Raw genomic sequence first — 47,113 nt, forward strand, 5'->3', positions numbered from 1 at the left:
CATGGCTTCGATAGTTTGTTAATCGAAGCCTGTTTATCACATGCAGATCAAAATGAAGTAAGAGCCAGTTACAATCGTTCTGATTATTTAGAACAGAGAAAAGATATTATGTGCTGGTGGGGAGAATATATCGAGCAAGCTGGTTCCGGAATAGAGCAAAGGCTTTAATTGCACAAGCTGTCGAAGCTGAGTTGCAAGAGATGCTGGCCAAACATAAAGAATTCATGGTTGATGGCAAGAAAGCCAATGATAACCTTCTTGGGGCTTACAAACACCGCCGGTGATAGGAACAAAACATGAAACAACTCAACACCTACGATACAAAAGAAGAAGGCGAAGCAGCACTTGCCAAAATAGATGAGCCCAAACGCCTTGCCAGTGAGCGTGACAGTACAGAAACAATATATAACTTATTTGGCACACCAAGCTGGGGGAACTTTTACAAGCTGGGCATGTTTAACCTCGTAGAGCTCAAAGTCATTGTTCAGCAAAAGCAAAACGCTCAGCGCTATGATGCAAAAAAGCACCGTGAGATAATCACGATGCTTGAGTATGCAGCGAAGAGCTTCGAGTTAGAAATCCCGAAACACTGGTTGTAGTTATTGAGGCTAAAGAAAAACAACCGTGTCCGACGATTGAAGATGTGCTTCTAGTTCTTTGTTAGTTTGCACATCTGATAAATCAAAAAACAGCTTAAATGGAAACCAAACCGTATCGTCATTTATACTTGATAGACTCCGACTAGAGCTTTGGTTTGAACGCATTATTGCTTCCACGAGCCAACCTTTTACCTCTGGTTGTTCAATAGATACTACCGTATTTAGCTCATAAACACCCTGCTTTGGATTTTTGAGCACTCCAAGGTTCATAAGAGTTCTTACAACAAATTGCATGCTACGTTTTATTGTAGATGTATCGCCATATTGTTCCGTTACACGATCTTCAAGCTGAGAGTATATAAAGGTATCGTTAAGTTTAGTCAACTTACCAATCTGACCTACAACAAAGGCAAAAAACGGGTACTTCGACAGCATCATGCCCCAATGAAACACCAAGTGTTGCTCACTATGCTCCATTAACAAGTTAGCCCCTCTCGATTGGAATCTTTCTGAGATATGCTTAGGTAGCTTGTTCCAAATTCCAAATAACAAATTCCGAGTTTTATCTTTTGCTACTTTACTGGTAAATGCAGGCTCAAGCATGGAATCAATCCGGCCTTTCAACGCCTGCCCTTCTATACCATTAGCGACCCAAGATGCCGTCTGTGCTAGCCAATCAGGCTCTAAGTGACGATTAAAACCAATTGAAACTTTCAATGCAACTCTCTCTATTTCTTAAATAAAACAAGGTCGTTTCCTTGTTGGTGAAGATCAAACCAAGTTGTCTCAAGCTCATTGACTGATACTGAGAATACAAATGGAAACCAAACTAGATCATCAAGCATATCTGCAAGAGAACGACTTCGATACCTTTGGTTATACATCAGAGATTGCAGAAGCCAGCTCTTATACTTACTTTCTACCTTATGTTCGAGCTTATACGCTTTATACGTCCTATTCATTTGACGCTCAAGAACTCTAAAATCGACCAGTGTTTTTAACACCGAACGAAGACTACGTTTAACCGTCTCGGTATCCCCGTACAGTTCAACAATGTTCTTTTGAACTTGAGCATAGGTGAACACCTCTGCGTGTTTTTTACGTCGCCCAATGAATCTTACTACATCAGCAAAAAAAATTGTTTTTAGCAACTAACATTCCCCAGTGCAATACAAAGTCTGGACGTTCACTACCAAGCACGGCTTCAATAGCAAACCGAGTAAAGCTTTCTGTGACATCATCAGAGTTAGGGGACCACAACTTGGTCAACTGATTTCGAGTTTTCCCTCTATTTACTTTACACGTGACCGAAGGCTCGAGCATCAAATCAATCTGTTCGTCGAGTTCTTTTTTTTGTTTTCCCTCGGCGACCCAGACCGCAACGGAATCTAACCATTGAATCTCGATATGACGACTAAAGTTGACTCTCTTTGACATGTTGCTCTCTCGTAACAATAGCTAATGGGACAACCACCTCATGTAAGCTAATCCCGCCATGCCCGACAATCTGTTTGCCTTTCTGGATGAACGCATGACGACCTCTACTCACAAGCGGATACAAATCCGATGGTAGTCCAAATTTCTTAGCTGGCCATTCTAGCACGTCTGCCTTATCATTCGAATATTCAACTGTATGTTTATACAGCCTAACTCTTTCACCTTTTGTCTCTGCTTTAACACCTTCATTTGGCCAACTTTGACCTATTGCTTCTTGGTTACCGTGATCAGCCGTAATCACCACTTCAAAACCAGAATCCAGTAAAGCCTCTATCTTTGAAGAAAACTGCCACAGCTCGAGCCATTTACTCACTGCAACATTTAGTAATGGCATCCCACCCTCAATTCCGTGCATCTGCTTATCTATATAATTGATAACGAAACCTGCAACCTTTAGCTTGGGCGAATGAAAGCGGTCTTTGAAGGATTCTAGATCTTTATGCTTCTCAAGAGTAACTTCATATGCTACTTCGGTCTTGCTTAAACCTTTATCTTCCCAAAACGCATGCCAGAGCGCTTTTTCTTTTGCGGTCGTATGCCATGAATCAGGAAATGAACGTGGCTGTTTGCCTGAGAATAAGGCCTGCCTCGCTATGGAGGTAATAGTTGGAACCCATGAAAAAACACCTCTCTCCTCAACTCGAACATGAGGTATATCAATAATGTGCTCTTTAACGTAATTCCACTGTTGAAACCCCATACCATCCATCACTAGTAGACACACCTTTTGACCTTTGCAGACTTTAAGGTTCAACCAATCCGGTATTTTATGCAGCATCTTAGGGAAGCGGGTTGTCGGCGTGTTTATCAGCTTGCCAAAGTTCGTTTGCAACCACGTTTCAAAGTATTCATCTACTTTAGAGTTTAAATTAGCAATCTCAGCGCTCAGAGCATAGATATCTGAACCTTTCAAAGAGTGGGATAACGAATTCAGTACACCAAGTTCGCGTGCGATCTCTTCCCACTTTTCTGAATCTTCAGGTAGCGGCAAGTCCTGCACGATGAATTGATCCGAAAGCTTATTAAATAGCTGCCTTACTCGCAATAAATCCCTAGACTCATCATCCGCGATAACTCCAACCCATTCCCAATCATCTTTTCCTAAGCCGTCAAAATCTACAGCTTGGAGAATCCCGTCAGCAAATAAATTATCAACAAATACTTTAATATCTTGGTCGTCAAATGGAACAACAAGCTCATCGTCAGGCCATGATGATTCCTTAATCTCATGCCTCTGGGCTTTTCGCTGCAAGTGAAGCAACCACTGCTGTTGAAGAAACGCGAAGAACTCTGTTCTATCAGGCACAACCCTTGAGAAATCCCAACGACTAAACTGCTCACGAACTTGGAGAGTTTCAATTAACCTCTCTTCAAAAACCAACGGCATCTCGATACCAAGGTAATGCTTTCGAATGAGCAAACGAACTAAATCTGTCTCAGATTGAACGATCTCCGGAGCAATTTTGTAGATATGTCGTAAGACAAAATCCAAACTAGCATTTCGGTTTAGCTTATCCGCACCATAGCTCTTCACTGCAGACTGCAGCTGCTCATAATCTTTAGGTAATAAAGCTCTCAGTACTGATGCATCCAACTCTGGTATCACTTCACTAATATCAAAATCAACACGCTTAGCTGAAAATTCAATATCATAAGGAATACTAGGCTGTTCATCGACAACCCTAATTAATAGAGCTCTGCACTCATCACTACCAAGCCATTCTTCAAAACATAACCTTAGTGCGAGAGGATCAGCATCCGCGAAAAGTACAGCTCCTGCCTGTTCGATTAGATCAGCTATTGCGGGTTCAAAACATAAATTATCAGGGTCGTTAACAATATAGTGAACAGGCTCTGTCAAAGCCATCTGACTAGTAAGCTTCTCTTGCCAGTTCATATCTATCCTTTAATTTCAAACACTAGATGAAGGTTTAACTCAGGGTATATCTCACGCTTTGCATCAATATCAACCTTCCATTGACTGTATTCAATATCCAACTGACGCATTCTATAGCTCTTAACTTCTGGCAGACCTATTCGTTCAATTGCATTTCTTCTGGCTTTGAAGGAATACTCTCCTTTCTCAACGCTAAGTTCTAGTTCGTTCAAATGCTCAGCTAGCATAGAATCAAACAAAATTTTTCCTTGGACCTCTGCAGACTCTCTAAGCAATTGATATGCTTTTTTAGACTCTGGATTTGAGCTTAAGTCGGACTCGATAATATCTGAACATATTGCATCCCACACTCGATTAGATGCGGTAGAGAAATACTGGCCTGCTGTATTTATATAGATTGGCAAATACTGCAATTGACGCTCATCCTGACCAGAAAATCGAACGCTCCAGAGGGACCAATACCCGGTCACACCGGAAGGCAGGGAAGGAACTCGAACAAGAGGTATGTTTTGGACTTCGCTCCAAATTGGTAAGTGTGTGCTCAAGCCTCTCACCTTTGGGTTTTCAAGAGTAATGTGCTTTAATCCTGGTGTTTTCTGCGCTTCCTTACCAATAAAGGTAATGTCTTCCCAGTTAGCGCCATCTGGCCATTTAACACATATCGCTCCATTCTCAGCACGAGTAAATGACGCATCCGCACCTTGAGAGCTCTTAAAACTTAGGTACTGATTCACCATCCGCTCAACCCAATAAGGCAAAGGGTGATCAATAACTTTCTGGTAATCACTTGGATTTAACGACTTACCATCTGAAAACAAACCGTCTTGAGAACGTTTATCTCGAGCTCCACCCTGAATCACTTTCAAGGCTTTCGCTAATTCCTGATCCATCGTTGCCGGGTTCGATATGGATTCCATAAAGAGCTCATCAAAGAGATGATTTGCCTCGGCTGAGTCAAGTACGTCACTAGTTTTATCTACTCCGAATTCATCTAAGATGACTTGAAGCTTCGATTCCAATACATCTCGCACTCTATGCTCCACAGAGTCTTCCAGTACAAAGTTTAGAGCTCGTACTACATGGGGCTGACCGATACGATCAACACGCCCAATGCGCTGCTCCATTCTCATTGGATTCCAAGGCATATCGTAGTTTACTATGACGTGACAAAATTGAAGGTTTAAACCTTCACCACCAGCATCAGTAGAGATCAAAAGTCGCGTATCACCAGCAAACGAAGCCTGTGCCCTTTTTCGCTCATGCATATCCATAGAGCCATTAAGCGTGACAACACTGATCCCCCTATCGGTAAAGAACTTCGTGAGCATCTGTTGGGTTGGTACAAATTCGGTAAAGACCAACATTTTTAGTTCAGGATCTTGTTCTGCTTGTTGAAGTTGATAGAGCCAATCAATCAGTGCTTCTGCTTTAGTATCACTTTCTTTGGCAACGCATTCGCTAGCAATATTTAACAAACGCTGTACATTAGCCTTCTCGTTTGCCAACGCTTGCTTGCTAGTTGCAATCAACTCATCTAATTGCGCTTGGCCATCTAGGTCCGCCCAGTCATCGGCAAAAGCTAGCGGAAGCTCATCTTCAATAACAGTATTCTCGAGTGACTGTAATCGCCTAGACAATGTCATTGCAATTGCTGCACTACTCGAGCTAACAAGGCGCTGCATCAAGATCATTAAAAAGCCAATAGCATTTTGTTTTTGAGCTTTTGCTTGGTTATAACCTTCTTTTACATACTCAGTGACTTCTTCGTACAAGTGCCTCTGTAAAGCGTGTCTACTCTTCCAGGCCACAGGAATTAGCTCTGTCTTTCTAGGCTTAAATAATGGCTTACCTGTGCCGTCTATTGATATTCGCTTTTCAGTTCTTACGACATAGGGCTGAACACGTTCTTTCGTAACACTCGAAACATCAGGAAAAGCCTCTTTATCAAGTAAGGCCATAAGTCTGTGAAAAGCGTCACTCTTGCCCTGGTGAGGTGTTGCCGACAGCAGCAATAAGTAGGGTGATGCTTCCGCCAGACCTTGCCCTAACTTATAACGTGCAACGAGCTCGGTACTGCCACCTAATCGATGCGCTTCATCGACGACAATGAGATCCCATCCGGCAGACAGCAAATCATCAAATCTATGCTTGTTGTACTCATGAACTTGTTTAACCGACCAGCCTTTTCTGCTCTCAATTGGCTTTATACTATCAACGGGACAAACAACCAAATCATGTCGAAGCCAAACATTGTCGTTCTCATCTACAGGTTTATTCTCCCCAGGGATGAGCAGATGAAATGATTCCCCAAAGTGAGTGCTCATCTCACTTACCCATTGGCTTACCAAGCCTTTAGGTGCACACACTAAGATTCGTTTAGCCATACCTCTTAGCTTAAGCTCTCGCATAACCAAGCCAGCCTCGATGGTTTTACCAAGCCCTACTTCGTCAGCAAATAGATAACGGACTTGCTTGCGCGACATAACCTTGTCAAGCGCTTTCAATTGGTGAGGCAATGGAATGATATTTGATTCTACAGGAGCAAGTAGAATGTCCTCTTTTTGGGCATTCGCTATTTTGGCTGCGATACCAATATAAGAGAAAAAATGTGTGCTAGGCGATTTATCCATAGAAGTTTTAGACAAATCATCCGAAGAAACTTTTACAACGCTATCTTGTTGTTGGAGCCAAACACGATAAAAGCTCTGGCCCCAAAGGCCAGAGCTTTCTATCACTTTCACGTATTGTTGATGGGCTTGACTCCAAGCCCAATCACCGACATTTAAAAGTGTTGCCATTACCACTCATCATCCTCGGTAGAGGTTAGCGTTAATGCATTATCGTAGAACATCAACAACTTCTCATCTTCCTGAAGAACCGCTGGTGGAATTTTCGCTGAGATATCCAAAATGGTTTGGAAGTCTTGAGCTTCCCAAGCTGTATTAAAACCAGCTCGCAGGGCTTCAGCTCGCGGTTGCTTGATTTTTTTCTTTTCCACTTTGTACGTTTCGAACTCTTTGAGCAATGCACGTAAACGCACCTTCTCTAAATCCGCTGCTTTGTTTGGATCTGGCACATACCAACGGTCCTTAGCTTTCGCAACAAGTTTAGGATCGCTCTTATCTAAACCACGCATATCTTTGAAGTTGGTAGATAAATAGGTGTGAATTTGAGCAGGAACTTCATCTTTACCATCATACTTAATGAAATTTTGCTCGAGCAATGTTGACAACTCCAGCTCTAACTCGTTTTTCTTCCAACCTGAAAGTTCATTCAAGAATAATGGATGAATCTCTGAGTAGGTTTTAGGTTTTTCTTTCAGTTCTTGACGCATCCATTCGATTGCAGACGCCTCATCATCCACAAAAATTGAAAGCTGCATTACTTCGTTAGATAGTGCTCTTTTTCTATCATACTCAGCAACTTGCTCTGGCAAAAATACCATCCCTTCTCGTTCTACGAATCTTTTTAATAAGCCTTTAAGGAAATCTTGGCTCGATAGTGGGACTTGAATACCTTTTCTAATACAAGTTGTAATAAGCTGATCAAATAATATCCTAGGGTCTCGTTCTGGAATCTTAACCAAGTCACTCCCTTGATATTTAGTTATCGGTAAAAAGCTTAAATGAGAACTTATAAACTCCCATACTCCTTTAAAATCATCAGTTTTTGAATTAAATACAATTTCTATATCATCTTTTGGCTTATATGCAGATATAACTAAATCTTGTTTCACAGCCGTTGTTGTTGTGACAGCTTTAAAGCTGCCTTGTTTTTTATCTAATGCGGAAACGTTAGCTACAATTAATCCAGACTCTCGAATTGCTGTCTGAATACTATTCCATACAGATGCCTTTGTATTTGAGAACTCTATTGTTATCCAATGCCCTGGTTTTAACACTCTTGCTGCTTCTTTGAAGCATTCACTCATAAGAGCGCGATAACAATCAAGGCTTTTAGATTGTGCTGAACTTTCAATTGCTTCTTTTTCAATTGCAGTTCTAACTTCAAGCCAAGACTCCCAAAGAAAACTCAATTCAGAATAACTAATATTTGAGCCGAATGGAGGATCTAAAAAAATGTAATCAACAGAATTATCTGGAATATTTAACTTTCCAGCATTTCCTGTTGAAATAGCACTAGTATTAGGATGTGTATCAACACGACTGAGAGTTTTAGGAATTCTGTTCAACCAGGTTTCAAAAGGTTGCACTTCTACAGAAAAAGAAGGAATATATAATGTTCCAGAAAGAGGGGTCCCGACCCATCCGCCGCCGCCATGGAAAAAGTATGATACTAAAAATCTAGTTAACTTAGATTGCCTAATTACTAAGCTATCCAACTGAAACTGTAGTTCTTTATAGTATCTTGATGATTTAATTCGTTCTTTTAAAGCAGAAAGAACGATCATATTTCTCTTCGTGTAGAAGTGATGTAAATGGGTTATTCCAGATGGATCATTTCTTCTTGTTTCCTTCCCTTCTATCATTCGATGATTAGGAAATGGGAATGTAATTTCACACTCATCAATAACTTTTAATAATTTTATATCATCAGAATCTGGGGATTTTTTATATCTTTTACCGTTATGTTTATATACGATTAACACAGGCACGGATTCAGCTTGAACTATTGTTTTTTTCAAAGCTGGATCAAATACAGTGGCATCCTTTCTTATCAACTGCTTTTTTACTAAAGATGCTGTGCAACATGAACATTCAATTGTGTTCTTTACCTTCCCTACTTCCTTATCAATTCCCTCATTCCAGAGCACTATCTCACCAGAGCACTCCGGACACAAAAACACATCTGACCAAACAACGCAATTAATGTCGCATTCAGAACCATCCGAATGTTTAGTTTTGTATAGCCAAGAATACTCTTTGAATATCTCATTAATTATATTTTCTGCCTCTAAAACAAATGATTCATTATCAATTGCTTGATTGTAATTACTAGATATCAGGGTCGCAATCGGAGCGATATCGTTTAACAAAATATTTCTTTTGCCTAGCTTAGAAAATGTTTCCCTCTTTGTCTCATTACTTTCAATATCAAAAAATTCTTGTTGAATGTCATCGTTATCTAGAACCCTATAACCCAAAGATTCTACGACACTTCGGTCTCCACACAACTGACCTGCTACACCAGTCATTCCTGAGCCACAGAAACTATCAAGAACTACATCTCCGGGTTTAGTGTAGTGAAGAATATAACGCATGACCGCTTTATGAGGTACTTTTGTATGATATGAGTGCGCATTATAGATAGGGTCGTTTTTACCTTCACTAACATCTGCAGCAAAAGGTTCCCTAAAGTACTCTTCCTCACTTAATTGTTTTTGGGATTCCCATAAATTTGCAAAGTCACTTAACCATGGATTTGGACATGCAGTGTAGAAAGGAGGATCAGAAAGCCCCAAAATGGCTTCATCCGTGCCGATAGGAAAGCCTTCAATGGCTCTAAACTCTGGATCTTTTAATTTTTCACGTAGTAATTCTGTAAAGTGATTTCTACGAGCTTCGTCACTCTCAAAAGTCATCCCCAGGCAATCTACTGGCCCAGGTGCTTTATTTTCGCCTTCAATATCAAACAGGTTATCTTGTTTCATTGTTCATTCTCTACAGAAGCCAGTCACTCGTACTGGCTTCTGGTAATTAGGTTAGAATTGGATTAATCAATAATGATTCGCACTTTGCTGCTGTCTTTACCTTTGCAATGAGTATTAAGCAGTTCTTCAAAGCGAGCTTTAACATCATCCAATGTTTGCGGCGTTCCTTTACCTAAACTTGCAACTAGATCCATTGTTGAGATTTTCACTTCTTCTAAGCCAGCTAAGGCCTCGTTTACGCCTGCAATAAACTCTTTACTCACAGGAGTTGATAAACTTCCTGAACTAATGAAAGCATTAATTTCACCGCGTTGGACTTCTGACAATAAATCCAGCTGTAAGAACGGGTCGGCTAACGTCGATTTAAGACTTTGGGTCCACTCTGACAACATCTCGGTTAGCTGCGTATCTAGCTCAACAAGACGTTCACTTGCTGAAGCTTTACTTCCCTCACTGCGTGGTGAGAAGTTAACAGGGTTTGGCGTCAATTCAATTGTTTTAGGGTCTATCGACTCAGCAACTTGCAAAGAGGCCCAATCTGACCTCCACTGCTTAACCTGCTCTGCAGGAAGTAATGAGATCCCAGAGAATGCTTCTAACGTTTGCAGACGTTCGTCGCCAATCAGTGCCGCTTTCTCTTTATCCTGCTCCATTGTTAAACGAGCCGATTGGTACAAAGAAACATAGCGCTGTGTATACGCTTTTTTAAGCTGTTGAAGATTTGCTAGATGCTCTTGCTTAAAGCTTAACTCTAAGCGTGTAGTTTTATCTTCAATACCATTTCTAAGTGCTAGCGCTGCATCTCGCACATCAGATTGCCACTCATCATTATCCTCAAGAATGAGCTGAGCTTCTTTAAGATATTGAGCGTATTCAGCAAAGCTATCCACCACTTCCGAAAGTTGTTTAAAGCTATTCCACTCTTTCAAAGTTTCTGCGTGCTCTACAATTGACTCCGCCGAGTCTTTGAAATTCTTGAGTTTACCTGGCGTATTGAAACGCTGCAGAGACTCAAGGAATGTTTTCGTTTTACCCAAACGATCTGCTAACAGTGTCGCTTCATTCTCAGCAAGGACATGATTACCCCACAACATAAGTCGATGTTTTACAAGTTGCTGATCATGTACGAGATATTTAACTAATTTTTCAATCTCTTGTCCCATAGTACGAACGACATTTTCATCACCTTGCTGAATAGACGTCGCTAAGCCTTCATTCATCCCAAGTAATTCAAGAACAGCTTTAATTGCACTGACATTAAAGTCTTTTGGTGCTTGAATGTGTTTAAAGTCAAGTAGTGTATTAAAATCAAGCCCTTTCAAAGCATCGACATCACTTGCCGTGATGACTTTACCTACAACTGATAGCTCTAATTCCCCGGCATGAACTAGCGTTGCTAAAATCACTAGTAACCATTCTGGCTCTAATCGGTAAGTGCCAGGTTTGAAGTATAGACGCGCATAAACTGCCTCTAACAATTCACTTTGGTTAACAACTTGACCATGGCCTTTTGCTGCTAGCACTTCTAGTACTGCTTGAGCATAGCGAGAACGTCTTGGTTTTAGCTTATCACCATCAAGTAATTCAAGTGCATCAAGTACAGCGGTAGCACGTTTAGTTGCAGCACCACCAGCTAAATAGCTCAATACATCTTTACTTGCGACACTAATGGTATCTTCAGTAATACGCTGTGAGAACTTAGGGTATTCTGGAGCAAGAGACTGGAAGTAGCCTTCCAGAATAAAGCTCGCTACCGCTTCAAAGATGTCTTTAACACTGCCATGGTCACTGTCTGCAATACCGGTGATATCGCGAACAGATGCTCCCTTCAACCAGTCCATAATTGGCTTCGACTTACCATTATATTGAACTTCAAACGCGTCTTTGATGTTGGCGCGAATCCATTTAATCATCTCACCAAGATAACCGTCCGCTTTGATTTTGTATGTATGCTGTGCACTGCCTGTTGCTAGTGCACGCAGCGCTACAGATGCCGCATAGTTCTTTAGAGATTGATTAAACTCTTCATCACGGTTCTTGAGAACGAACTGCACTTCGTCTTCACGGATAAACTCTTTCTTTTGCTTGGGCGGGTTCTCAGGCTGAATGAAATACATGTAGTAATCTAGCTGAGGTTTCGCGGTTTCACGCTCGTTAGGAGAACCAAGGAATAGCCAACCAGGACGACTAACGTTTCGGTCTAACCACTTCAGTTCATGCTGCCACATTGCTGTTTTTGATTGTTGAGAGTCTGTTTGCTCTAAGATCTCTAACATTGCCGCTCTGTAAGCAGAGTTGATGCTATCTGGGGACAATCCTGCGGCTTTCGCTTCAATATGTGCATCAAAGTCTTCGGTCTTTTTCAGATCCAGATAAAACTGATCGTTGGTTTTGTTCTTAGAGAAAAACTGACCATTAACAGTACGACGAACCTTAGTAAGAACAGTGACGATGTGATTTTCCAAGTTCTTGCTCTTATCGCCAGGCATGATCTCGATGTTCTTCAAATACAAACATAAAGAGTCACGTAGTTCAGCTGCTGTTGCGCCCATCTCTGCATAAATATCGCCTACCGCCATACGGTGGATTGCTAGACCTGCAACCAAACGTTTGGCAAACTCTTTCTCACCTGGAGTTGGGTACGCTTGATCAATACGATCTACTAGAAGCTCACCTGTTTCAATGACTTGACCAACCTCTGGGTTAGTCTTCATGCTTGGCTCACTGCTTAGCTCGTTCCAGTAGGTATCGTAAGAAAAGATCCCCGGCACATCTTGAGGCACTTCGTCTTCCATCAATTCTTTCATCTGACGGGAAAGACTTTTCAGTACTTGACGATTTTCAAGACCAGCCATTCGCACTCGTTCGAACGTATTGATGTAATCTGGGTGCACAGGGAACATACGAACAAACTCGTCTAAACGCTCGTTCATTTTGTCGTAATAAGGCGTAAACTTTTGCAGATACTCGCGGATCCATTCCTGCTGTTGGGCATCTTTCTTTAACAAGCGCTCAGCAACAACATACTTAATATCCTCACGAGCAATAAGTACTTGTTCTGCACGGTCGCGAATTCGTTTTACTTCCTTAGATAGAAACTCTAGCTGCGTGCTATCAAAAATCGCTTCCTGAACACCGGCCATAAAGCGGAAACGTGTACCATCAATAACCTCACCGATAACTCGTAGAATCGCAATGTCTAACGGTAGCTCCTGTTCATTACGTGAGCGGAAATAATCTAGCATCTCATCACAAACCAGAAGCAAACCATGATCTGGATATTTTTCATGGAATGTGGCCATCATCTCTTCAAAATAAGGTTTGTGGTTTGAAGAGATTTCGGTCATTGGAGGGAATTCATAGTCCACTCCCATATCGGCTAAGCCGTCAGTCAAATTTTGCGTAACGATATCAGTCAGTGCCATTTTTGATGCACCGATTTCAAATCGAATAACTTTAAACTTACCCGCAATCTTGTCTGATGCACTACGAACAACATCATTTGAAATATGGCTTGCTAAGTCAGGGAATTCTGCGACAGCGGAGATAACGGACATCAAGTGGGACTTACCTGAACCGTAGTTACCAACGATCCAAAGCGCTTTGTTATCAACAGACTCTTCATACTGAAGTTGTTCGATAATGACATTGCTCAGCTTCTGAGACATCTTATCTGAGATTACATATGACGAAACCAAGCCTGTCGCTTTATCATGATCACTTGAGTTTTTAAGCTGAATGTTCGCTGTTACTGATTCAAATTGAATCAAGTCGCCGTACTTCTTCATTTCACTACTCCGTTGCAGGCATCTATCACCTGAATATCGTTTAATTCTTTTAATAAATAGGTTTTGTAATCTGATTTACCTGGTTTGGAGTAAACCACTGACGTTTCTGTTATCTCTCCAGGCCATATAGCTACTACAGCGTGAGACTTAGTTACCATTTTTAATAGCATCATCGGATCGTTTTCTAAACTTGGCTCAAACAACACATCAAGCTTTGTTAGCCATACAGAACTTCCGCAATCATTGGCAATTTTATCCACTTCAACTTCAAGTAGCTTCACTCTATCCATAATCGACAGGCTAATTAGTTTACGTGCAAGCTCTTTCGATAGGTTAACCAAACGAATTGAGTTGTTTAGAACTTCTACCTCAATCTCGCGATGTAATTCCTTAGGGATAATCACTAATATCAATTTGAAGGAGCGATACTCTGCTTCTAAACATGCATTTTGAACATGTTGTAACAATTGATCTGTCAGGCGAAAACTAGTAATAGATGTGCTCATGAGCAGTCCTTACCATCTAGACCATATTTATCAGCCTGATAACCGGGTACCAACTGAATGTTTTCGACACCAAAAATCGATTCTACTTCCTTAAGCACCAAATGATATTGGTTTGAATCAAGACTGCGCGTTCTAGAGCAATCTACCGACCAATCGCGAAGAAAATAACCAGCGAGAGCTGCTCGTATTTCAACTTTAAGCTCACCACCAGTCATTGCGTAATCAAGTTCTATCGCTTCTTTAAAAGAAGCATTTGGGTGTGGTATCAGTGTCAAATCGACAATCCTGTTCCACTGCTTATCTGATGCTCGGGATTGAGTTTCACCTATTGAAGTACTTACGATGGATAGCTGCTTGAAACGAGTTGCAACAAAGTCTCTAAAGCTTGATGAATCACGATCATACGCACGGACATGCCATCGCTTACCATTATTGACTAATGCATGAGGAACTATAATTCTCTTCTTACATCCTGACGACAAAGACATGTATTCACATTCAACAGCTGACTTTTGAGTGATCGCGCGCATCAGTGTCGAAATCACATCCGCATTTGGATGGACAAGACTCAGATTGTCAATACAAGATGAGCTGTGCACTACAGGCGATGACATTCCGTCACCAAAACCTTTAGCTAAACCGTACAGGATTGATTCTGGTTCATGTTCAAACAGCGCTTGAAAACTCTCTAACCGATGATAAGACTTTGTCTGGTGGATCAGCTCCATATTCGCCGGAGCCAAATCCTTATACGTCGCGAAGTCCCTAGTTGCTGCTGCTAAACCAGTCTGAAACTTATCTATAAGATCCGCTCTACTAACTTCACCAAAATAATTCAAACTAAAGTCTATAAAAGCCAACCTTTCGCGCTGAGCATGAGACAGCTCTTCAAGTTTTTTCATATGAAACTTATTTTGTTTTTAACTGCTTGCAATGTACAACACCACACACAATGATACAATCAAAATGATTACATCATTAGCCAGGTATTGATTAGATCAGTTTCCCTAAGCTTTTCTTATTAGCTAATCAATAAATGTGATCCTCAGCTCGATTAACACTCAACAGCATGCCTCTCAGGTAGAAGTCAGTTATCGCTATCAAAGAAAGCATATGTCTAATTACAAAGAGCTAAAACGTCGCCAACGAACTGAACGTGACATGTATTCTCAGAACCTTAGCCTACGTGTCCATCGAGCCTTGATCTGGCTGAATAAGTCAAAACTTTGTGATGATGAACTGTATAAATCACAACAAGCTGAGACGTCAATTAAGGACATTGAGAATCATCGTCACTAACAAACAGTTCGTTAATAATCGCTATATAACGCTCAGCCACTGCGCCCACTTCCCTATACGCCATCTCTAGGATCATTTGAATTTGTTCATTATCTTTTAGAGACACATAGTTCTTTTCATCCATATATGATTCAATAAACGCGATTCGCTGTTCATCATCACCCAAAAACTCTCGAAAATCTTTGCTTGCTTTGGCGCTGTTACACTCTTTACAGCTTGGAACTAAGTTGCCAAGCTTGTGTTCTCCTAAATAGACCTTATTAATAGGAATAGCATGTTCAATCACAAGATCCTTTGCCTCGCTACAATACGCGCACTGGTGATTAAAATAGGCTTTGGTCGCTTGCCAATCTTCTTCAGAAAACTGTTCTGCACCTATGTTACTAAGAATATTTCTTACTAATAAATTCTGAGCGTTACCTATCGCATTGCCACGATATCGGCTGTCTATTTTTGAACTTCGGGCTGACACCTTTTGTCTAGATGACACTTTAGCGCATAATCGCAGCTCATTAAGCTGAGACTCATCATAATCAATACCAATTCGTTTTAGATAATTAACAAAATAAACCGCATCTTTCTTATACCACTGGCTACAAACGCGTACTGTTTTCCCGCGTACCAAGTAGATATTTGTCCAGTAACGTTTTGATATTTCGGAAGAAAGAGAATTCTTTTCAACCAGAAATGAAAAGTTGATATTAAATGTTCGCTTAGAATAATCAGAATCACAAAGTCGCTCGAACTCTTTCTGGTCATTTTTCTCACAATACTCTATAACTTGAGGTAAAAATGACTTTACTAATTTACCGACTTTCATGTACTAGCCTCAATCAGAGTGAACTCGCTGTGCTGTTAAGTGTATAGCCACAGTTCTTATCTGCTTTTTTCGATATATTGTACAGCCTCAGAATGCCCCGTTATGCCCTTTCCTCAGCTTCATTTCACTGCCAAATTTTTACACACCGGACGAATATCACCACATTCCTCATTAATACATATCTGATAGCCTGGCTTAATCATGCTGCTCATGGGGTTTCCGCACTGATCGCAAGGGTTACCTTGTTCTTGCAAGGAGGGTAGAAAGAGCAAGATAAAAACTTACCATACCGGCTCACTCGTTCTTTTAAAATTCCTGTTTTACAACTGCTACACGAAATCTGCTCAAACAACTTTTGTACAAATGACGCATCAAATTCGTCAGTATCTAACAAGTATCGATGCTTTATCAGCTCAACAACAAAGTCACTCACATCGGTCATATCAGCCAGCAGATAAACCTAGTATTCCGCCCTTATTAAAGCAACAAGCAAGGACAGAATCGCATGGTGTTCACATCAGAATGTGAAGGTCACTGACTTACATTTGAACAAAACCTTGCTACGAATCCCATAAGACTGAAACTTTTTGAATAGCACCTCCTAAGAGAAAGCATCGTAATTGCCTCCAAATTGATGGTCAGTTTCACTCATCTATTAGATACAAACCAATAACAAGAATTCTTAAAACTTAGTGTCTCTATGTACTAATGGTCTATGGGTGGCCTAGCTTAAACTTTGCTTTTTAAACTCATTTAGGGTTGCAGAATGCTTATCCCTTTCTCTTTCAATTCATTGCCAACTGCGGGGGAAAGATTCTCATCAGTCACTACAACGTTAAACTCTTCAATATCTAAAGCGTGGAAAACTCCGATTTTTCCATACTTTGATGAATCAGAAACAAGCACAACGGTTTGAGCCGATTTTGCGATCGCTTTTTTAACAATAACTTTGGGCTCGCTAGGGGTTGAGATACCCTTTAGATTCCATGAAGACGTCGAAACAAAAGCGATATCAATATTCATACCCTCTAGAAAATCCGCTACCTTGCTGCCAATGCTCGATTGATTTTCGCGATCGATACGTCCACCTGTATGGTAAATCTCGGTTGCGCTATGTTGCATCAAGTAGTTTGCTATCACAAAATCATTAGTGACAACCAATAGATCAGAACGTGATGCCAATTCTCGTGCGATTTCAAGCGTGGTCGTACCTGCATCTAGATAAACAGTGCTGTTTTCTTTGATCAAAGTGCTCGCTAGCTTTCCAATCCCCTCTTTCTCTCCGGAATGTTGAGCAGCTTTCGCCTCATGTGAGGCTTCATGATGTATCAGTTGGGTTAACTGCACACCACCAGAGACAGAAAGTACCTTACCTTTTTTCTCTAAAATGGCGATATCACGGCGAATTGTCATATGTGACACACTAAGCTGTTCAACCAACTCATTAATACTGATCACTTCTTGCTTAGAAAGTAATGCCAATATAGTTTTTTGTCGTTCTGCAGGGATCATTGGTTCTATTTTCACATCATTCAAACTTGTTGCTTATCATACCAGCCCCATCCAACTCTGTGAATATGTGTGAATTAATGTGAGTGGCAAGTCACTTTTAGCTCTCATTCCTTCTCTACATCGACAGAATTCATTTAAAAAATCCATTTTTGATAATTTTTGTGAATTTCGTGAGCTAAAACGCATCATTTAAAAACAATGTTCCCATATAATCACAACAAGAAACATAAATTAACATAACTTTGTGAGAAAAATATGAATGAACAAACCGTTAATTCAGTCGCTGTCATTGGCTTAGGTTCCATGGGGATGGGGGCTGCAAAGTCTTGTATTCGAGCTGGCCTTGATGTGTATGGGGTCGATCTCAATCCGACTGCACTTGAAGAGTTAGGTAATGCAGGTGCAAAAGCTGTCTCTACTGATGCAAATCAATTTGCACAAAAACTCGATGCTGTGCTGTTACTCGTCATTAATGCCAAGCAAGTAAAGTCTATTCTTTTTGATTCCGGACTTGCCAATAATCTAAAGCCTTACACCCCGGTGATGGTATCTGCCACCATCTCTGCCCAAGATGCCAAAGAGATAGAAGCGGGCCTTAAAGACCATAACCTCATTATGCTAGATGCTCCTGTATCCGGCGGTGCTCTGAAAGCCGAAGCAGGTGAAATGACAATCATGGCATCTGGTAGCATTCAAGCATTTGAAAAACTTGATCCAGTATTAAAAGCGACCGCAGGTAAAGTCTATAACATCGGCACTGAAATTGGTTTAGGTGCAACGGTGAAAATCATTCACCAACTTTTAGCGGGTGTTCATATTGCAGCAGGCGCTGAAGCAATGGCACTGGCGGCTCGCGCTAATATTCCATTAGATCTTATGTACGACGTAGTCACTAATGCCGCGGGCAATTCATGGATGTTCGAAAACCGCATGAAGCATGTTGTAGACGGTGATTATTCACCAAAATCCATGGTCGATATTTTCGTTAAAGACCTCAACCTCGTCACAGATACAGCGCAAGACCTTAAGTTTCCTCTTCCCTTAGCAAGCACTGCTCTCAACATGTTTACTTCTGCTAGTAATGCAGGCTTTGGTAAAGAAGATGATAGTGCTGTCATCAAAATCTTTAACGGTATTGAACTACCAGGCGTGGAGAAGTAACTATGTTATTAGGTGTTATTGCAGATGATTTTACTGGCGCTACCGATATAGCCGGTTTTCTCGTCGAAAATGGTATGCGAACGGTTCAGCTAAATGGTATTCCGGAAAACAATACATCCGTTGAAGCCGATGCAGTTGTGATCAGTTTGAAATCTCGTTCATGCCCTGTTGATGAAGCTGTTTCAGACTCATTAGCCGCACTGAACTGGTTACAATCACAAGGCTGTCAGCAGTTTTATTTTAAGTACTGCTCTACATTTGATAGCACAGCAAAAGGTAATATCGGACCGGTTACGGATGCATTACTTAAGACCCTTGATGAAGACTTTACGATAGTTTGTCCTGCATTACCTGTTAATGGCCGTACCGTGTTCAATGGTCATTTATTTGTATTGGGCGAGCCACTCAATGAGTCAGGTATGCGCAATCATCCCGTCACCCCGATGACCGATTCCAGTTTACTACGCTTAATGAATGCACAAGCCCAAGGCAAAACGGGGTTAGTGAATTATCAAGTAGTTGAAAATGGGGCTGATGCAACAACTACGCATTTTCAAGAGTTACGCCATCAAGGCTACCGATACGCTGTTGTTGATGCGTTTAACACTGAGCATTTAGTTACGTTAGGTCAAGCTGCCAAATCATTAAAACTGGTGACTGGCGGTTCAGGTTTAGCTACCGGCATTGCTAAAAACTGGGCGAACCATTTAGCGGATCAAAGCAAAGCTAAATCTACAGGTCTTCCTACTCAAGCGAAAAGCGTCATTCTATCAGGCTCATGCTCATTGATGACGAATAAACAAGTTGCAGAATATAAGACCAAAGCTCCTCACTTTTCTGTTGATGTAGAAGCGTGTTTGAGTAACGAACATTACGCACAACAAGTCAGTGAATGGGTCCTAACTCAGCTAGACACGCCTCTTGCACCGATGGTTTATGCAACAGCCGACTCAGACAAGCTGCATGAAATTCAACAACAATATGGCGCGCAAGTTTCCAGCCAGGCGGTCGAAAAATTCTTTAGCCAATTAGCTCACCAACTTCAAGAAGCCGGTGTACGTAACTTTATCGTCGCTGGTGGCGAAACATCAGGCACAGTAACCCAAAGTTTAGGCGTACAAGGGTTTCATATCGGCCCACAGATAGCTCCTGGCGTGCCGTGGGTCAAATCGTTAGATGGTTCTTTATCTCTGGCACTGAAGTCAGGCAACTTTGGCGATGAGCATTTCTTTGTTAAAGCGCAGGAGTTTTTTCTATGAATGAAGAACAAATTCGCCAGCAAGTCGTGGAGTTAGCCCGTTCGATGTTCGAACGTGGCTATGCCACAGGGGGATCCGGTAACCTTTCTGTCAAGTTGCCAAATGGCCATTTTCTTGCAACACCCACAGGCTCATCATTTGGGCGTTTAGTGGCAGAAGAGCTGAGTGTCGTAGACATTGACGGTAATCTTATTTCCGGCAAGAAAGCCTCAAAAGAAGTGGCGTTTCACTTAGCCTTATATCGCAATAATCCAAAATGTAATGCTGTCGTTCACTTACATTCGACTTATCTAACGGCATTGTCGTGTTTAAACAATCTCGACCATGATAATGCCATTAAACCCTTCACTCCTTACTACGTGATGCGCATTGGACAAATGCCCGTTATCCCATACCTAAAGCCTGGGCATCCTCAAATTGCCCAAGAACTAGGTAAACGAGCTGCTGACTATCGTGCGTTTTTACTCGCAAACCATGGCCCAGTGATCACCGGTGTGGATTTAGAAGATGCCATTGATAACGCTGAAGAGTTGGAGGAAACCGCTAAATTAATGTTTTTATTAAAAAATAATTCAATCAGGTACTTAACTAAAGATGAAGTTGCTGAATTATCAGGGAGTGGCAAATAATGGCTAAATTCGCAGCAAACTTAACCATGCTTTTTAACGAAGTGGATTTTCTCGAGCGCTTTGAGCAAGCACATCAATGTGGATTTAAAGCCGTAGAATACCTCTTCCCTTACGCGTATGAGCCGAAAGTGTTAGCGGATAAGCTCTCTCAATACGGGTTTGAACAAGCACTATTTAACATGCCTCCCGGTGATTGGGATGCAGGAGAACGAGGCTTTGCCGCTATCCCAGGACGTGAAGAAGAGTTCAAACAAAGCGTAGAAACTGCATTGTTATATGCCCAAGCGCTTAATTGTAAAAAAGTCCATGCGATGTCTGGCATTGTGGATGCAAAGTTCACTCGCCAACAACACGTTGAAACCTTCATCAATAATATCCGTTATGCGGCAGATAAATTCGCCAAGTATGACATTGAGCTGTTGATAGAACCGTTAAACAACCGCGATGTACCAGACTATTTCATCGCACATCAACGCGAAGCTGTTGAATTAATCAAACAAGTTGAACGACCAAATGTAAGGCTGCAGTTTGATCTTTATCACGCGCAAATTATGGACGGGGATTTAACCGTAATGATCCGCGATCTGGCTGATTACATTGGTCACGTTCAAATAGCCTCAGTACCCCTGCGCCATGAACCATCTGAAGGCGAAATCAACTATCCATATATCTTTGAACAACTCGACCTGGCGGGCTACCAAGGTTGGATGGGTTGTGAATACAAACCAAAACAAAGCACAAAAGAAGGCCTTGTTTGGGCTAAAAACTATTTATAAATGGACCTTGCAAGAGCGGTCAATTCATTGACCGCTTCTATAAACACAGTGTTATAAAAAAGGATTATATAATGAACATCATTATTACTGGCGGTGCTGGTTTCCTTGGCAGCATGCTAACTCACGCCCTACTGCGCGACTATCCACAAATTAAATCACTAAAAGTTGTTGATCAAATTGCCCTAGCAAGTTCAGCAATACATGATCCCCGAGTCGAATCTATCGTTGCGGATATTACAGATCCAAATGAAGTTAAGACATTGATCAATGCAAATACAACGCATGTTTTCCATTTGGCAGCGATAGTCTCAAGTCATGCTGAAGAAGACTTTGATCTTGGGATTAAAGTGAACCTAACAGCAACACAATTGCTCTTAGAACAATGCCGACAAGTAAATCCATCTATCCGTTTTGTCTTCTCTAGCTCCCTAGCGGTTTTTGGCGGAACTCTTCCATCTCGCATAGAGCCAATGACTGCAACTCAACCTAGCTCGTCATATGGCACTCAAAAAGCTATCTGTGAGTTATTGGTCAATGATTTTGGTCGAAAAGGACTAGTCGATGCTATCACTGTGCGTTTACCAACAATATGTATCCGTCCAGGCTCTCCAAATAAAGCGGCCTCATCATTTGTGAGTGGAATCATCCGCGAGCCATTGAAAGGCGAAAAGTCAAATTGTCCTGTAAATATAGATCTACCTTTATGGATATCGAGCCCTAAAACGGTCATTGATAACATCATTCATGCAAGCCAATTAAAAGCGGGATCTATAAAAGGTTTTCGTACTTTTAACCTTCCAGGGATACAAGTGACTCCTGAACTAATGCTAAATGTTATGGCTAAAACAGCAGGAGAGAATCGAGCTAAGTTAGTAACGTTCGAACCAGATTCAGCCATCGCTCGAATAGTGGCTAGTTGGCCTCAATCATTCAACAATAATGCAGAACTTGCTTTAGGTTTTAAAGTTGACGATAACTTTGAATCTATTATTCAGGCTTATTTAAGCCAATACCCAATTCTTGAAATGGAGGCTGTCTAATGTTACCAACTTCTGTTATTGGCTTAATTGTCGCAGTTTTTGTTTTGATTTTCCTAGTTCTAAGAACTCGAGTACACGTCCTTATCGCAATGCTAATCGCGGCGTGTATTGCAGGCTTGATTGGAGGACTTAGCGTTGACGACACCATGTCGGCTATAAGTAGTGGATTTGGAGGTACCTTAGGTGGCATAGGTATAGTTATCGGACTAGGTGTCATGATGGGCGCAATTCTAGAAACATCTGGAGCTGGTGAATCAATCGCTTATCATTTCATCAAATGGCTAGGTAAGAAAAAGGAAGAAACAGCTCTTGCAATCACTGGTTATATTGTCAGCATTCCGGTATTTGTTGATAGCGCACTGATTATTCTATTCCCAATTGCTAAATCTCTGGCTAAAACATCCAATCGTTCCATTCTAACTTTAACTGTGGCATTGGCCGGGGGCTTAGTTGTAGCCCATCACTGTATTCCCCCGACACCCGGTCCATTAGGCGTTGCAAGTATTTTTGGTGTCGATATAGCTTCGATGCTAGGTCTTGGCCTTCTTGTCGCTTTACCATCGGTATTTGGCATTGTGCTTTATGCTCGCTGGCTTGAAAATCATTTCCCTGAATATATGACGCCTCCTAGTCTGACAAATGAAACTAACGATCTAAGAAAAGTTCACGATGATTATATGGCATCTAAAGAATCAAAAAATTTACCATCATTAACTTATTCTATTATGCCAATCGTCGTACCTATCCTGCTAATTTTGATAAATTCTTTAGTCGGTCTTGCTGAAACACAATTTGGTTTAGAAGGATTATCTCAAAGCGCTTTGGGCGCAACCATAAAGTTTTTAGGGAATCCGATGGTCGCCTTATCAATCAGTACATTATTGGCGATATATACACTGACACCTTATTTAGATAAAGAGACGACAACCAACAAACTAGAAGAAGGCATTTCCACGGCTGGTATCATTTTGTTGGTAACTGGAGCTGGTGGTGCTCTTGGTGGAGTCTTACGCGAATCTGGTGCTGGTGCTGAAATAGCAAACCAGATAGCCGCAATGTCGATATCACCGATAATGATCCCATTTATAATTGCGACTCTGGTTCGAGTGATTCAAGGTAGCGGAACCGTATCAATGATCACCGCGGCCTCGATCTCTGCCCCTGTACTAGCTGAAATACAAGGCGTAAACATGTTGTTCGCCGCTTCAGCAGCAACTATGGGTAGCCTGTTTGCTGGCTATTTCAACGACAGCTTATTCCATATTGTAAATCGATTAATGGGTGTAACAGAAGTACGTAAGCAATTGGTAATTTGGACCATTCCAACAACGATCGCTTGGTCAATTGGCGGAGCATTGATCATGACCCTAAATTTACTTATAGGCACTCATGGAAGTTGGTTTGATCCTGTGATTCCTTTGTTATTTTTAGCAGGATGCTGTTACTTTGTTAAATCACAAAATCGCCTTCGAGCACAAGAAGTACTTCTACATAAATCTGTTTAAAACAGTATTACTTTTAAACGCTATATTCTGTGACTCATAAAATGCTAATACTTAGGGCTTTATGACTTCGCATTTAGCTTATATTAATGCCTATACTAGTCATTTTCGACAACTAAGGAACTAATGCCTATAGTAAGACTAGTACCCGGCAATTACTACCTTAGCTATGCCAGCAAAAAATAAAACAGCCTCGTCATTCAATTATGAAGAGGCTGTTTTATTAAATCTTCGAAAAGTAAGTTTACTTAAACGCTACACTTTCCTAATTTTGGCTGGAATTGATTGGCGTACCGCAGCACCAACTACCCAATCGAGCACTACACCATTGCCATCTCGAGTTGGATCTATCAAACCAATATCGTTAATGTTTACCCCATCTTGACCGTTTATTTTCACTGGTTGCTGCATGTCGCCAATCCAGTGTGCGCGTTCACCAAGTTCAGTGTGGCCAAAGCCATGTTCAAAACCAAGCGTGCCTCGTCTGATCCCAGAGACCACCATCGCCAACGCTGTGGTACTTGCAGTTGGCGTTTCAATAACAAACTGATCACCGGTTCGAATACCAGCATCCTTAGCGTCATTTGGATGAATGTAAACTGGGTTCACCCCTTTAATCGAATTTAGACGAGGCGATAAATTGGATACCGCGCTATGAATATTCGATTTGAAGTTAGTCAAACTAAACGGCCAATCTGCTTTGGGATATTGAGTATCCAATGGTGTACCGTCTGAGAGCTTTTGTGGATACCACGTTGGGCAACCGCTGTAAAACTCGCCTGTCATAGTATTTTTTGCACTACCTACACGTTCGTTCCAAATCGCAACAGGCCGAGTCCATTTATACTTCATCTGCTCACCTTGGTAAGCCTCAGTTGCATTCTCAAAGCGGCCACCACGAGCAAAAATGTACGCCACACGCTTCATCTCATCGGGTGTCAGTACTTTTTGCATACTTGGCATGAGGCGCTCTAGACCAGACCACGCGATATCTTCTGCACTCACTTCTGGAACACCACCTTTGATGTAAGCCAAGTTGGCCGCAGAACGAAGATAGAAATCTTCCGCGCTATGAATGCCATGCCACTGCCCTTGAGCATCTTTAATGGCTTGGTCGCCAAAGCCGCCAAGTTGCATCTTCTTCGCGACATCAATTAAGAAGTTTTCTAAGCAAACACTGCGACCATCAGCGGTCTTATCAGTGCGTGCTTCTACAATCGGCCAGCGAGCCGTCACAGTTTTCACCGGAACATCATGCCAAGGTGTTGCCATCCCCCAGCTCTCATAGGTCACCGTATCCGGCACGATGTAATCCGATAGCGCTGTGGTTTCATTGATGAATGCGTCAATCGAAACGATCAAACCAAGCTGTTTCGGGTCTTTCAGCTTGTCTTCCAACAACGTTTTTAAGCCTGGAACCCCATAGATTGGGTTCGCCATATGGTTAACCCACACCTTCACACGGTATGGATAACCATCAATGGCCGCAGATAGATGTTCCGTTAATAACGGCGCCGCAAACGGATACCAAGGCGCGCGAGTTGGATAAGGTGATTCACCCACAGCCACTCGACGTTTATATTCACTGGTCTTTTGATACGGGAATTTACTGCGGGAAAGGAATACGCCTTTTGGTGCAACTTTCCCTGCAAATTTGGTGAAGTCATAACGCGGGCCCGCAGCTGAGGTTGGGTATCCACCTGCTTTCGCCATCGCGCCACCTTTCATGTTGATGTTACCAATTAAGGCATTGAGCATCATGATGGTAAAGGCATTGTAGAAACCGTTAGTGTGCATATTGCCACCGTGGGTATCAACGACCGCTTTGGTGCCATGACTGGTGAAACGTTTTGCCAGCGCAATGATTTGATCAACAGGAACTTCACATTGCTCACTGTAGAAGTTCAAATCGTACTTAAACGCTTCTTCTTTTAAACACAGCAGCGACGACTTCACTCGAACAGAACCAGACGCAAGTTGCACGTATCGGTCTACGAACAATTCGGCGGCGCCCATTTGGCTATGCACACCGAACTCACCACTTTGCGCATCAACAATCACGTACGGATCGCTTTCCGATAGCACTTCGCCGTCAAAAGGCATTCCCATCTCCGACGCACGTAAGAAAGCGCCATGGCGAGGATGCGTCTCATCGCTGATCACCAGATGCGTCGCGTTACACCAATGTGCCGTGCCCGCTTGTTGCATCGCATTGACACCTGGTTGAGCTAGGAATGTTTTGTTGTAGCGCTCGTTTTCAAGGATCCATTGGATCATGCCCAACACCAAAGCTGAATCGCTGCCCGGTTTGATTGGCATCCAATGGTTGGTATCACCGGCGGCAAGGCTGGATGAACCAGCCGGCAGGCTTGGCGTAATGATTGTGTATTCTAACTTGCCTTCCGTACGCGCCTTTGCAAGCTGACGTGATTGACGCTTAAATGGATTACCCGCTTGCGCTGGCGACATACCGATAAAGATAATGTATTCCGCGTTATCAAAATCTGGCTTTAAGTGCGCGTTCTTATCCAAATCATTCATGAACGCGCCGCTACCCGCACGGAATGCATAACCACAATAAGAACCATGGTGGCCAAAGTTGCGAGTACCAAAGCTATTGAACGCGAAACGTTTAAAGATATCGTCACGTCCTTCGTTGCCGGCATTTGTCATCAGCAGTTGGTTCGCTTTTGGGCCATATTCTGGGTTTTGTGGATCGACTGGAGTAGTCAAATCACGAATGTCTTTGAGGCCTTCAACATAGCCTTCGCCAAATAAATCGCCGCCATTCACCACTTCATCAACCAGCTGTTCGTAGCTGATCGGCACCCATCTTCCTTCACCACGCTTGCCGACACGCTTAAGCGGCTGAGTGATCCGATAAGGGCTATTGCGAATTTCCAGCATGCCATTACCACGAGCACAGGCGGTAGAACGCCCTTCTAACCCTGCTTCCCCAGCCATGCCCAAATATGCCTTTTTAACGGGAGTTTCGAACGGAATGTGCTGATGATGGGAAAGAGGATGGTAAGGGTTACCGACAATACGTAAAATCTCATCGTTACGATTATCAATACGCACACGCAAGCCACACAGACTCCAACAACCAAAACACATCGATGGAGCAACACGTTGATTCGTGTTTGGAATAAGGTTGCCTTGTTGATTCACTTTGTATTCTGGTTCTAACGAGTTGCCATGGTGAATGTCACGTGTCTTTACGCCTGCGGTGCCGTGAACAGCCCCATCAACCATGTGTTTGGTGGTGGTTGCATACCCAGCAGCAAAGGCGCCAAGCCCTCCAACTGCAAGCCCTGATTTCAATAACTGACGGCGTTTATTATCCATAATGAAATCCTCTTAAATCAGTGTTGAGTGGTTGCAGAAGATGCAGTTTCACGTTTTGGTTGAATAAGCTCAGAAGCCAGTAACGCCAGCGCTATCCAAAGTCCAAACATACCGACAATGCCCAGTAAACCATTGCTGCCGAGTGGTAATTCATAAGGGTAAGGCCCCATGTCATAACGAGCGATAGTTTGCACCTCCATCATGGTGATCCAGCGAACCGCCCACGTCGCCGCAAGGGCAACAGCAGAAAAAAGCAATGTGCGCAGCAAACTATCGCTTACATCACGAAACGCAAATCGTGCCAATAACCCACTCATCAACAACAACGTTGCTATGAGCGCTATATACTTTAGCCACTCTGGTTGTGTGAAAAGTGAAAATGAAGTGTTGTTTGATGCCCAAATCAGCAGTAGCAATAGCCCCAATATCCCGCTCATCATGGTGGTTTGTTTTAGCAAACGGGTGTCGCCCATTGTCAACGTTTTGGTTTTTGATGGGATCAGAAGCCAAATCACTAGAGCAAAACCCACCGCGCCAATAAAAGCGGTCACAAACCAAAGCAAAGGCGACGCGGGTTGGTGCCACAGTGAGCGTGATTTCACCACCGCGATCTCAGCTCCGGTGTACAGCGCAATACTCAAACCGGAGATCACGGTAATGACGGCCATCGACACCATCAATTGGCGACTGGTTTGCCATTGACCAAGTGACAATTTAGACAGTAGTGGGAGCACTTTACCCGATTGATTGGCGAGGTTGATTAAGTCGTTACGCAGATACAACCACGCTGTCGCCACAGCTAAAGCGGAAAAGATCGGAAGGAAGATAGCGCCTAAAGACATCCACGACCAAGAAGAGAGATACGGGTAAAAATGCCAAGCACGCCCCGGTTGATGCAGATCCCCCGTTAACGCAAGTGGCCCAACAATCGCACCAATGGCTAGGGTTAACACCAACGCTGCGCGCAGTCGATGGCTGGTATGAGATTCAAACAATAAGGCGATTAAAAATAGAATGGCCGCAGCATAAGCCGAACCGATGTAGAAAAAATACTGTACCGCCCACGGTAGCCAAGCAATGGCCTGAGGTTGAACTAAGACTTCGGTAATGTTCATGCGCGCGCTCCTTGCGGATCATAAATCGCAGGCTGACCTTCGATGTGTTGGGTAAAACGTTCATTCATACCAATGTAGAACACATGGGGTTTGGTCTCTTCATTGGGCTTAAGCACTTTGAGATCGTCACGATGCTCATTCATCAAACGACTCACTGTACTACGAGGATCATTGATGTCGCCAATCACGCGCGCGCCACCTACGCAGGTTTCCACACAAGCAGGCAACAAGCCATTTTCAAGACGGTGAGCACAGAAAGTGCATTTGTCGGCGGTCAACGTTTCTTCATTAATAAACCGTACATCGTATGGACAAGCTTGTACGCAGTAAGCACAAGCCACACAGCGGCTGTTATCCACCATTACAATACCATCTTCACGTTGGTAAGTGGCTTGCACCGGACAGACAGCAACACAAGGCGGATTGTCACAATGGTTACATAGACGCGGCAGCATAAAAGACTTCACGTCCTCAGTGATAGATGAGCCATCATCGAGCGTGACTTCATACTGTTTCACTGTGGTACGGAACTGACCAATCGGCGCTTGGTTTTCAATACTGCAACCCACAGTACATGCCTGGCAGCCAACACATTTACGTAGATCCACCACCATCGCATAGCGCTTACCCACGTGACCTTTTCTGTCTGGCTCATTGTTATTTCTGATCACCGTACCTGCGGTTGCGGTACCTATCCCTGCGATTGGAATAAGTGCCGCGCCTGCCGTTACCGCACTGAGAAAACGACGTTTACTGGAATCCATACCTCACCTGCTAAGACTGAATAAAGCTTGCTGGTATTTTCTTCTCTTCCTTCTATTTGCTGATATTGTGGATTTCCACATACCGACATCAATGTTGATCTAAAACAAATATAGAATCCCTAATGTTGCTGTTATTCTGCTATTCCAAATAACAGGATAAAGAAGCTATTCATGAAGACAAAAATCGTAAACTTCGTTCGGTTGTGGATTGCGTTTGTCTTTCTTACCTCTGGCATTGCTTACGCACAGACGCAAAAGAATGCATTAGATTCACACACGGAACTCAAACCACAAATCGATGTGGGTGTGTTGGCGACGCGTGGCCATTTGTATGCTTATCAACGTTGGCAACCCACCATCGACTGGCTGAATCAACAAATCCCTCAAGTGAACTTAGTTCTCCACCCTCTTGATTTAGATGGCATGACGCAAGCGGTTGAACAGAAAAGCATGGATTTTGTTCTGACTAACCCCGGGCAGGCTGTGCGTTTAGGCCGTCAATACGCCCTTTCTTGGGTGGCAACACTCACCAGTCAAGCACCTGAATATTCTAATTATGGGATTGGTTCCTCTTTAATCGTTCGTGCCGACTCTCCCTACTTAACACTTGACGATGTGGCAGGCTTACCCATTGCCGCGGTATCTGAGAACGCTTTTGGTGGCTACCTCACGTTGCGCTACCAAGTAATAGAGCAAGGGCTTAATCCTAACGATTTCTTTTCTGATGTGCGTTATCTCGGTTTTCCTATCGACGCCAGTCTCTATCAACTGCGTGACCACAATATCGAGGCGGCAGTGGTACCTGCATGCCTTAAAGAGCACATGGAAAATGAAGGCTTGTTAGACAAAGGGCAATTACGTGTTCTCAGCCCTATCCATTTACCTCAAACAGAGTGCGTGGTGTCCACCCCGCTCTACCCCAATTGGTCATTGGCAAAAACTGAACGGGGCTCTTCTCAACTGGCCAAGCAAATTAGCCGCGCACTGCTGGCGATGCCCGAGAGTAGCCCGGCAGCGATTGCCGCTAGAGCATCGGGATGGACATCCCCTGTTAGCTTGCTGTCGATTGATAAGCTCTATCAAGCCATGGATTTGCATCCACTCCAACAACCATGGTGGAAAGAAGCACTGCGTTGGCTGCGAACTCATCAGGAGTGGGCATGGGCACTGTTCTTATTTGTCATAGTATTGAATATTTACCATTTCTGGTTGGAATATCGATTCAGTAAAAGCAAACACGCTTTAGAGAAAACCTTGCAGCGACTAAAAGAAAAAAGCGAGATGCTAGAGCACTCGCAACGCGTCGCGATTGTGGGAGAGTTGGGCAGCAGTTTGGCTCACGAGCTCAACCAACCACTGGCAGCGATTCGCAACTACAGTGAAGGTGGACTTTTACGTATGGCGAAAAATCGCCCCTATGAAGACATCGTACCGGTATTGGAAAAAATACAGCAGCAAGTTGAGCGCGCTGATGCGATTGTGTCTCGCCTACGCACCTTGATTAAAAAACGCAGTGTCGCAATAACAAACTTTAACTTAGAAGCGCTGATTTCAGATACTCTGGAGTTAATGCACTTCCGCCTGCAAAAACAAACGATTGAAGTTGTGCGCAGCACCGAAGGCCGTAGCCGACCTATCGAAGCGGATATTGTTGGCTTACAACAAGCCTTGGTTAATGTTATGAGCAACGCCATTGATGCCTGCGTGACACAGGCAGAACAGCATCCCGCACCTTATTCAGGTAAGATTGCGATACATACAGATTTTCAAGCGCAGAACGTATTTATTCGCATCATCGATAATGGCACAGGTTTACAACAACCCAACCCAACCGAAGCCTTTGTTAGCTCAAAACAGGAAGGACTGGGGTTAGGTTTATCGATTTGCCGAGATGTATTGGAAATGCATGGCGGAGAATTCGAAATACAATCTGTTGAACCACATGGTTGTATCGTTGAGCTGACCTTGCCCTATCAGGCAGTCAAATCGTTAGCCAAAAGCGCCGCTGCGCCAAAAGAAAGCATCAAGGACAGATAGATGAGTGACAAGCAATTACCGGTGTACGTCGTTGACGACGACGAATCAGTACGAGATTCATTGGCATTTATGCTGGAGGAATATGATTTTTGCGTCACTGCATTTTCTGATGGTCAGGCGTTTCTCGATGGTGTCGAGATTGAGCAAGCGGGTTGTGTGATCCTCGATAGCAGAATGCCCAATTTACGAGGCCAACAAGTGCATCAAATTCTTAATGAAGCTTGTAGCCCACTGGCGGTCATTTACCTCACTGGACATGGTGATGTGCCAATGGCTGTTGATGCAATGCAAGCTGGCGCGGTTAACTTTTTCCAAAAACCAGTAAAAGGGGGCGAGTTAGCACAAGCTATCTTGAAAGGACAAAGAGAGTCTGCCGCCAACTTAGACATCGCATTAGCGAAGAAAGCATATGAGTCACTCACCACCAGAGAAAAAGATATTCTGCACTTGATCATTGTAGGAAAACGCAATATTCGCATCGCCGATGAACTGTGTATCGCCATGCGCACCGTAGAGGTTCACCGAGCGAATTTACTGAAAAAATTCTCTGCCAAAACTGTAGCTGAACTCGCTTACACCTATGGGAAGATTGTACAGTCTAAATGAGGCGCTAGTGCTTTGTTGACTTTAGACATAAAAGCCCTTCCAAACTAGTGCCCATAACAATATATCACCATTAAATTCAACACATTATCATAAGCGTATGAATTAAGGTTACGCATAAATATGCTACTTGAAATTGGCTAAAGTCACACACCATAGATTTTCATTAGAGGCCAAAACATTACTAGTATGGTGAAGCTAACAACGACTAATTTTTTTCTTTTTTATAACCAAATGGATCTTTACTCAAACAGAAGTTGCATGTGCATAATTCCCGTGAGATCAATTCGCCACAACTTTTACATACTTTTCGTTTCATTGTTCACAATCGCCATTCTCAATAAACTCAAATTAAACAATTCGAATACCCGCTGACATGATACGTTCCGGAGTAAGCAATACGCTTTCTGAACCATCATCAGCTTCCGCGCATAACAGCATACATTCTGAATTCTGGCCTCTCATCTTGGCTTTCGCTAAATTACATAGCACAACAACCTGCTTGCCCATTAACTCTTCTTCTGTGTAGTAAGGCACTAGGCTAGTCACTGTTTGCAGCGTCTTTTCACCCACATCGACTTGCACAATGTAAAGCTTGTCCGCATTTTCATGACGCACAACCTCGATGATCTTACCCACACGCATTTCTAACTTAGCAAAGTCGCCATAAGAGACAGTATCCATTTATCACTTCCTATATTGATTGATTTCTATTCATAAATAATTTACTAAAATTAAGTAAAGTGTAAATGTTTACACTAGCACTAAGTCCAATAATTACAAGCGGTAAAGATCTCAATAATGGAAGTAAAATAAGAGTTTCATTGCCTTGCTCTCATTGTCGGTGTTAAATAAGCACAGTAATCAAATGAGGTTAAAAATGGCGACAATCAAAGATGTAGCAGAGGAAGCTGGTGTTTCTGTTGCAACCGTATCTCGAGTGATCAACAAATCCCCTAAGGCGAGTGCTAGTTCTATTGAATCTGTAACTAAAGCGATGTCTAAGCTTGGCTACCGTCCAAATGCCAATGCTCGCGCCCTGGTAAGCCAAAGCACCAATACCATTGGCGTACTCGTGGGTGATATTTCGGATCCTTTCTTTGGCACGCTCGTTAAATCGGTCGACAACATTGCAAGAGAAAACGGCAAACACATCTTAGTGAGCAATGGCTCTCATGACCGTGAAGAAGAGAAGCAAGCCATTGAACTTTTGATCAATAACCGCTGCGATTCACTTGTGATTCACTCAAAAGGTCTAACCGATGAAGAGCTGATCGGCTACGCCAAAGAAGTGAAAGGCTTGGTACTGATCAACCGCTATATCGAAGAGATTGCTGAACGTTGCATCTTCCTTGATAACAAGAAAGGCGCCTTCCTCGCGACTGAATATTTGGTTCGTCACGGTCATAAAAACATTGCCTGTATAGCCTCATCTTCAAGCATTGAAGATGCAAATGAACGTGTTGAGGGCTACCAAGCTGCTCTGAAAGAGTATGGCATTAAGCTATCTGAAAGCTATATTGAACACGCCCAGCCAACCAGTGATGGTGGCGAATATGCAATGACCAACCTGCTGACCAAATCCCTACCGATCACAGGTATTGTGGCCTACAACGACTACATGGCGGCGGGTGCCTTGTCGGTACTCGACGAGAACGGTATTCAAGCACCAGATAACATGTCGATCATCGGATTCGATGATGGCTTAATTGCCCGCTATGTTCACCCGAAACTGACTACGATTCGTTACCCAATTCAAATGATGGCTGAGAAAGCAACACGACTAGCCTTGAACCTAGCCAAAGGTGAATACACTTCGGCAGAACCAATGATGTTCTCTCCGACTTTGGTGCGCCGTAATTCGGTTGAAAAAATCTAAGTTCTGGTCTCTGACCAAATAGCAAACAAAAAAAGCCCTAACAGAATCGCTTCTGTTAGGGCTTTCTTACCTTACTCAGATCCTCACAATCGCGCTTAATAAACCGCACTCTTATTAAGCGCCACTTTTGCTCATCCCCCAAGAACAACGCGATAATTCACATCGTTCTATTCACAAGCAAAAGACGTTGGCGTAACCGCTTTGAGCTTGAGTGTACTAGTTTGAAGAATCCCCCGAAAATTCAAACTGGTAGCAGGTACTGTAGTTATATTCTTGTTCAGGCTTGAGAATACAACTGTCCTGCTTCCACTCTGGGTGGTTAGGAGAGTCAGGTAAGAACTGGGTTTCTAATGCCAAACCTGCGTAATCTTCATAGTTGCCACCACTTCGGTTTGGTGTACTACCAAGCCAGTTTCCGATGTATAGCTGCATCGCCGGTTTGGTCGAAAATACTTTTAAGGTAACTAGCGCATCTGGCGAGGTCACTGTCGCGGCACATTGGGTGCCTTTACAGCCGTCAGCCAATAAGAAAGAGTGGTCGTAACCCTTGGCTGATTTCTGCTGTTCATCACCTAAGAAACGCTCTGAGATCATCATAGGTTGATTGAAGTCAAAGCTGGTCGATTTCACCGATTTAAGGTTACCTAACGGGATACCTACCGAATTGGTCGGTAAGAACTGAGATGCGTTGATACTTACAATGTGAGACAAGCAGTCGTGCCCTGCTTCCGCACCAAGTAGATTGAAATACGCATGATTCGTTAGATTGACCACGGTAGGCTTGTCTGTGGATGCAGAATAATTAATAGAAACTCGATTATCTTCGGTGATGTCATAACGCACCGACACATTCAAATTACCCGGAAAACCTTGATCGCCATCCGCTGAGACCAAACTAAACACAACCGATGTTTCAGTCTGCTCAGTAATATTCCAACGACGTTTATCAAAACCATTCGGACCACCATGTAAGGTGTTCCCTGCTTGGTTGGTTTCCAGCTTATAAGTCTTGCCATCAATCTTGAAACGACCATTGGCAATGCGGTTAGCATAACGACCAACTGTCGCCCCCATATAACTGGCTTGCTTCTCGAAGTTATCCATTGAATTAACACCCAATAGCACTTCTCGTCGGTTTCCTTTTACTAGCAAGATACAGCTCAACCACGTTGCGCCAATATCCATGAATGTCACTTCCATGCCGTGTGCATTCGACAGTGTGACAAGCTGAGCAGGTTGGCCATCATAGGCTGCAGTTTCTGTCATGAGTTGATGCAGGTTCTGCGCTTGTGTCATTCTAAATTCCTTCTACTGCCAGTAATAAAGCCCCTACTTTAAGGTAAAGGCATTAGCATTTGGCCTACAATGATCTTTTTGTCTGATAAGCCTTTTGTCTGTAGGTTAGATTACTTCAACTAGACCAGCGCCGTTTTTCGCTTGGCACACATAAATGGATTCTTTTAGTCCGGTCGCGGCTTGGTATTTTTGTTCTACTGTTGTTTTAATTTCATCAACTAAAGTTGGAGGAACCAACGCCACGATACATCCACCAAAGCCACCGCCCGTCATGCGTACGCCACCTTGGTCTCCAATCACTTCTTTAACCATATCCACTAGCGTATCGATCTCTTTGACTGTGATTTCAAAATCATCACGCATTGATGCATGTGATTCCGCCATCAACTCACCCATGCGTTTCATGTCATGAGTACGCAGAGCTTGAGCCGCTTCAACGGTACGATCATTTTCGGTAATCACGTGGCGAGCACGCTTAGCTACCATCCCATCCAACTCAGACTCTTTCGCTTTGAACTGCTCAATCGTTACATCACGAAGTGCAGGAACACCGAACAAGCGAGCCGCTTCTTCACACTGCTCACGGCGCGTGTTGTATTCACTGTCGACCAAACCACGTTTCTTGTTTGAATTGATGATCACCACCGCCATATCTTCAGGCATTGAAACCGCTTGAGTTTCTAGGCTACGGCAATCCAAAAGCATCGCGTTATTCGCTTGACCTTCCGCCGAGATCATTTGATCCATAATGCCGCAGTTACAGCCAACGAACTCGTTTTCGGCTTGCTGACCATTAAGCGCTACTTCGGCTTGGCTGATCTCTAGGTTGTAAAGCACCTTGAATGTTTGACCAATCACCACTTCCAGTGCCGCAGAAGAACTTAAACCTGCGCCTTGAGGTACGTTACCCGTTACAGAGATGTCTGCACCTGTAAATTCAAAGCCGCGACCTTTTAAGCACTTCACCACACCACGAATGTAGTTCGCCCACATTTTATCTTGTTGGAATGTGATCTCTTGAGTTAAATCGAACTCATCGACTGCATTACCGTAGTCCACTGATACTACACGTACCATGTTGTCGTCACGCTTAGCCGCTGCGACTACGGTTTGGTAGTTAATGGCACACGGTAGGACAAAACCGTCGTTGTAGTCAGTGTGTTCACCGATCAGGTTCACACGACCTGGTGCTTGGATAATATGAGTCGCTTGGTAACCAAGGACTTGCTCAAAAGATACTTTCACGTTTTGGGTTAGGTCAGACATAAGTAAACTCTCTGGTTAAACTCTATATTCAATTGGTTATGGCCCCTTTATGGCACCACTTTAATTCTTTCAGATTCCCTATCTCGTTCATCTCTCACGGTAGGAAATGACAACATGGCTGCTAAGCTTCTGAGGTTCAGAGCTTCTCATCTGCCGTCATTCCATAATCGAGGGACGAGATATCAGGAATCTCGCTTGTTACCTAAGAAGCTTCGCATTACTGCTCTTTGTAGTGAACGTCACTCAGAACACGAAGACGTTGCGCTGCTTGTTCTGCGGTCAAATCGCGTTGCGATTCCGCCAACATTTCGTAACCCACCATGAATTTACGAACCGATGCGCTGCGCAGTAGCGGCGGGTAGAAAAGCGCATGCAGCTGCCAATGGTCGATGTCTGTGCCCTCTTCAAAGAACGGCGCATAGTGCCAGCCCATGGAGTATGGGAATGAGCATTGGAACAGGTTGTCGTAACGACTGGTTAGTTTCTTAATCGCGACCGCTAAATCATCACGCTGCTCATCAGTCAGTTCACTCATACGGCGAATTTGCGTTTTAGGTAGCAACATGGTTTCAAACGGCCACGCTGCCCAGTAAGGAACTACGGCAATCCAATGTTCCGTTTCAACCACAGTGCGTGAGCCGTCTTTCATTTCAGCTTCAACGTAATCCACTAATAGATTTGAGCGTTGTTGTTCGAAGTACTCTTTTAGTAATTTCTCTTTGCGTTCAATTTCGTTTGGCAGAAAGCTGTTCGCCCAGATTTGACCGTGCGGGTGTGGCTGAGAGCAGCCCATGGTCTCACCTTTGTTTTCAAATGCTTGAACCCATAGGTAATCTTTACCTAGCTCTTCAATCTGTTCATTCCAGGTATCAATCACACCACGAATTTTGTTCAGCGGTAGTTCCGGCAGTGTTTTGCTGTGGTCTGGAGAAAAGCAGATAACGCGGCTCAACCCACGAACACCTTGAGTCTTAAATAGAGGGTTTTCAGACTCCGGAGCGTCAGGCGAATCAGGCATCAACGCCGCGAAATCGTTACTGAACACGTAAGTTCCGTCGTAGTCTGGGTTTTCATCACCCGAGATACGCGTGTTGGTCGGGCACAAGAAACACTCTTTGTCGTACGCAGGCAGTTGCGCAGTGGCTGGCTTTTCATCTTGACCACTCCACGGACGTTTCGCACGATGTGGCGAGACTAAGATCCACTGACCAGTTAATGGGTTATAACGACGGTGCGGATGATCGACTGGGTTAAATTCAACTTTTGACATACTTACATTGCTCTTAAATTGTGTGTTCTGGTTAATTAACCAAAACGAATAATTCTTCTACAAAGAGATTCCCCATCACGCTCGTTCCTCGCTGTAGGGAATGACGTGTAATCTCGTTGTGCTAGTAGTGCAAAGGCAACCGCTTCATAGCCTTGTGCTCATTCGTCATTCCAGAATCGAGGTGCGAGATATCTGGAATCTCTCTTTTCTTATCTCTGTATTCCCCAAGGAAGTTGGAATTGCAGCTTTTAATTACATCAAGTTAGTAACCATTAGGGTTATTCGACTGCCACTTCCACGTATCCGCCGTCATCTCCATAACGCTACGAGTCGCCTTCCAGCCTAGTTCACGCTCCGCCTTTTCAGTACTTGCCCAACATTCGGCAATATCACCAGCACGGCGTGGGCACAATTCATAAGGAACCGGCTTGCCTGATGCTTCAGCAAAAGCTTGCAGCATTTCTAGAACACTCGATCCTTTACCTGTACCTAGGTTGTAAATGTGCAAACCTGCCTTTTCACCGACCGCCTTTAGTGCTGCGACATGGCCATCGGCCAAATCCATCACGTGAATATAGTCACGAACGCCCGTTCCATCCGGTGTTGGGTAATCGTTTCCAAAGATAGAAAGCTTCTCTCTACGACCGACTGCAACTTGCGCAATGAATGGCATTAAGTTATTTGGAATTCCCTGAGGGTCTTCGCCAATAGTGCCTGATGTGTGCGCGCCAACCGGGTTGAAATAGCGCAGTAAAGTGACGCTCCAGTCGTTTTCAGCGTTGAACAAATCACTCAAAAACTCCTCGACCATGTACTTACTACGACCATAAGGGTTCGTTGTTTCGCCCGTTGGTGAACTTTCGGTGATCGGCACAATCTCAGGATCGCCATACACGGTTGCAGAAGAGCTAAACACGATACTTTTCACGCCTGCTTTCTTCATGCTACGAGCTAGAACCAGAGAACCATTTACATTGTTATCGTAGTACTCCAAAGGCTTAGCGACTGATTCGCCCACTGCTTTTAGGCCTGCAAAATGAATCACAGCTTGAATATCGTACTTGGCAAATACGCCATCTAAAAATGACTCATCACGGATATCACCGAAGTAAAATATTGGTGTTTGACCGGTTAGCGCATTGATTCGCTCCAGTACTAGCTCTTTGCTATTGCAAAGGTTATCTACAATGATTGGCTCCATGCCTGCCTGCATCATTTGGATGCATGTATGGCTCCCGATGTAACCCATACCGCCTGTAACCAGTACTTTCACAATCAACCTCTCTTCGCTGTCATTCACGATTTAATGTGAGCCAATACGCAGCGTATTGGCTCGTTGTTGCGGAAATAGTAGCAGCCAATTTGGCAATACTTCTGTGATCAGAACCACGAAGTGTAAACGTTTACACAAAGTCACACACAGCACATCGATTAAGTTATAGAAAAAACAAATCGGTACAGCCATCTAATTCATTGAATTTAAATGAGATATTTATAGATAGTTAGATTTGAGACATCACAGAAAAGTTGAGCATTTATTTTACTAAAAGTTAATGCAATGACTTTCAGTTTGATTACAATAGGTCTGTACAATAAAGAGGTGCATTGCTTTTTTTACTAAAGACAAATTTCAAAGCAGCGCAATGTTCCAAGAACAGGAAGTGAGTATGGCAACGTTAAAAGATATCGCGACTGAAGCTAATGTTTCATTAGCTACCGTTTCTCGGGTTCTCAATGAAGATCCTACATTAAGTGTCAAGGAAGAGACCAAAAGGCGTATCTTTGAAATTGCAGAGAAGCTGGAGTACAAAACGAGCAGCTCACGTAAAACAGTTAGCAGCAAAAAGCAGCACCATCACTTCCTTGCACTTTATAACTACAAGCAAGAAGCGGAAATTAACGACCCTTACTACCTATCAATTCGTCACGGTATCGAGACTCAGTGCGAAAAGATGGATGTTGATCTAACCAACTGTTATGAAAGTAAAATACAGACCAACTCAAGCCAAGTTACTGGCATTTTACTCGTAGGAAGGATGACTCAAGAAGTTATCGAGCAAGCGAAAAAGCTTACGGATAACATCTGTTACGTTGACTTCACTGATCACTCAGAACCTTATGATTCTGTTGATATCGATCTCGCTCGTATCAGCAAAGAAATCACCAATTTCTTTATCAGCCAAGGTTATGAGCGCATTGGTTTCATCGGTGGCCAGGACGATATCAACACCTCTGATATTCGCGAGATCGCCTTCGCAGAATACGGCGGTTTGAAGAACGTTGTTAGCGAACAAGACATCTACCGAGGCGACTTCTCTAGCTCTTCGGGCTACAAACTGGCGAAGCAGATGTTAGAAAGTGGCGACTACCCAAAAGCCATGTTTATTGCATCAGATTCAATCGCAATCGGTGTTTTACGTGCAGTTCATGAGCATGGATTAAACATTCCTGATGATATTGCGCTCATCAGTGTAAACGACATCCCAACAGCTAAATTTACCTTCCCATCTTTATCAACCGTTCGTATTCACTCTGAACTGATGGGAATTCAAGGTGTTAACTTACTGATTGAGAAGTCTCGTGACGGCCGTACAATCCCATTACGAGTTTATGTACCTAGCAAACTCAAGCTAAGAGACACAACAAAATAACAATATTTTTCAAATATATAATCAAAGGTCACCTATATGTCGGGTGGCCTTTTTTATACCTGATACATCACTTTTAATTGGCCCTCTCCCTTATAAAATCCTCCGTCTAAAGCACCGAATAGCATTATTTTAAGTGGATCACACAGCACTGTAAAAAGCCCCTAAAAAACGTGATGGAGTTAAAGTAAAACGTTTTCACCAATTTCATTTAGTAAAAGTTTTACTAATAATTACCTCAGTCCAAAAATACTCGTATTCATTACGACCCAATTACGCATAAGAACGTCGGCTAGCATTCAAATAGGCCGAGAGAGAGGCAACGTGAACAACTGGGAAAACTTCCTGAACTTACATGAAAACCGTATGGCACCACGTGCTTACTTCTTCTCATACGCATCAGAAAAAACCGCTAAAACATTTCAACGTGAACTAAGCAGCCACTTCCAATTACTGAGTGGCCAATGGAATTTCAGCTATTTCACAAACCCGCTCTTGGTTCCTGAAGAATTTTACTCTCAAGAGATGAGCGATTGGGGCCATATTACGGTGCCAAACATGTGGCAGATGGAAGGCCACGGTGACCTTCAATACACAGATGAAGGTTTCCCATTCCCGATTGATGTACCTTTCGTACCGTCAGACAACCCAACTGGCGCATACCAACGTTCGTTCTTCCTCGGCGACAGCTGGAACGACAAGCAAACCATCATCAAGTTTGATGGTGTAGAAACATACTTTGAAGTTTACGTAAACGGTGACTATGTCGGTTTCAGCAAGGGCAGCCGACTCACCGCTGAATTCGATATCTCTAGCCACGTAAAAGCAGGCAACAACCTACTTTCTATTCGCGTGATGCAGTGGGCAGATTCCACCTACATTGAAGACCAAGACATGTGGTGGACAGGCGGTATCTTCCGTGATGTTTACCTTGTTGGTAAAGAACAACTTCATGTTCAAGACCTAACGATTCGTACTGATTTTGACGATGCTTACCAAAGCGCCACCCTTTCGTGCAACGTTGTGCTAGAAAACCTAGCAGCAGCGACTAACGCAACCCTTGAGTACGCATTGCTCGATGGCAGCCAAGTAATCTCGCAAGGCTCAGTAGATAGCTTAACTGTCGACGGCAATGCAGATACTCAATTCTCTATCGATGTGGTGAACCCAGTTCAATGGAATGCTGAAAATCCATACCTTTACCAACTGTTGCTAACACTCAAAGACTCAGACGGCAAAGTACTAGAAGTGATTCCACAACGTGTTGGTTTCCGAGACATTAAAGTTCGCGATGGTCTGTTCTACATCAACAACAAATACATAATGCTTCATGGTGTAAACCGTCATGACAACGACCACCTTAAAGGTCGCGCAGTTGGCATGGATCGCGTTGAGAAAGACTTAGTATTGATGAAGCAACACAATATCAACTCAGTCCGTACCGCGCACTATCCAAACGACCCACGCTTCTACGAGCTATGTGATATCTACGGCCTTTTTGTTATGGGCGAAACCGATGTCGAAACACACGGCTTTGCTAACGTTGGCGACCTAAGCCGCATCACTAACGATGCTGCATGGGAAGCTGTATTTGTTGAACGTATAGAACGTCATATCCACGCTCAGAAGAACCACCCTTCTATCATCATGTGGTCTCTAGGTAATGAATCAGGCTACGGCTGCAACATCCGTGCTATGTACGATGCGGCAAAAGCGATTGATGACACCCGCTTGGTTCACTACGAAGAAGACCGTGATGCTGAAGTGGTTGATGTTATCTCTACCATGTACTCACGTGCTCAGTTGATGAATGCATTCGGCGAGTTCCCACATGAAAAGCCACGCATTATCTGTGAATACGCACACGCAATGGGTAACGGCCCAGGTGGCTTAACCGAATACCAAAACGTGTTCTACAAGCACGATGCAATTCAAGGTCACTATGTTTGGGAATGGTGTGACCATGGTATTCTCGCACATGATGAAGCGGGTACAGAGTTCTACAAGTACGGTGGCGACTACGGTGACTACCCGAACAACTACAACTTCTGCATGGACGGTTTGATCTACCCAGACCAAACACCAGGCCCAGGTTTGAAAGAGTACAAGCAAGTGATTGCCCCAGTGAAGCTTCGCGATTTCGATACGCAAACTGGCACATTCACCGTTGATAACAAGCTGTGGTTCTCAAACATTGATGATTACACCATCACTGCGGAAATCCGTGCTGAAGGCGAAACCATTGCTGTGCAACATATCAAGGTTGAAGAGCTGGCAGAAAACTCTAGCCGTGAACTGACACTTAACTTGCCACAACTTGATGAGCGCGAAGTGTTTGTTAACTTTACTGTTCGCAAGGATTCTCGCACGCCTTACAGCGAAGCGAACCACGATATTGCGGTTTACCAATTCCAAGTGAAAGAGAACACGGCACAGCTAGAAGCCTTCACTAACAACAATGCGACAGCACTGAATGTTGAAGAATCTCGCTTAGCTTATCTAATCAAAGGCCACAACTTTGCACTGAACTTCTCGAAAGTGAACGGCAAGCTGACGTCATGGCTAGTCAATGGCGAAGAGATGATTAAGTCAGAACCAAGACTCAACTTCTTCAAGCCAATGATCGATAACCACAAGCAAGAGCACGATGGTTACTGGGAACCTGCACATCTACAGATCATGCAGGAGCATTTCCGCACGCTGAATGTTGAACAGAACAACGGCAAGGTAGAGATCACCACCACCAGCATCATTGCTCCACCAGTATTCGATTTCGGTATGCGTTGTGAATATCGCTACCAAATCAATGCTGAAGGCCAATTGAACGTTGAGCTAAGCGGCGAACGTTACGGTAATTACCCTCATGTAATTCCTGTGATTGGTTTTGATATGGGCATTAATGGCGACTTCGACCAAGTTCAATACTACGGACGCGGCCCTGAAGAGAACTACCAAGACAGCAAGCAAGCCAACATGATTGATGTGTACCAATCAACCGTTGCAGACATGTTCGAGAACTACCCGTTCCCACAAAACAACGGCAACCGCCAACACGTTCGTTGGGCGGCGCTTTCAAGTCGCGCTGGCAATGGTATTGCAGTAAAACCACAGCAAGAAATCAACTTCAGCGCGTGGTTCTACACCAACCAAAATCTGCATCAAGCACAGCACACCATTGAGCTAGAGAAAAGCGGTTACATCACGTTAAACCTAGATCACCAAGTTATGGGCTTAGGCTCTAACTCTTGGGGCAGCGAAGTGCTCGATTCTTATCGCGTGTACATGGATGAGTTCCGCTACGGTTTAACTCTGATTCCATTCAAAGCAGGCGATTGCGACGCGCAGCAACTAATCAATCATAACTTTGGTGATGAGTTCTTCACGGCAAATACACCAGCGACTCAACCACAACAGAACGAGGCATAAACGATGATCGTTTTAGAGAACTTAGAACAATTTAAAGTCGTTTACCGCGATGGTCGTAAATGGCAACGCTGTGTAGAAGCGATAGAAAACATCGGCAACATCAAAGATGGCGTGATGTATTCCATTGGTGACTCGCTGGCTTACATGATTGAAGACGGCGTAGCTCGCAACACTGAGAACTTCACCGGCAACCGTCGTTACTTCGATGTGCACTTCTACCTAGAGGGTCGTGAAACTGTCGAGTTCGCAGCGAAATCAGAGCTAGAACAAATCCGACCTTACAGCGATGAGACCGACCGTGAACACCTAATGGGTAACGGCGAAACTCGTGAACTGGTAGAAGGCCAAGTGGCGATCTTTGATAACAGCAAGGCCTACCGCTTCCATGGTGATAACCGCGTTCGCAAGGTCGTGCTGAAAGTGACCATTGAAGACGGTTACTTCCTCAATAAGTAAACAATAACGCTATCTATTCACAGTATGTCTGAGCCTTGCCGTTCAAGGCTCAGACATGCTGAACAAAACCTCAATGCTTCCTCCCTACAAGGAAGCATTGAGAAATAACGACTATAATTACGTGATTCCTCGGAGGACACTATGTCTGAATCTGTACGCGGTAAGTTAGGCAAATTTGCCCTGCTTTCCATGACATTTGCAGCGGTATTTAACGTTCGCAACATCGTAAACAACAACATCGAATTGGGATTAAGTTCTGCTCCTATCTTTTTGCTTGCGACCCTTATTTACTTCATTCCGTTCGTATTCATTATTGCTGAATTCGTATCAGCAAATAAAAATTCTGAGTCAGGCATGTACGACTGGCTTAAAAAACCATTAGGCTCTAAAGCGGCCTATTTGGGCTCGTTTTTATACTGGTTCGTAAACCTATTCTGGTTTGTCTCTCTACTACCAAACGTCATTGCTTACGCATCTTACGCAATGCTGGGCTACGAATACGCCTTCTCTCCACTAGTGACTTCGGTGATCTCGATTGTTCTATTTGCTGCTGCAACGCACATTTCGACTAAGGGTGCGAGCTGGCTAGGCAAGATCTCTGAAATCGTGGCTTACGGTGTATTCGCACTATTCGCTATCTACGTTATCGGTGCACTAATGGCACTAGGTGGTGATCATGTACCAGCAGAACCAATCACACTTCAAGCAATGTCTCCTACCATCAACTGGGCGACACTAGGCATCATGTGTTGGATCTTCCAAGCAGCGGGCGGTGCAGAAACAGCAGCGGCTTACCTAAACGATGTAAAAGGTGGTCACAAATCTTTCATCAAGGTCATCATCGGTGCAGGTATCGCTATCGGTACAATGTACGCAGTAGGCTCACTGTTGGTAAATGTGTTCGTTGCTCGTGAAGATCTAACCTATGCAGGCGGCATGGTTGAAATCTTTACTGGCATGGCTCAGTTCTTCAACATCTCTGAATCTATGACGGGTCGCTTCGTTGGTATCGTTCTATTCGTTGCTATGTTTGGTTCAATGATGATGTGGACAGCAGCACCAGTGAAAATCCACTTCTCTGAAATTCCTAAAGGTGTTTACGGTGAGAAAACAACAGAGCTAAATGAACATGGTGTTCCAGTTCGTGCAGCATGGTGGCAGTTTGCGTTTGTATTCGTGATGCTTGTGGTTAACGGCTTCGGCTCTGAATCAGTACAAGACATGATGAACACAGCAATCAACCTAACAGCGGGTACCGCAATGTTACCGCCTATCTTCATCATGGTGGCGTACTTTGTGTTCCGCTTGAAGCATGACGACACACCGCGTGATTTCCGCATGGGTACTCGAGTTCAAGGTATGGCAGTGGTATCAGTGCTTATTGGTATCTTCGTTGTGAGCATGACAGCGTCAGCCTTCCCAACAGGTGTTGACCTAGTTCAAGCCTTCTTCATCAACGTGTTCATGACAGCAGTATTCTCTGGCATTGCATGGTTGTGGATTTCTCGCTTTGAAAAGAAGCAAGCAGGTAAAGGCGCTAAGCTAGAAACAGCTAAGCAGTCGTAACCTTAGTTAACCTTTAATATTTACAAAAAGCGCCCAGCACGGCGTAATGCCGATCAGTTAAGAAATTTGTGAGATCATTTGACCGATCCTCAAAAGGCTTCAAAATCCGATATTAGGAAACTAATATCGGATTTTTTATGTCTTTAGAAAGCCAACTTGCCAATACTTTTCGGTCGTGTAATACCTTCCACCACTTTGATAAATACTCTGACATTCTTAGTCCAGAGCTTATCCAGCAAGGTTTTGAGCAAGCTGGTGTAGCAACCGTTAGAAGAAGACGGTTACCTTTAGAAGCCGTACTTTGGTCCGTTGTTGGAATGAGTCTCTTTCGTCAACAATCTGTTTGGGATATTGCTAACCAACTCGATATTGTCCTGCCAGACAAACGACGTTTTGTTGCACCAAGTGCTGTTGTTCAAGCGAGACAGAGATTAGGCGAAGAAGGTGTAAAGCAAGTCTTTAAGAAGATGGCTGCGCACAGCTATCAGTCGTCTAACTTCGAAACTTGGTGTGGACTAAACCTTCTATCCGTCGATGGTGTCGTTTGGAGAACGACAGATACACCCGAAAATCATCAAGAGTTTAAAGCGCAGCGCAATCAATCATCTGAGAATATTTACCCTAAGATCCGTATGGTTTGCTTGATGGAGCTTACAAGTCATCAGCTAATCGATAGTGCATTCTCTGACTATCGCACCAGCGAAATGCGTCTCGCAGAAGAGCTTATTGAACAAACGCCAGATCAATCACTGACTATTTTTGACAAAGGATATTACTCTTTAGGACTGCTTAATCGCTGGAACAAAGTCGGTCAAGAAAGGCATTGGATGCTCCCTGTGAGAAAAGACTTTCAGTATGACGTTGTCCATAAATACAGCCAGAGTGATGCTATCGTTGCTATAAAAACATCACCTCAGGCAAGGAAGAAATTCAGTGACCTGCCTGAAATAATAGAAGCAAGGTTGGTATCGAAAGTCATCAAAGGTAAGGAGTATCAGGTTCTTACCTCAATGCGTGATGGGTTGCGCTTTCCTGGAGAAGACATTGTAGAGCTCTATCGCTATCGCTGGGAAATCGAATTAGGCTATAGAGAAATGAAGCAAACCTTGCTTGATAGTGAATATACATTGCGAAGTAAGCGCCCAGATATGGTTAGACAGGAGCTCTGGGGGATTTTGTTAGCCTATAACCTTATAAGGCAGGTTATGACAAAGGCAGCGAGTAATTTAGATAGCGTTTGGCCGAACCAATTAAGCTCTACGAGTAGTGCCATGGCTGTGACTCAATACTTTGCAGCTTTACCTTTAACGAGTCCAGGGAAACTCCCTAAACACTATGAAGTGCTACTACAGCCAATATCCATGTTTATCCTACCACCCCGAAGAGACGATAGAAATTATCCTCGTTGGGTGAAACTGAAACCCAATTTAAATTACAGGCTCGAAAAAATGCCAGTCAGCTTAACTGACTGGCATTACCCAGCACGGCGCTTTTTTATTTAAATTAAACACTTAATACTTAATACTTAATACTTAATACTTAA

37 protein-coding genes are annotated in these 47,113 nt (G+C 43.4%); 17 read left to right on the forward strand and 20 right to left on the reverse strand.

The annotated features are described in order from the left end of the window. Nucleotides 1-296: 296 nt before the first annotated feature. The gene (locus tag RH88_RS04435) at nucleotides 297-599 is read left to right on the forward strand and encodes a hypothetical protein (protein WP_005593733.1); all 303 of its coding nucleotides are present in this window, start codon (nucleotides 297-299) and stop codon (nucleotides 597-599) included. Nucleotides 600-608: 9 nt separating this feature from the next. Here RH88_RS04435 and RH88_RS04440 read toward each other — a convergent pair whose 3' ends face one another. After that, nucleotides 609-1,316 (reverse strand): hypothetical protein, encoded by a 708-nt coding sequence (locus RH88_RS04440; protein WP_005593735.1) that lies wholly within the window; start codon nucleotides 1,314-1,316, stop codon nucleotides 609-611. Between the two features lie 100 nt (nucleotides 1,317-1,416). Between RH88_RS04440 and RH88_RS23525 the strand changes: the two genes are divergently transcribed. Beyond that, nucleotides 1,417-1,581, forward strand: coding sequence for a hypothetical protein (locus RH88_RS23525; protein WP_160162581.1), 165 nt, complete (start codon nucleotides 1,417-1,419; stop codon nucleotides 1,579-1,581). A 143-nt stretch (nucleotides 1,582-1,724) separates the two neighbouring features. Here RH88_RS23525 and RH88_RS04450 read toward each other — a convergent pair whose 3' ends face one another. From RH88_RS04450 to RH88_RS04480, 7 genes are all read right to left on the reverse strand, one after another. Further along, nucleotides 1,725-2,036 carry a hypothetical protein gene (locus RH88_RS04450; RefSeq protein ID WP_005593738.1) on the reverse strand — a complete coding sequence of 104 codons (312 nt, stop codon included), beginning with the start codon at nucleotides 2,034-2,036 and terminating at the stop codon, nucleotides 1,725-1,727. Next, the gene (pglZ, locus tag RH88_RS04455) at nucleotides 2,014-3,993 is read right to left on the reverse strand and encodes a BREX-3 system phosphatase PglZ (RefSeq protein ID WP_005593740.1); all 1,980 of its coding nucleotides are present in this window, start codon (nucleotides 3,991-3,993) and stop codon (nucleotides 2,014-2,016) included. The genes RH88_RS04450 and pglZ overlap by 23 nt, the downstream gene beginning before the upstream one ends. A 2-nt stretch (nucleotides 3,994-3,995) precedes the next feature. Further along, nucleotides 3,996-6,791 (reverse strand): DEAD/DEAH box helicase, encoded by a 2,796-nt coding sequence (locus RH88_RS04460; RefSeq protein WP_005593741.1) that lies wholly within the window; start codon nucleotides 6,789-6,791, stop codon nucleotides 3,996-3,998. Continuing rightward, on the reverse strand, nucleotides 6,791-9,604 hold the full coding sequence (locus RH88_RS04465) for a DNA methyltransferase (protein WP_005593743.1): 2,814 nt from the start codon (nucleotides 9,602-9,604) through the stop codon (nucleotides 6,791-6,793). Before RH88_RS04465 ends, RH88_RS04460 begins: the two co-directional genes overlap by 1 nt. 62 nt (nucleotides 9,605-9,666) lie before the next feature. Beyond that, nucleotides 9,667-13,392: a DUF6079 family protein gene (locus RH88_RS04470; protein ID WP_005593745.1), complete on the reverse strand. Its 3,726-nt coding sequence runs from the start codon at nucleotides 13,390-13,392 to the stop codon at nucleotides 9,667-9,669. Continuing rightward, nucleotides 13,389-13,898, reverse strand: a complete 510-nt coding sequence (gene brxF / locus RH88_RS04475) for a BREX-3 system P-loop-containing protein BrxF (protein ID WP_005593747.1) — start codon at nucleotides 13,896-13,898, stop codon at nucleotides 13,389-13,391. The genes RH88_RS04470 and brxF overlap by 4 nt, the downstream gene beginning before the upstream one ends. Further along, on the reverse strand, nucleotides 13,895-14,800 hold the full coding sequence (locus tag RH88_RS04480; RefSeq protein WP_005593748.1) for a WYL domain-containing protein: 906 nt from the start codon (nucleotides 14,798-14,800) through the stop codon (nucleotides 13,895-13,897). Before RH88_RS04480 ends, brxF begins: the two co-directional genes overlap by 4 nt. 211 nt (nucleotides 14,801-15,011) lie before the next feature. Here RH88_RS04480 and RH88_RS04485 point away from each other — a divergent pair, with 211 nt between their 5' ends. After that, nucleotides 15,012-15,197, forward strand: a complete 186-nt coding sequence (locus RH88_RS04485; RefSeq protein WP_005593750.1) for a hypothetical protein — start codon at nucleotides 15,012-15,014, stop codon at nucleotides 15,195-15,197. On the opposite strand, the gene RH88_RS04490 is transcribed toward RH88_RS04485, so the two are convergent. The 3 genes from RH88_RS04490 to RH88_RS04495 all read right to left on the reverse strand — a co-directional run bounded on the left by RH88_RS04490 (nucleotide 15,169) and on the right by RH88_RS04495 (nucleotide 17,529). Then, a complete protein-coding gene (locus tag RH88_RS04490) occupies nucleotides 15,169-16,017 on the reverse strand; it encodes an HNH endonuclease (RefSeq protein WP_005593751.1) in 849 nt (282 codons plus the stop codon). The two genes, RH88_RS04485 and RH88_RS04490, sit on opposite strands and share 29 nt — an antisense overlap. Nucleotides 16,018-16,225: 208 nt before the next feature. Next, a complete protein-coding gene (locus RH88_RS23825; protein WP_005593753.1) occupies nucleotides 16,226-16,459 on the reverse strand; it encodes a topoisomerase DNA-binding C4 zinc finger domain-containing protein in 234 nt (77 codons plus the stop codon). A gap of 311 nt (nucleotides 16,460-16,770) precedes the next feature. Further along, nucleotides 16,771-17,529 (reverse strand): DeoR/GlpR family DNA-binding transcription regulator, encoded by a 759-nt coding sequence (locus RH88_RS04495; RefSeq protein ID WP_005593755.1) that lies wholly within the window; start codon nucleotides 17,527-17,529, stop codon nucleotides 16,771-16,773. Between the two features lie 255 nt (nucleotides 17,530-17,784). Between RH88_RS04495 and ltnD the strand changes: the two genes are divergently transcribed. From ltnD to RH88_RS04525, 6 genes are all read left to right on the forward strand, one after another. Further along, a complete protein-coding gene (ltnD, locus tag RH88_RS04500; protein WP_005593756.1) occupies nucleotides 17,785-18,690 on the forward strand; it encodes an L-threonate dehydrogenase in 906 nt (301 codons plus the stop codon). A gap of 2 nt (nucleotides 18,691-18,692) precedes the next feature. After that, nucleotides 18,693-19,949 carry a 3-oxo-tetronate kinase gene (gene otnK / locus RH88_RS04505; RefSeq protein ID WP_005593757.1) on the forward strand — a complete coding sequence of 419 codons (1,257 nt, stop codon included), beginning with the start codon at nucleotides 18,693-18,695 and terminating at the stop codon, nucleotides 19,947-19,949. Further along, complete coding sequence (otnC, locus tag RH88_RS04510) at nucleotides 19,946-20,578, forward strand: 3-oxo-tetronate 4-phosphate decarboxylase (protein WP_005593758.1); 633 nt, start codon at nucleotides 19,946-19,948, stop codon at nucleotides 20,576-20,578. Before otnK ends, otnC begins: the two co-directional genes overlap by 4 nt. Next, a complete protein-coding gene (gene otnI / locus RH88_RS04515; protein WP_005593759.1) occupies nucleotides 20,578-21,354 on the forward strand; it encodes a 2-oxo-tetronate isomerase in 777 nt (258 codons plus the stop codon). Before otnC ends, otnI begins: the two co-directional genes overlap by 1 nt. A 71-nt stretch (nucleotides 21,355-21,425) precedes the next feature. Next, complete coding sequence (gene denD / locus RH88_RS04520) at nucleotides 21,426-22,394, forward strand: D-erythronate dehydrogenase (RefSeq protein ID WP_005593760.1); 969 nt, start codon at nucleotides 21,426-21,428, stop codon at nucleotides 22,392-22,394. Beyond that, nucleotides 22,394-23,899, forward strand: a complete 1,506-nt coding sequence (locus RH88_RS04525; protein ID WP_005593761.1) for a GntP family permease — start codon at nucleotides 22,394-22,396, stop codon at nucleotides 23,897-23,899. Before denD ends, RH88_RS04525 begins: the two co-directional genes overlap by 1 nt. A 252-nt stretch (nucleotides 23,900-24,151) precedes the next feature. On the opposite strand, the gene RH88_RS04530 is transcribed toward RH88_RS04525, so the two are convergent. The 3 genes from RH88_RS04530 to dsrO are packed head-to-tail and all read right to left on the reverse strand — an operon-like array spanning nucleotide 24,152 to nucleotide 29,123. Further along, entirely contained in the window at nucleotides 24,152-27,244 is a 3,093-nt protein-coding gene (locus RH88_RS04530) for a tetrathionate reductase subunit A (protein ID WP_005593762.1), read from the reverse strand. Nucleotides 27,245-27,261: 17 nt separating this feature from the next. Further along, nucleotides 27,262-28,359 carry an NrfD/PsrC family molybdoenzyme membrane anchor subunit gene (nrfD, locus tag RH88_RS04535; RefSeq protein WP_005593763.1) on the reverse strand — a complete coding sequence of 366 codons (1,098 nt, stop codon included), beginning with the start codon at nucleotides 28,357-28,359 and terminating at the stop codon, nucleotides 27,262-27,264. Further along, nucleotides 28,356-29,123, reverse strand: coding sequence for a sulfate reduction electron transfer complex DsrMKJOP subunit DsrO (gene dsrO / locus RH88_RS04540; protein WP_005593764.1), 768 nt, complete (start codon nucleotides 29,121-29,123; stop codon nucleotides 28,356-28,358). Before dsrO ends, nrfD begins: the two co-directional genes overlap by 4 nt. 171 nt (nucleotides 29,124-29,294) lie before the next feature. Here dsrO and RH88_RS04545 point away from each other — a divergent pair, with 171 nt between their 5' ends. Beyond that, complete coding sequence (locus RH88_RS04545) at nucleotides 29,295-31,160, forward strand: sensor histidine kinase (RefSeq protein ID WP_005593766.1); 1,866 nt, start codon at nucleotides 29,295-29,297, stop codon at nucleotides 31,158-31,160. Then, the gene (locus RH88_RS04550) at nucleotides 31,161-31,766 is read left to right on the forward strand and encodes a response regulator transcription factor (protein ID WP_005593767.1); all 606 of its coding nucleotides are present in this window, start codon (nucleotides 31,161-31,163) and stop codon (nucleotides 31,764-31,766) included. Nucleotides 31,767-32,114: 348 nt separating this feature from the next. Here RH88_RS04550 and RH88_RS04555 read toward each other — a convergent pair whose 3' ends face one another. Next, the gene (locus tag RH88_RS04555) at nucleotides 32,115-32,447 is read right to left on the reverse strand and encodes a tRNA-binding protein (protein WP_005593768.1); all 333 of its coding nucleotides are present in this window, start codon (nucleotides 32,445-32,447) and stop codon (nucleotides 32,115-32,117) included. 196 nt (nucleotides 32,448-32,643) lie between these two features. Here RH88_RS04555 and RH88_RS04560 point away from each other — a divergent pair, with 196 nt between their 5' ends. Next, nucleotides 32,644-33,642 (forward strand): substrate-binding domain-containing protein, encoded by a 999-nt coding sequence (locus RH88_RS04560; protein ID WP_005593769.1) that lies wholly within the window; start codon nucleotides 32,644-32,646, stop codon nucleotides 33,640-33,642. Nucleotides 33,643-33,858: 216 nt separating this feature from the next. On the opposite strand, the gene galM is transcribed toward RH88_RS04560, so the two are convergent. The 5 genes from galM to RH88_RS23530 form a co-directional block, all read right to left on the reverse strand. Then, a complete protein-coding gene (gene galM, locus RH88_RS04565) occupies nucleotides 33,859-34,938 on the reverse strand; it encodes a galactose-1-epimerase (RefSeq protein WP_005593770.1) in 1,080 nt (359 codons plus the stop codon). 105 nt (nucleotides 34,939-35,043) lie between these two features. Continuing rightward, the gene (galK, locus tag RH88_RS04570; RefSeq protein WP_005593771.1) at nucleotides 35,044-36,204 is read right to left on the reverse strand and encodes a galactokinase; all 1,161 of its coding nucleotides are present in this window, start codon (nucleotides 36,202-36,204) and stop codon (nucleotides 35,044-35,046) included. A 217-nt stretch (nucleotides 36,205-36,421) separates the two neighbouring features. Beyond that, complete coding sequence (locus tag RH88_RS04575) at nucleotides 36,422-37,474, reverse strand: UDP-glucose--hexose-1-phosphate uridylyltransferase (protein ID WP_005593773.1); 1,053 nt, start codon at nucleotides 37,472-37,474, stop codon at nucleotides 36,422-36,424. Nucleotides 37,475-37,736: 262 nt separating this feature from the next. Beyond that, a complete protein-coding gene (gene galE / locus RH88_RS04580) occupies nucleotides 37,737-38,747 on the reverse strand; it encodes a UDP-glucose 4-epimerase GalE (protein ID WP_005593774.1) in 1,011 nt (336 codons plus the stop codon). A 30-nt stretch (nucleotides 38,748-38,777) separates the two neighbouring features. Continuing rightward, nucleotides 38,778-38,939: a hypothetical protein gene (locus RH88_RS23530; RefSeq protein WP_005593775.1), complete on the reverse strand. Its 162-nt coding sequence runs from the start codon at nucleotides 38,937-38,939 to the stop codon at nucleotides 38,778-38,780. A 202-nt stretch (nucleotides 38,940-39,141) separates the two neighbouring features. Between RH88_RS23530 and ebgR the strand changes: the two genes are divergently transcribed. The 5 genes from ebgR (at nucleotide 39,142) to RH88_RS04605 (ending at nucleotide 47,072) form a co-directional block, all read left to right on the forward strand. Beyond that, complete coding sequence (ebgR, locus tag RH88_RS04585) at nucleotides 39,142-40,125, forward strand: transcriptional regulator EbgR (protein WP_005593776.1); 984 nt, start codon at nucleotides 39,142-39,144, stop codon at nucleotides 40,123-40,125. A gap of 321 nt (nucleotides 40,126-40,446) precedes the next feature. After that, nucleotides 40,447-43,548: a beta-galactosidase subunit alpha gene (ebgA, locus tag RH88_RS04590; RefSeq protein ID WP_005593777.1), complete on the forward strand. Its 3,102-nt coding sequence runs from the start codon at nucleotides 40,447-40,449 to the stop codon at nucleotides 43,546-43,548. Nucleotides 43,549-43,551: 3 nt separating this feature from the next. Then, nucleotides 43,552-44,004, forward strand: coding sequence for a beta-galactosidase subunit beta (locus RH88_RS04595; protein ID WP_005593778.1), 453 nt, complete (start codon nucleotides 43,552-43,554; stop codon nucleotides 44,002-44,004). Nucleotides 44,005-44,145: 141 nt separating this feature from the next. Then, entirely contained in the window at nucleotides 44,146-45,570 is a 1,425-nt protein-coding gene (locus RH88_RS04600) for an amino acid permease (RefSeq protein ID WP_005593779.1), read from the forward strand. Nucleotides 45,571-45,707: 137 nt separating this feature from the next. Next, on the forward strand, nucleotides 45,708-47,072 hold the full coding sequence (locus tag RH88_RS04605; protein WP_005593781.1) for an IS4 family transposase: 1,365 nt from the start codon (nucleotides 45,708-45,710) through the stop codon (nucleotides 47,070-47,072). Nucleotides 47,073-47,113: the final 41 nt, after the last annotated feature.

Origin of the sequence: Vibrio scophthalmi LMG 19158 (assembly GCF_000222585.1) — a bacterium.
Taxonomy (GTDB): Bacteria; Pseudomonadota; Gammaproteobacteria; order Enterobacterales; family Vibrionaceae; genus Vibrio; species Vibrio scophthalmi.

Bases quoted from the DNA above. Each gene is read 5' to 3' on its own strand.
- RH88_RS04435 (WP_005593733.1), top strand. From the start codon at position 297: ATGAAACAACTCAACACCTACGATACAAAAGAAGAAGGCGAAGCAGCA.
- RH88_RS23525 (WP_160162581.1), top strand. From the start codon at position 1,417: ATGGAAACCAAACTAGATCATCAAGCATATCTGCAAGAGAACGACTTC.
- RH88_RS04450 (WP_005593738.1), bottom strand. From the start codon at position 2,036: ATGTCAAAGAGAGTCAACTTTAGTCGTCATATCGAGATTCAATGGTTA.
- pglZ (WP_005593740.1), bottom strand. From the start codon at position 3,993: ATGAACTGGCAAGAGAAGCTTACTAGTCAGATGGCTTTGACAGAGCCT.
- RH88_RS04460 (WP_005593741.1), bottom strand. From the start codon at position 6,791: ATGGCAACACTTTTAAATGTCGGTGATTGGGCTTGGAGTCAAGCCCAT.
- RH88_RS04465 (WP_005593743.1), bottom strand. From the start codon at position 9,604: ATGAAACAAGATAACCTGTTTGATATTGAAGGCGAAAATAAAGCACCT.
- RH88_RS04470 (WP_005593745.1), bottom strand. From the start codon at position 13,392: ATGAAGAAGTACGGCGACTTGATTCAATTTGAATCAGTAACAGCGAAC.
- brxF (WP_005593747.1), bottom strand. From the start codon at position 13,898: ATGAGCACATCTATTACTAGTTTTCGCCTGACAGATCAATTGTTACAA.
- RH88_RS04480 (WP_005593748.1), bottom strand. From the start codon at position 14,800: ATGAAAAAACTTGAAGAGCTGTCTCATGCTCAGCGCGAAAGGTTGGCT.
- RH88_RS04485 (WP_005593750.1), top strand. From the start codon at position 15,012: ATGTCTAATTACAAAGAGCTAAAACGTCGCCAACGAACTGAACGTGAC.
- RH88_RS04490 (WP_005593751.1), bottom strand. From the start codon at position 16,017: ATGAAAGTCGGTAAATTAGTAAAGTCATTTTTACCTCAAGTTATAGAG.
- RH88_RS23825 (WP_005593753.1), bottom strand. From the start codon at position 16,459: ATGACCGATGTGAGTGACTTTGTTGTTGAGCTGATAAAGCATCGATAC.
- RH88_RS04495 (WP_005593755.1), bottom strand. From the start codon at position 17,529: ATGATCCCTGCAGAACGACAAAAAACTATATTGGCATTACTTTCTAAG.
- ltnD (WP_005593756.1), top strand. From the start codon at position 17,785: ATGAATGAACAAACCGTTAATTCAGTCGCTGTCATTGGCTTAGGTTCC.
- otnK (WP_005593757.1), top strand. From the start codon at position 18,693: ATGTTATTAGGTGTTATTGCAGATGATTTTACTGGCGCTACCGATATA.
- otnC (WP_005593758.1), top strand. From the start codon at position 19,946: ATGAATGAAGAACAAATTCGCCAGCAAGTCGTGGAGTTAGCCCGTTCG.
- otnI (WP_005593759.1), top strand. From the start codon at position 20,578: ATGGCTAAATTCGCAGCAAACTTAACCATGCTTTTTAACGAAGTGGAT.
- denD (WP_005593760.1), top strand. From the start codon at position 21,426: ATGAACATCATTATTACTGGCGGTGCTGGTTTCCTTGGCAGCATGCTA.
- RH88_RS04525 (WP_005593761.1), top strand. From the start codon at position 22,394: ATGTTACCAACTTCTGTTATTGGCTTAATTGTCGCAGTTTTTGTTTTG.
- RH88_RS04530 (WP_005593762.1), bottom strand. From the start codon at position 27,244: ATGGATAATAAACGCCGTCAGTTATTGAAATCAGGGCTTGCAGTTGGA.
- nrfD (WP_005593763.1), bottom strand. From the start codon at position 28,359: ATGAACATTACCGAAGTCTTAGTTCAACCTCAGGCCATTGCTTGGCTA.
- dsrO (WP_005593764.1), bottom strand. From the start codon at position 29,123: ATGGATTCCAGTAAACGTCGTTTTCTCAGTGCGGTAACGGCAGGCGCG.
- RH88_RS04545 (WP_005593766.1), top strand. From the start codon at position 29,295: ATGAAGACAAAAATCGTAAACTTCGTTCGGTTGTGGATTGCGTTTGTC.
- RH88_RS04550 (WP_005593767.1), top strand. From the start codon at position 31,161: ATGAGTGACAAGCAATTACCGGTGTACGTCGTTGACGACGACGAATCA.
- RH88_RS04555 (WP_005593768.1), bottom strand. From the start codon at position 32,447: ATGGATACTGTCTCTTATGGCGACTTTGCTAAGTTAGAAATGCGTGTG.
- RH88_RS04560 (WP_005593769.1), top strand. From the start codon at position 32,644: ATGGCGACAATCAAAGATGTAGCAGAGGAAGCTGGTGTTTCTGTTGCA.
- galM (WP_005593770.1), bottom strand. From the start codon at position 34,938: ATGACACAAGCGCAGAACCTGCATCAACTCATGACAGAAACTGCAGCC.
- galK (WP_005593771.1), bottom strand. From the start codon at position 36,204: ATGTCTGACCTAACCCAAAACGTGAAAGTATCTTTTGAGCAAGTCCTT.
- RH88_RS04575 (WP_005593773.1), bottom strand. From the start codon at position 37,474: ATGTCAAAAGTTGAATTTAACCCAGTCGATCATCCGCACCGTCGTTAT.
- RH88_RS23530 (WP_005593775.1), bottom strand. From the start codon at position 38,939: ATGGCTGTACCGATTTGTTTTTTCTATAACTTAATCGATGTGCTGTGT.
- ebgR (WP_005593776.1), top strand. From the start codon at position 39,142: ATGGCAACGTTAAAAGATATCGCGACTGAAGCTAATGTTTCATTAGCT.
- RH88_RS04595 (WP_005593778.1), top strand. From the start codon at position 43,552: ATGATCGTTTTAGAGAACTTAGAACAATTTAAAGTCGTTTACCGCGAT.
- RH88_RS04600 (WP_005593779.1), top strand. From the start codon at position 44,146: ATGTCTGAATCTGTACGCGGTAAGTTAGGCAAATTTGCCCTGCTTTCC.
- RH88_RS04605 (WP_005593781.1), top strand. From the start codon at position 45,708: ATGTCTTTAGAAAGCCAACTTGCCAATACTTTTCGGTCGTGTAATACC.